Below are 57,671 nucleotides of genomic sequence, written 5' to 3'. Positions count from 1 at the left end.
TCCTGGAAAGTGACTGACACAGCACCGACATCCATTAGCGCATCGCTCAGGGTTTCGGCGTTTTCGCCAGTGCTATTAATTTTGATTTGAATCCAAGGCATAGTGTTTCTCTTTTATTCCAGTGCCGCAGCATGTGTTGCAGGCGTGCGGCCAAACAGATTACCCACCAGGAAGGCCAGCAGGCTTAAGATCAATGAAGGAACGATTGGGTGGAAACCCCACCATTCAATATTCAGGCTGGCAAGCAGCGTGTAGCAACCGGCACCGACCAGCATGCCGCTGATTGCGCCCGTGGAGTTGGCGCGCTCCCAATACAAGCCCAGTACCAGCGGCCACAGGAATACCGCTTCAAGACCACCAAATGCCAGCAGATTCAGCCAGATAATCATATCGGGTGGATTCCACGCCGCCAGCAGCAGCAGCACGCCAAGCACGAAAGTGATAGTGCCCGACAACAGGCGCAGGCGCGCCTCATTTTCACTGTGTTGCGGTGCAATACGCAGGTAGAGATCTTTGATCAGCGTAGCGGAGGATTGCAGCAACTGCGCGTTAATGGTCGACATAATGGCCGCCATTGGCGCAGCCAGAAAGACACCTGCAGCCATCGGCGGCAAAACGGTGATCATTAGCGCAGGAATCACGCGATCGGGAATGGTGAGATCCGGCAGGATTACGCGTCCCAGTGCGCCGGCCAGATGCATGCCGAACATCAGGATCACCACGACGATGGTGCCGAGCACGATACCGCGATGCATGGCTTTGCTGTCTTTATAAGAAATACAGCGTACGGCGGTATGAGGCAGACCAATCACCCCAAAACACACCAGCACGGCAAAGGAGCTGAGGAAGGTTGGGTTGATGACATTGCCAACACCTTCCGGTGACGTCAGCTGCGGATCGATGTTGTGCAGTTTGGTCACCGCAGAGGCTAATCCGCCGGCATGATGAATCACCGCGAACAGCAACAGGAAAGTGCCGATCAGCATCACCAGGCCTTGCATGGCATCGTTTAACACGCTGGCGCGGAAGCCGCCGAAAGCAGTGTAGAGCGCGATGGTGCCACCGAAAATCAGCAGGCCGGTATCGTAAGGAATGCCCGCCGCCGTCTCAAGCAGGCGCGCGCCGCCGATAAATTGCACGGTCATTGCGCCAATAAAGGCGACTAAGAGACTAATGCTGGATAGCCAGATCAGCAGTGTGCTGCCGTAGCGGCCATATAACATATCGTTGAGCGTGACGGCATTGTAGCGGCGCGCCAGAATCGCGAATTTTTTCCCTAACACGCCCAGCGAGAGCCAGACGGCCGGTACCTGAATCATCGCCAGCAGCACCCATCCGAGGCCATATTTATAGGCCGCGCCAGGTCCACCAATAAACGAACTGGCGCTGATATACGTGGTGGTGATGGTCATTGCCAATACAAAGCCGCCCATCGAACGGCTGCCGAGGAAGTATTCGCTCAGGAAGTTGCCCTGACGTTGCTTGCGCATAGCAAACACCGACAGTGCGGCGATCAGCACCAGGTAGGCCAACAGCGGAAGAATGATTTCAGAGTCCATCGTTATCCTCCAGCGACATGTCGCGGAATAGCACGCGCACCATCAGCCAGCACAACACAATAAACAGTAGCGGGGCGAATAGACACGAAAGCTCAAACCATCTTGGTAAGCCAAAGAAGCCGATCTCATTGCCACCTAACCAGGCAGAAAGTCCCCAAACGGCAAGGTAGGCCAACGTCAGATAAAATGACCAGCGCGCCTCTTTGTTCGCTTGTAAAAAACGCCAATCCATTATGTAACCTCAAAGGCAACAAAAATGAAAAAGGCCGGAGTTAACCGGCCTCTGCTTTGCTCTGCGCTGCAATTACTTCTCTTGCAGGCCGAGTTTCTTCTCCAGATAGTGGATGTTGGTGCCACCCTGCTGGAAGTTTTCATCGGACATGATTTTCATCTGCAGCTCAATGTTGGTCTTGATGCCGTCGATGATCAGTTCCGCCAGCGCATTCTTCATGCGCGAGATTGCCACGTCACGGTTTTCGCCGTAGGTAATTAGCTTACCAATCATGGAATCGTAGTACGGTGGCACGCTGTAGCCGGCATAGATATGCGATTCCCAACGCACACCAAAGCCGCCCGGCGCGTGGAAGCGCGTAATCTTGCCTGGGCTTGGCAGGAAGGTGTTAGGATCTTCGGCGTTGATACGGCATTCCACCGCATGACCGCGAATCACCACGTCTTCCTGTTTGATCGACAGCGGTTGACCCGCAGCGATACGCAGCTGCTCTTTGATCAGATCGACGCCGGTGATCATCTCGGTCACCGGATGTTCCACCTGAATACGGGTGTTCATCTCGATGAAGTAGAACTCACCATTTTCGTACAGGAACTCGAACGTACCCGCACCGCGATAACCGATGTCGATACAGGCTTTAGAGCAGCGTTCGCCGATGTAGCGACGCAGTTCCGGCGTGATGCCTGGCGCGGGTGCTTCTTCAACCACTTTCTGGTGACGACGCTGCATTGAGCAATCACGTTCGGCCAGATAGATAGCGTTGCCCTGGCCGTCGGCCAGTACCTGAATCTCAATGTGGCGTGGATTCTCGAGATACTTCTCCATGTACACCATGTCGTTGTTGAAAGCCGCTTTGGCTTCCGCTTTCGTCATGTTGATGGATTGCTCAAGATCTTTGTCGCTGCGCACTACGCGCATACCGCGACCGCCGCCGCCGCCAGACGCTTTGATGATCACCGGATAACCGATGCGCTTAGCGAAGGCACGGTTTTTTTCCATGTCGTCGGTCAGCGAACCATCAGAGCCTGGCACGGTTGGCACGCCGGCTTTCTTCATCGCGGTGATCGCAGACACTTTATCGCCCATCAGGCGGATGGTGTCGGCTTTCGGGCCGATGAAGATAAAGCCTGAGCGCTCAACCTGCTCGGCGAAATCGGCGTTCTCAGAAAGGAAGCCATAACCCGGATGGATAGCGACCGCGCCGGTAATTTCAGCGGCGGAGATCAGTGCCGGGATGTTCAGGTAGCTTTTGACTGAAGGTGGCGGGCCGATGCAGACGGTTTCGTCCGCCAGCAGCACGTGCTTCAGGTCACGGTCCGCGGTGGAGTGTACGGCAACAGTCTTAATGCCCAGCTCTTTGCAGGCACGCAGAATGCGCAGCGCGATCTCACCACGGTTAGCAATGACAATTTTATCCAGCATGCTTCGCCTCGTTATTCGATGATGACCAGCGGCTCGTCAAATTCAACCGGTTGGCCGCTTTCGACCAGAATCGCCTTCACAACGCCGGATTTATCGGCTTCGATCTGGTTCATCATTTTCATCGCTTCAACGATGCACAGGGTGTCGCCGGCATTTACTTTCTGGCCAACTTCAATGAAGGCTTTCGCGTCTGGGCTTGGGGTGCGATAGAAGGTACCGACCATCGGTGAACGCACGATGTGGCCACTGATCTCTGGTTTAGCTGCTTCTGCTGCCACCGGCGCGGCCGGGGCTACAGCGGTTGCCAGTGCAGGCTGCTGCATCATTGGCGCAGCGTAAGCTTGCTGCATCATCGGGTAGCCGGCATTTGCAGGTGAACGGCTGATACGAACGGACTCTTCGCCTTCTGAGATTTCCAGCTCGGAAATGCCAGACTCTTCAACCAGTTCGATCAGTTTCTTAATTTTACGAATATCCATGAGTGTGGTTCCGTACTCTGTTTAATTGGAATGTGACAGGCGTTTTACTGCCGTTTGTAAAGCCCAAGAGTATCCATCAGCGCCAAGTCCACAGATGACGCCGGCAGATACATCGGAAAGATAGGAGTGATGTCGGAACGGCTCGCGTGCATGCACATTTGAGAGATGCACCTCGATAAAAGGAATGCTAACCGCCAACAGGGCATCACGCAGTGCAACGCTGGTATGCGTGAACGCAGCAGGATTGATGATGATGTAATCCACGTTGCCGCGGGCTTCGTGGATTCGGTCAATCAACTGATACTCTGCGTTCGATTGCAAATGACTCAATTTCACATGGTGCTGATCGGCCTGCTGCGTCAAATCGCCGACGATGTGCGCCAGCGTAGTATGACCATACTTATCAGGCTCGCGCGTTCCCAGTAAATTCAAATTGGGACCGTTTAAAAGCAGTATGTGAAATTTGTGCGCCATCTTGCTGCTATCTCCTGCAATCAGTAAGGCATCGCGTAAAATACCGCGGCATCTCGCGTTTGTCACCCTTGCGGATGAAAAAGAAGACTTCGCTTGCAATAAAGCCGGGCATTATATCCGTTTCGTCGACATTCGCAGCAAAATACTGGTCTTATCTGCGAAGTTGATCGAATGCGGCCCGAAGGCCACACTTTTTAACAGAAATCGCGGGAAGAACACAACCATACGGGGATTATCTGTGGAGGAGTTTACGCAACTTATTGTAACGCCACGCTAACAGCGCAATAGCCAGTACGGCGTAGATCACTGGCTGCGGTGAGAGGACTTTCACAGACCAAAGATAGTGGATAGGCGCGAGGATCGCGACCAGATAGATGCCGTTATGCAGCGTTTGCCAGCGACGACCGAGTTTGCGCTGCATGCGCTGAAAGGACGTGATCGCAAGGGCGAAGAGAATGGTCCAACTGATCATCCCCAGTAACAAATAAGGACGGGAAACCAGCTCGCTGCCAAGTAAAAGCAGATGATCGTAGCCAAGTTCCAGCAGGTAATAGCTGGTGAGGTGCAGGCTCGCCCAGGCGAAACACCACACGCCGAGTAAACGGCGCGTACGAATCAGCAGCGGTTGTTTCAGGTAGCGCGTCAGCGGGCTAACCAGCAGCGTGGCAAGCAGCAACTTTAGCGCCATTCTGCCCGTAAAATGCTGGATATCTTTTGCCGGATCAGCGCTCAGCCAGCCCTGCGTTGCCGCCATAAACAGATAAACAAACGGCAGAAAAGCCGCCAGATGCAGCGCGACTTTCAGGGCGGTGATGTGGCGTAAAGAGAGGCGCACTCAATAGTTCTCCCGTAAATCCAGGCCGCGATACAGTGAAGCGACGTCTTTCGCGTAGCCGTTGAACAGCAGCGTAGGTTGGCGATCAACCTTTAAAATGCCGCCCGCACCAATAAAGCGTTCAGTAGCCTGAGACCAGCGCGGATGATTCACATGCGGGTTTACATTGGCGTAGAAACCGTACTCATTGGCGGCGATCTGGCTCCAGGTGGTTGGCGGACGATCGCGAGTCAGTGTGATTTTTACAATCGATTTAATCCCTTTGAAGCCATATTTCCACGGTACCGTCAGCCGAATCGGCGCGCCATTCTGCGGTGGCAACGCTTTGCCATATACGCCGGTGCTCAACAGCGTCAGCGGATGCATCGCTTCATCAAGGCGCAAACCTTCAACATAGGGATAATCCAGCCCGCCGCCGATAAAGCGATCTTTTTGGCCTGGCATTTGGTCCGGTGCGTACAGGGTTTCAAAGGCGACGAAGCGTGCGTTGCTGGTGGGTTCGGCCAGCTTAAGCAGCTGGTTGAGCTCGAAGCCGACCCACGGGATCACCATCGACCACGCTTCAACGCAGCGCATACGGTAGATGCGCTGTTCCATCGCGAAACGCTTGAAGATGTCATCCATATCCAGCGTTATCGGTTTGGCCACTTCGCCTTCAATGCGCAGTTTCCACGGATCGGTTTTTAGCGTTCCAGCATTGGCGGCAGGATCGGCTTTATCCAGACCAAATTCGTAAAAGTTATTGTAACCCGACACCTTATCAAAGGGCGTGAGCGGCAAATCGGCCTGCCACTCGGCCGGTTTGGTAAAATCTAAATCTCTGCCGGCGGGTGCGGGCGGGCGGTTATTACCTTTAAACCAGCTCAGCACATCGGCTTGCGCCGTGCCTGGCAAACTGGCCGCTGCTGCGCCTAATCCTAACGCTTTCAGTACCTGGCGGCGGCGCATATTAAAGACGCTTTCTGGCGTGACGTCGGCCTCTGTGAGCAAGTGCTTCAGGTTCATGACGTTCTCCTGTGAATAGTAAGTTAAAATCAGCATGCTCAACTTCAGCGTCGGGCGCGAATTTACCGGGAAAAATGTGAAATTTCCTGGCAAAGCGGCCCTTTGAGAATAGGACGAAAAAGCCCATATCAACCTCAGGCCATCCATGTTTAACGCTATACTCGCGCCGTAGCGCTTATCAAGCGGTGTAATGTGCGATTTTGATGCCTGTCTGGCGCTGAATCGCGCAATGATTTGTGCTATTTTGCTCAGGTTTACGCCAATGGTAAGAGTGGCGTCGACGGATTCACACCGTTCATAACCGCAGTGATGCAGGCACAGGGATGCGATTAACAACTAAATTTTCTGCGTTTATTACTTTATTAAGCTTACTGGCGATGTTGTTAATGCTGGTGGGCTGCGCTTTTAGTTTTATCTGGCTTTCGCAGCAGCGCGTGGAAACGCGTATGCAAACCCTCGCGACGGAAGTGGATAAAGCGCTGGCGACACAATCGCCGCAGGACATTACGCAATGGCTGACGCGCATGATGCCGGTAGTCAACGTTGAGCAGATGCAGTTGCTCAATGGCGATACCGTAATATTCAGTTTAGCCCGCCACGAAAATCCAATGTTAGAAGATGAGCCCAATCGCTTCGTTCAGTTTGATTTGCCCCTGACGCATTCCCCGGGCCTTGAACTGCGCGTGGTGGTGCTTGATCCGGCCAAAACGCTATTTCGCTCCTTTACCGGCACATATACGCTGGTGGTCCTTTTTACCGTCGTCGCAATTATGTGCGTGCTACTGGTGATGACCAACCGCTGGTTGAACCGGCGCTGGCAGAATATGGAACAATTGGAAGCGCGCGCCGATCGTATTCTGGCTGGCGAACGCACATCACGTAATAACGATGCAGCCGAATGGCCACCGAAAGCCAGTCGCGCGATTGACACGCTGCTGGGCGATTTGCAGGAAGCGGGCGAGCAGCGTTTACGCATCGATACCTTAATTCGCACCTTTGCCGCTCAGGATTCGCGTACTGGCCTCAACAATCGCTTGTTCTTCGATAACCAGCTCGCAACCTTACTGGAAGATCAGGAAGATGTGGGCACGCACGGCGTGGTGATGATGGTGCGCCTACCGGATCTCGATACGCTGCACGAAACTCTTGGCCCAACGCTGGTGGAAGAGTATCTGTTTGACCTGATTAATATGCTGTCGACCTTTGTGCTGCGCTATCCGGGCGCACTGCTGGCACGTTATTTCCGTAGTGATTTCGCCGTATTGTTGCCGCATCGTACTTTAAAAGAAGCCAACAGCATTGCCGACCAACTGATCAACGCCGTTGATTCATTGCCGCCGATGCGCATGGTCGATCGCGACGATTTAATCCACATCGGCATCAGCGCGTGGCGCAGCGGGCAAAGCGTGTCGCAGGTGATGGAGAATGTTGAAATGGCAACGCGCCGTGCGGCATTGCAGGGCGGCAATAGTTGGTCGATCGGTGAAGGCAATACGCTAGACATGGGGCGCGGCAGCGTGCGCTGGCGCACCTTGCTGGAGAACACCCTCAATCGTGGCGGCCCACGTCTGTATCAGAAACCCGCAGTGTTATTGGATGGAAAAGTCCATCACCGCGAAGTACTGGCGCGCGTATTCGATGGAGATAAAGAAGTGGTATCGGCTGAATTCATGCCGCTGGTATTGCAGCTTGGCATGACCGACAGTTGGGATCGCCAATTAGTCATGCGCATCGCGGCGCTTTCTGAAGTTTGGCCCGATGAAACGCTGGCACTGCCAGTGAATATTGATTCGCTGTTGCAGCGACCTTTCCAGCGCTGGCTGCAAAAATTGCTGCTGCAGTGCAGCAAATCGCAAAGAAAACGTTTTTTATTTGAACTTGCTGAGGCCGACGTTTGTCAACACCTCAACCGTTTAGTGCCGGTTTTCCATATGTTAAGCGCATTTGGTTGCCGCATCGCGGTGGATCAGGCCGGTTTGACGGTAGTCAGCAGCGCTTATATCAAGCAATTTCCGATTGAAGTGATCAAGCTGGCGCCCGGCTTGGTGCGCAATATTGAACGTCGAACAGAGAACCAGCTGTTTGTACAAAGTTTGCTGGAAGTTTGTAAGTCTTCCCCGACACAGGTTTTTGCCGCAGGCGTGCGGACACGCGCGGAGTGGCAAACGCTGTCGGGATTGGGTGTTTCAGGCGGGCAGGGCGATTTCTTTGCGCCATCGCTGCCGGTCAACAGTAATGTAAAGAAACACTCGCAACGTTATCGAATTTAAACCTTCAGCGCGCGAAGTGCGGGCTGATGGCTGTTTATCTCGCTTATTTGTGCCGGAGCGCGCGATCCTGGCGGCTGGAAATGTTAGATTTTATGTCGAAACTCACCCGCTCACGCCGGGTGAATTTGGGTTAAAACGGCGAGTTAACGCCATTTAACAACGGCGAAAGACGAAACAATCAGGCCAAAAAATTATTCAGCGTATTTTTTCACCGAAGCAGAACGTTTTTGCGCCTTGTAGCGGCTTCGCGTGGTTGGTAAAGTAGGCGGATTTTATTTTCCGCCCCCAGCTTGCAGGATTATCCCTTAGTATGTTTAAAAAATTTCGTGGCATGTTTTCCAATGACTTGTCCATTGACCTGGGTACCGCGAATACCCTGATTTACGTGAAAGGACAAGGCATCGTGTTGAACGAGCCTTCCGTGGTTGCCATTCGTCAGGATCGTGCCGGCTCCCCAAAGAGCGTAGCGGCTGTCGGTCATGACGCTAAGCAGATGCTTGGCCGTACGCCGGGCAACATCGCTGCTATCCGTCCTATGAAAGATGGCGTTATCGCCGACTTCTTCGTCACCGAAAAAATGCTGCAGCACTTCATTAAGCAAGTGCATAGCAACAGCTTTATGCGTCCAAGCCCACGTGTGCTGGTCTGCGTACCGGTGGGTGCGACCCAGGTTGAGCGTCGTGCTATCCGTGAATCTGCACAGGGGGCAGGCGCGCGCGAAGTCTTCCTGATTGAAGAGCCAATGGCTGCGGCGATTGGTGCAGGATTGCCGGTTTCTGAAGCAACCGGTTCCATGGTGGTTGATATCGGTGGTGGTACCACTGAAGTGGCGGTGATCTCGCTGAACGGCGTGGTTTACTCCTCTTCTGTGCGTATTGGTGGTGACCGCTTCGATGAAGCTATCATTAATTATGTTCGCCGCAACTACGGTTCACTGATCGGTGAAGCGACTGCGGAACGCATCAAGCACGGCATCGGTTCTGCTTATCCGGGCGATGAAGTGCACGAGATTGAAGTGCGCGGCCGTAACCTGGCAGAAGGTGTGCCACGTGGCTTTACGCTTAACTCGAACGAAATTCTTGAAGCGCTGCAGGAACCGCTGACCGGTATCGTGAGCGCGGTGATGGTTGCACTGGAACAATGCCCGCCAGAACTGGCTTCTGACATCTCCGAGCGCGGCATGGTGCTGACCGGTGGTGGTGCGCTGCTGCGTAACCTGGATCGCCTGCTGATGGAAGAGACCGGTATTCCGGTGGTCGTCGCAGAAGATCCGCTGACCTGCGTAGCACGCGGCGGTGGTAAAGCGTTGGAAATGATCGACATGCATGGCGGCGATTTGTTCAGCGAGGAGTAATTCCTCAACGGCTGAGGCCCTGGTCAAATTGCGCAGGGAATAGCGCCTATGCTGACGCTGCTGCTTCAACGCACGACGGCGAGATGCGTCCAGCCCTGGAGGCGTTGGCTATACGGCTAACGCTTCTTCCCTGATGTCGAGGAACACGCAGAATTTATGAAGCCGATTTTTAGCAGGGGACCTTCCCTGCAGTTGCGCCTCTTTCTGGCAGTCATTGTGGCTATCGCGATTATCATCGCCGATAGTCGTGTGAGCTCCTTTTCCCAGATCCGCAACTACCTGGACACGTCGGTCAGTCCATTTTATTTTTTGGCCAACGGGCCAAGACAACTTCTTGATGGCGTATCCGAAACACTGGCGTCACGTCAGCAATTGGAGCTGGAAAATAAAGCACTGCGCCGTGAGCTCTTCCTGAAAAACAGTGACTTGCTGATGCTGGGGCAATATAAGCAGGAAAATGCGCGTCTGCGAGAACTGCTTGGCTCGCCGCTGCGCCAGGATGAGCACAAGATGGTGACGCAGGTTATCTCCACCGGTACTGATCCTTATACCGATCAGGTTGTCATCGACAAAGGCAGCGTAAACGGTGTTTACGAAGGCCAGCCGGTGATCAGCGATAAAGGTGTCGTCGGTCAGGTGGTCGCTGTGGGCCAGGTTACCAGCCGCGTCTTGCTGATTTGCGATGCATCGCATGCGTTGCCGATTCAGGTGCTGCGTAATGATATTCGTGTGATTGCCGCCGGTAATGGCTGTAGCGAAGATCTGCAGCTGGAACATCTGCCGGGCAACACGGATATTCGTGTGGGCGATGTCCTGGTCACGTCTGGCTTGGGTGGCCGCTTCCCGGAAGGTTATCCGGTTGGCGTGGTCTCCTCGGTAAAAGTCGATACACAGCGTGCTTACACGGTGATTCAGGCGCGTCCAGCGGCTGGCTTACAGCGTTTGCGCTATCTGCTGCTGCTGTGGGGCGCGGATCGCAACGGCGTGGCACCTATGGCACCGGACGAAGTGCATCGCGTTGCCAACGAACGCTTGATGCAGATGATGCCGCAGGTTCTGCCGCCAGCAGGCGAAATGGGACCTCCGGCACCCGATACGATGCAGTCGTCTCAGCAAATGGGGCCACCGCAACCTGCTAACAGCAGTCGTTCGCAAGGGAATTCTGCGAACACACGCGGAGGCCAGCCTTGAGTCGATATCGCAGCCAGGGCCGATGGGTTATCTGGCTGTCCTTTCTGATTGCCCTTATCCTGCAAATCATGCCGTGGCCGGAACAGATCTTTATGTTCCGGCCTTCATGGCTCTTGCTGATCCTGATTTACTGGGTGCTGGCGCTACCGCATCGGGTCAATGTCGGTACCGGTTTTTTTCTCGGTGCGATCATGGATCTGGTGGCGGGTTCAACGCTGGGCGTGCGTGCGCTGGCGTTCAGCATCATCGCGTATCTGGTGGCCTTTAAATTTCAGTTATTCCGAAACTTAGCGTTGTGGCAGCAGGCATTAATGGTTATGGTGCTGTCCCTTGCGGTGGATGTGATTGTTTTCTGGGCAGAATTCCTGGTAATCAATGTTTCTTTCCGCCCGGAAATCTTCTGGAGTAGTGTGGTCGACGGCGTCCTTTGGCCTTGGCTATTCTTATTGATGAGAAAGATTCGCCGTCAATTCGCTGTTCAGTAAGGAATACTATGATTAGCCTCTACCTCGCATCCGGTTCACCGCGTCGACGTGAGCTGTTAACGCAGCTTGGTCTGCAATTTGAGCGCCTGATGACCCACGTAGAAGAGCAGCGTCAGCCTGATGAAGCGGCTGAAGCTTACGTGCGTCGTCTGGCGACAGATAAGGCGCGCGCGGGTGTAGCGGTGGCACCGCAGGATCTGCCGGTATTGGGTGCCGATACCATTGTGGTACTGAACGGTGAAGTATTGGAAAAACCGCAGGATGCTGCGCATGCAGCCGAGATGCTGAGTAAGCTATCGGGACAAACTCATCAGGTGATGACTGCCGTGGCGTTGGCCGATTCGCAGCGTGAGCTGGATTGCCTGGTGACCACAGATGTGACCTTCCGCAAGATGACGGCGCAGGAAATTTCGCACTATATCGCCAGTGGCGAGCCGATGGATAAAGCCGGCGCGTACGGAATTCAGGGCCTTGGCGGCAATTTTGTCCGCAAGATTAATGGAAGCTATTACGCCGTAGTGGGATTGCCGCTGGTCGAAACCAGCGAGCTGCTGAACCATTTTCAGTCACTGCGGGCGTTAAGGGGACAAGATGACGGCTGAACTGCTGGTAAATGTGACACCCTCGGAAACCCGTGTTGCCTATATTGATGGCGGCATTCTGCAGGAAATCCACATTGAGCGTGAAGCACGACGCGGCATCGTGGGTAACATCTATAAAGGACGCGTAAGTCGTGTCTTGCCTGGTATGCAGGCGGCCTTTGTCGACATCGGCATGGAAAAAGCCGCCTTTCTGCACGCCTCTGACATCATGCCGCACACCGAATGCGTGGCGGGTGACGAGAAGAAAAATTTTGTCGTGCGTGACATCGGCGAATTGGTGCGTCCCGGCCAGGATTTGATGGTGCAGGTGGTGAAAGATCCGCTCGGCACTAAGGGCGCACGCCTTACCACCGACATTACCTTGCCTTCGCGTTATCTGGTATTTATGCCCGGCGCGTCCCACGTTGGTGTGTCGCAGCGTATTGAAACGGAAGCCGAGCGCGAGCGCCTGAAAGCGGTAGTTGCGGCTTATTGTGACGACTTGGGTGGCTTTATTATTCGTACTGCCGCGGAAGGCATTGGTTCAGAAGAGTTGGCGCAGGATGCCGCCTTCCTGAAACGGTTATGGACCAAAGTCAGCGAACGCAAAAAGCGCAATCAGACACGCTGCCTGCTGTACGGCGAACTGGCCTTAGCGCAGCGCGTACTGCGTGATTTCGCTGGCGCCGCGTTGGATCGCATTCGCGTCGACTCGCGTTTGACCTGCGATTTACTGGTGGAATTCACCAGTGAATACATTCCGGAAATGGCCAGCAAGCTGGAGCTCTACAGCGGTAAACAGCCGATTTTTGATCTGTTCGACGTTGAGAATGAAATCCAGCGCTCGCTGGAGCGTAAGGTTGAGCTGAAGTCCGGCGGCTATCTGATCATCGATCAAACCGAAGCCATGACCACGGTGGATATCAACACCGGCGCGTTTGTTGGACATCGCAATCTCGACGAGACCATCTTCAACACCAACATCGAAGCAACCCAGGCGATCGCGCGTCAATTACGACTGCGTAATCTCGGCGGCATTATCATTATCGATTTCATCGACATGAGTAATGACGAACATCGGCGCCGCGTGCTGCATTCGCTGGAAAGCGCACTGAGCAAAGATCGGGTGAAAACTGGCATCAACGGCTTCTCGGCGCTGGGTTTAGTTGAAATGACGCGTAAACGTACGCGTGAAAGTATTGAACATGTACTCTGCGCCGACTGCCCGGTATGCAAAGGGCGCGGTACGCTGAAAACGGTGGAAACCGTCTGCTATGAGATCATGCGTGAAATTGTGCGCGTGCACCATGCCTACGATTCCGACCGGTTCCTGGTGTATGTTTCACCGGCAGTGGGCGACGCGCTGAAGGGCGAAGAGTCGCATGCGCTGGCGGAAGTAGAGATCTTCGTCGGTAAACAGGTCAACGTTCATGTTGAACCGCTCTATACCCAAGAGCAGTTCGATGTCGTCATGATGTGATCGTGAGTTCCGTAAGCCAACGGACAGCAAGGAGAGGTGTGTGAGGCGGTTGCCGAGGATTTTGTTACTGCTGGTCGCCGCAATCATCGTTATTGTGGCGCTGCTGGTCAGCGGGCTGCGCCTCGCGATGCCGCACCTCAACAGCTATCGCAGTGATATTCTGCAGACGGTCTCACGCGTCAGCGGCGTTACGGTGGATGCTAGCGAACTGCAGGGGAAATGGGAGAATTTCGGTCCCACGCTGCAGGTGCGCAATCTCAAGGTCTCGATGCAGGCAGATGAGCAGCTCACCATCGGCCGCGTTAATCTGGCACTCAACGTCTGGCAGTCGCTGCTGCACTGGCGCTGGCAGTTCCGCGATCTAACCTTCTGGCAGTTGCATCTCGAAAGCAATCATCCGTTGTTCACCAGCGACGAACAAAAAAACAGTTTTAAACCGGCGCAAATCAACGATCTGTTTTTGCGTCAGTTCGATCACTTTGATCTGCGCGACAGCAGCATCCGTTTTCTCACGCCGTCCGGCCAACATGCCGAACTGGCCATTCCGCGCCTTACCTGGTTAAACGAAAACACGCGTCACCGCGCCGAGGGCGAAGTCAGCCTTTCCAGCTTTACCGGCCAGCACGGTGTGGTGCAGGTGCGGCTCGATCTTAACGACAGCAACGGTTTACTCAGCGATGGCCGCATCTGGATGCAAGCCGATGATGTTGATGTGCGGCCGTGGATTGGTCCATGGCTGCGTGACAACACCAGCCTTGAGAGTGCGCGTTTCAGTCTCGCCGCGTGGGTGAATTTGCGTGATGGCGAGGTTTATGCCGGCGATCTGCTGCTGAGTAAAGGCGGCGCACGCTGGCGCGGCGAGCAGGGCGATCATCAGTTGCAGGTTGATGGCTTAACTGCGCACTTGTCGCGCTTTCAGAATGGCTGGAGCCTTTCGGTACCGCAAACCCGTTTGAGCACCGACGGCATCGCGTGGGCGCCCGGGCATTTTTCACTGCTGTGGAAGCCGGAAGACAAGCAGATGCTCGGTGCCAACAGCGCGGCGGAAGTGCGCGTCCGCGCCACGCAACTCGACCTGGAACGCCTGGCCCCCATTGTCCCGCTGTTTAAGCCACTTTCACCAACGTTGCTGGATAACTGGCGTTCGCTGCAACCGCGCGGCCACATTGATGCGCTGGCGCTGGATATTCCGCTACAACAGCCGGACCAGACGCGTTTGCAAGCAAAATGGCGCGATCTTGCCTGGCAACAGTGGGAGTTGTTGCCAGGTATCAGCAATCTCAGCGGAAGCGCCAGCGGCAGTTTGAATAATGGCTCACTGGACGTGGCGATGGGCCAGGCTGAAGTGCCGTACGGCGACATGTTCCAGGCGCCGCTGCAAATTAAACAGATCACCGGCCAGCTCAACTGGCTGCGCGATGCCAACGGCTTAACGCTGGATGGACATCAGCTGGATGTGCAGGCGCGTTCGCTATGGGCACGCGGCGATTTCCGCTACCAGCAGAATCTCGGTACCGCACCGCGCCTCGATATTCTCGCCGGGATTCGCGTCACCGATGCTGGCGATGCCTGGCGCTATTTCCCGCAGCAGCTGATGGGGCACGATCTCACGCATTATCTCAGTGATGCGATTAAAGGCGGGCAGGTAGATAACGCCACGCTGCTGTTTGCGGGTGATCCGACGTTGTTCCCGTTCAAACACAATGACGGCATGTTTGAAGTTTGGGTGCCGCTGCGCAATTCCACCTTCCAGTTCCAGCCCGGCTGGCCTGCACTGGAAAATCTCGATATCAATCTCGATTTCCTCAACAACGGTTTGTGGATGAAAGCGGATAAAACCAAGCTCGGTGAGGTTGATGCGCGTAACGTCAGCGCGGTAATTCCGGATTACCTGAAAGAGAAGTTGATTATCGATGGTGATATCAGTGGCGAAGGCAAAAAGATTGCTGACTATTTTGAGCAAACGCCGCTGAAACCGACACTTGGCGCGGCGTTGCAGGAGCTGCAGATTGGCGGCAATGTGCGCGGCACGCTGAATCTCGATATTCCGCTGGATGGCGAGCAGGTACACGCCAGCGGCAATGTGGTGTTGAACAATAACAGTCTGCACATCAAGCCGTTAAATACCACGCTGAACAATCTTACCGGACGCTTCCGTTACAACAACGGCAATCTGGAAAGTGAAGCGTTACAGGCGAACTGGTTCGGACAGCCAACCGGCGTGAGTTTTAGCACCAAAGAGAATCCCAATGACTTTGGCGTGAACGTCAAGCTGCTGGGCGATTGGCAGCCGGGCAAACTCAAGGCGCTACCGGACGCTATCACGCGTCAGTTGAGCGGTTCTTTACCGTGGCAAGGTAATGTGGATATCACGCTGCCGCATAAAGGTGGCGCAACCTATAGAGTTGAACTGCAAGGTGATGGTAAAGCAGTAAGTAGTCACTTACCTGCACCGCTGGATAAGCAGGCCGGTGAAGCGATGCCGATTACCATCAACGCCAGCGGTGATTTGAAAGGCTTTACGTTGAGCGGTAGCGTACGCGACCAGCATCGTTTCAACAGCCGCTGGATTCTGGAGCCACAGCTGCGGGTCGATCGCGGTATCTGGCTTAACGATGCGAAAAGCACGCCTAAGCTGCCAGAAAAGCGCGGCATGGAGCTGAATCTCCCGCCGCTGGATGGTGAAGCCTGGATGGGCATGATGGCTGGCACCGGCAGTTCGCGTAACGCGCAGGGCGAGCCTGAAGTGGGCGGCGCCCTGTTGCCGGGCGATTTCATTATTCGCACGCCAGCGCTGACGCTGGGTGGTCAGCAATGGCATGACGTTAACGCCACCATTACGCAGCGCCCTGACGGCAATACACGTTTGCAGCTGGAGAGCCGTGAGGCACGCGGCAGTTTGCAGACGGCGCAGCAGTCACCTTGGCAGATCAACCTGAACTATCTTTACTACAATCCTGAATGGGCGGAGAAAACCGACGGAAAATCATCGCCGTTTGGCGGTAACAGCAGCAACATCAATTTCCGCAGCTGGCCTGCGTTGCAGCTCAACTGTGATGAGTGTTGGTTGCGCGGACAGAAATTTGGCCACATGCAGGCGAAGCTACAGCCGCAAGGCGATACGTTAGCACTTACTAACGGTTCGATTGATTCCGGCAGCTCGAAACTCAATGTGGCAGGTGAATGGGTCAATAAACCCGGCGATCAGCGCACTTCGCTGAAAGGCAGCCTGAGCGGCGACAATATTAATGACGCTGCCAACTGGTTTGGCATGAATACGCCGCTGCGCGATGCGCCGTTTAAGCTCGATTACGATCTGCACTGGCGCTCTGCGCCGTGGCAGCCATCGGAAGAGACGCTGAGCGGTACGCTGAAAACCCACTTTGGCAAAGGCCAGATCGCCGATGTCAATACCGGTCGCGCGGGGCAGTTGCTGCGCCTGTTTAGCTTTGATGCGTTGTTACGCAAGATGCGCTTTGATTTCAGCGACACCTTTAGTGATGGTTTCTATTTCGATTCGATCAACGGCACCGCATGGATTGAAAATGGCGTGATGCGTACCGATAACCTGCTGGTGGATGGTCTGGAAGCGGATATCGCCATGAAGGGCAATATCGATTTGGTGAAGCGGCAGATCGACATGGAAGCGGTGGTCGCACCGGAAATTTCCGCTTCGGTCGGCGTAGCCACCGCCTTCGTGATCAATCCGGTGGTCGGCGCTGCGGTATTTGCCGCCAGTAAAGTATTGGGGCCACTGTGGAACAAGATTTCACTGCTGCGCTACCACATTAGCGGGCCGCTGGATAAGCCGGAAATCAATGAAGTCCTGCGCAAACCGCGTGAAGACAACAAGAAGTGAATTTGACGCCGTCGGGTAATTGCCGCAGGCTATGACTATCCGAGCACATAATGAGTGAGAAACGATGACTCTGAATCTGGTAAGTGAGCAGTTGCTAACTGCGAACAGCATTAATCAGCAGGACCTTTATTCCCTGTTAGGGCAGCTTTCAGAACGTCGTCTGGATTATGCCGATCTCTATTTCCAGTCCAGTTTCCACGAATCCTGGGTGCTGGAAGACAAAATTATTAAAGATGGTTCTTACCACATCGATCAGGGCGTTGGCGTCCGCGCCGTGAGCGGTGAGAAAACCGGTTTCGCCTACGCCGACCAGATTTCCCTGAATGCGCTGCGTCAGTCGTCTGAAGCGGCGCGCAGCATCGTGCGCGAACAAGGCAACGGTAAAGCGCACACCTTGTCGGCGGTGCTGAATCGTTCGCTGTATGCGCCAGTCAATCCGCTGGACAGCCTGACGCGTGAAGACAAAATTGCCCTGCTGCACCGCGTCGATAAAGTGGCGCGCGCGGCCGATCCGCGCGTGCAGGAAGTGAATGCCAGCTTGAGCGGCGTCTATGAACAAGTGCTGGTGGCCGCCACTGATGGCACGCTAGCGGCGGATATTCGTCCGCTGGTGCGTCTTTCCATCAGCGTGCAGGTGGAAGATCAAGGTAAGCGCGAACGTGGCTCGAGCGGCGGCGGCGCGCGTACCGGTTATGAATTCTTCCTCGCCGATGAAAGTGGTGATGTGCGTGCTGATGCCTGGGCGCGTGAAGCCGTGCGCATGGCGCTAGTCAATCTTTCTGCCGTGGCGGCACCCGCGGGTATGCTGCCGGTAGTGCTGGGTGCGGGCTGGCCAGGCGTGCTGTTGCATGAAGCGGTAGGACATGGTCTGGAAGGTGACTTCAACCGTCGTGCAACATCGGTATTTAGCGGCAAAATGGGCCAGCTGGTGGCTTCAGAACTTTGTACCGTGGTTGACGATGGTACCATTGAAGGCCTGCGTGGTTCGCTGGCCGTTGATGATGAAGGCGTGCCGGGTCAGTACAACATGCTGATTGAAAACGGCGTGCTGAAAGGCTACATGCAGGACAAGTTGAATGCGCGCCTGATGGGCGTCAATCCAACCGGTAATGGTCGCCGTGAATCTTACGCGCACCTGCCAATGCCGCGTATGACCAATACCTACATGCTGGCGGGTAAATCGACGCCGCAGGATATTATTGAAAGCGTGGAATACGGCATCTATGCCCCGAACTTTGGCGGCGGTCAGGTCGATATCACCTCTGGCAAGTTCGTGTTCTCTACTTCAGAAGCGTATCTGATCGAGAACGGCAAAGTGACCAAACCGGTGAAAGGCGCAACGCTGATCGGTTCGGGCATTGAAGCGATGCAGCAGATCTCAATGGTCGGCAACGATTTGGCGCTGGATAAAGGTGTGGGCGTGTGCGGCAAAGAGGGACAAAGCGTGCCGGTAGGTGTTGGTCAGCCGACACTGAAGCTGGATAAAATCACCGTGGGTGGTACCGCGTAACCCCATCAGACGTTGTCAGGTCGCCATTCATGGCGACCTGAGCATTATCACCCCTTCCGATGCTGCTGATACTGCTGCGCGACCTGCTTGAAATACTCGGTCAGATAATCAATACACACCTGCACTTTCAGCGGCAGCTTATCTTTCTCGGTATAGAGCGCGTACACCGGGCGCGGCTCCGAGTGATATTGCGGGAACAAAATATCGATCTCACCCGCGCTGATCTCATCAATCACCCACATCAATGGCACATAAGCGATACCGCATCCCGCTTTAAGCCAGCGAATTAGCGTCTGTGAATCGTTGGTCACGAAGCGGCCTTGCGGCGTAAGACGTGTCACCAATCCTTCCGGCGCAACCAGTTCAAAGGTGTTATCTGGGCGCACGCTATATTCCAGCCAGGAAAAATTATCGATCTCGCCGGGTTTTTCCGGCGTGCCGTGCTGCGCCAGATAACTCTTCGCCGCGCATACCACCATCGGCATCGCGCCCAGACGGCGCGAGAACAGATTTGAATCCTGCAATGCACCCACGCGCACCACCAAATCCAGCCCATTGGCAATCAAATCCGGTGCTGGAATGCCCGTCACCAGATTGACGCTCAAACCCGGATATTCGCGTAACATTTCGCTGGTCATCGCCGATAACACATTTTGCGCCATCGTTGATGAGCAGCCGATACGTAGAATACCGATCGGTGTGTTGTTAAAGGCATACAGCTGCTCGTGAACCTGGGAAGCCTCAGCTAACATACGGCGACAGCCCTGAAAGTAGATCTTTCCGGCTTCGGTCAGGCCAATACTGCGCGTGCTGCGATTGAGTAATTTAACTTGTAACTCATCTTCCAGTTTGGCGACTATCTGGCTGATAGACGAAACGCTTAGCTGTAGCTGGCGCGCCGCGGCGGTAAATGAACCCAATTCAACCACTTTGGCGAAAATGGACATGCTTTTAAGTCGATCCATTGTTTACTCTGACTAAAAAGTGATTTAGCTCACAATATGTAGAAAACGTATAGTCAAGCGCGTTACTATAAGCGCGCTGGGTCTCTTCACTGCACCTGAACACGGCTGTGTTAACCCGATGATACGCTATGATTAGCTCAACGCGGCCTGAATGTTGCCATCAGTTTATCCGTCATCCCCTGATCGTAAACCCAACGTGCTACAAGGCATGTGGGCAGGTATCGGTGCAATCCGGCAAGGTCGAACTAAGGATCCGAAATGAGTGTGCTTCCGGTATTTGTCGTATTCGGGCTGTCTTTTCCGCCCATCTTCATTGAACTACTGGTTTCACTGGCGCTGTTCTGGCTGGTGAAACGCGTGCTAACGCCCAGCGGGATCTACGATCTGGTTTGGCATCCAGCACTGTTTAACACTGCGCTGTATTGCTGTGTGTTTTACCTTGTATCCCGTTTATTCGTCTGAGGTTTTTTAAGTGAAAGCGCTAATAAGAAAAATCGCGCGATACGCGATTACACTCCTGCTGGTTGTCATCGCAATCGTGATCATCTTCCGCGCCTGGGTGTTCTACACCGAATCACCGTGGACGCGTGACGCCAAATTCTCTGCCGATGTCGTGGCGATCTCGCCCGATGTCACCGGCATCATCACTGACGTGCCAGTACACGACAATCAGCTGGTGAAAAAAGGCGACACGCTGTTTGTGGTTGACCGTCCGCGCTACCAAAAAGCGCTGGATGAAGCTCAGGCAGACGTCGAATATTACCAGGCGTTGGTAAGTGAAAAACGCCGTGAAGCCAGTCGCCGCAATCAGTTGGGTACCAGCGCCATGTCGCGTGAGGCGATTGAGCAATCCAATAACGATCTGCAAACCAGCGAACATCAGCTGGCGAAGTCGGTGGCCACGCGCGATCTGGCGGTGATCGACCTCGATCGCACCACCATCAAAGCACCTTCAGACGGTTGGGTGACCAACCTGAATGTCTATCAGGGCGAATTCATCACGCGCGGTTCGGTGGCGGTTGCGCTGGTACAACAGCACTCCTTCTACGTGCTGGCGTATATGGAGGAGACCAAACTGGATGGCGTGCGTCCGGGCTTCCGCGCACAAATCACGCCGTTGGGTAGCAACGCGGTACTGCGCGGCACCGTCGACAGTATCGCGGCGGGCGTGACGAACAGTAGCAGCAGCAGCGACAGCAAAGGCATGGCGACTATCGACTCAAATCTTGAGTGGGTGCGTCTGGCACAGCGTGTGCCGGTGCGTATTCGTCTCGACGATCAACCGGGTAACCGCTTCCCGGCAGGTACCACAGCAACGGTGGTGATCACCGGTGCGCAGGATCGCGAAACTAAAGTCTCGCCGTTGGCACAGCTGTTTAATCGCCTGCGTGAGTTTGGTTAAGCGAGGGCGATATGATTGAGTTTTTGCGTTTCCCGGTGAAGCTAACCTTCGCGCTGGTTGCGGCGTTGATGATTGGCTTTCACTTCAATCTGGAAACGCCGCGTTGGGCGGTAATGACCGCCGGTATTGTGGCCGGTGGCACCGCTTTTGCTGCGGGGGGGGATCCCTATTCTGGCGCACTGCGCTATCGTGGCATCCTGCGCATCATTGGTACTTTTATTGGCTGTATCGCCGCGCTCACCATTATGATCGCCACGGTGCGTGCGCCGGTGGTCATGTTGTTGTTGTGCTGTATGTGGGCAGGTCTGTGTGTCTGGCTCTCTTCGCTGATCAAAGTGGAGAACTCCTACGCACTTGGCCTCGCCGGTTACACGGCGTTGATTATCGTGGTCACGGCAGATGCCAGCGGCGGCTTAACGCTGGCGCCGCAATACGCGGTTGAGCGCTGCAGTGAAATCGTCATCGGTATTCTATGTGCGATTCTCGCCGACATGCTGTTCTCGCCGCGTTCGATCAAAAAAGTGATTGAGCAGGAAGTGGATGCACTGCTGGTGGCGCACTACAAACTGCTGCAGCTGTGCGTCGCGCACGAAGACAAAGACGAAGTAGATAAAGCCTGGAGCGCGTTAGTGCGTCGCACCACGGCACTCAACGGCATGCGCGGCCAACTGATGATGGAATCGTCACGCTGGAAAAACTCCAGCCGCCGGCTGCAAATGCTCAACACCTTGTCGCTGACGCTGATCACACAGGCCGCCGAAACCTTCCTGATTCAAAACTCGCGCCCGGAATACATTCCACCGCACTATCGTCTGCTGATCGAAAAAGAGGTCAACAACGTTAACGATGTGCATAAGCGCATGAAAGTTATGCGTCGCTTGATTGCCGTCAGCAGCAAAACCGTGCCGGTGACGCTGGCGAGTTGGGTTGGTGCGGCAACCGAATATCTGCTGTTGATTAACGGAATCAAAAGCAATAGCCGCATCACCACGCTGGAAGAGAGCATTCTGCAGCGCGAAGTGGTGATTCAGGCGCGTTCCGCAGAAACCCATCACGCGATGATCAATGGTGTGCGCACCTTTGCCGCAACCGCGCTGGGTTCGCTGTTCTGGCTGTACACCGGCTGGACATCGGGCAGCGGCTGCATGGTGATGCTGGCGGTGATTACCGCGCTGGCGATGCGTATGCCGAATCCGCTGATGGTGGCGAAAGATTTCCTTTACGGCATGACGGTTGCGGTGCCGCTCGGTGCGCTCTACTTCATCTTTATTCTGCCCGCGACCCAGCAAAGCGCATTGCTGCTGTGTATCGCCATCGGCGCGTTGGGTTTTATCGGCGGCATCTTCGTACAGCGCCGCCAGTTGGGCACGCTGGGCGCGCTGATTGGTACCCTCAACGTGCTGGTGCTGGATAACCCGATGAAGTTCGAGTTCAACGTCTTCCTCGACAACGTATTAGGCCAGGTGATCGGCTGCTTTGTGGCGATGATGGTGATCCTGCTGATTCGTGATAAATCGAAAGAGCGTACCGGACGTAAGCTGCTGAATCGCTTTATGTATGCTGCGGTTGCCGCACTTACCACTAACCAGGCCCGTCGTCGTGAAAACCATTTGCCGGCGCTGTATCAGCAACTGTTCTTGCTGCTCAACTTATTCCCTGGCGATATCGACAAATATCGCATTGCCCTGACGCTGATTATCGGACATCAACGCCTGCGTAATGCCGAAGTACCGGTAAACGCGGAGCTGTCCGCCTATCACCGCCAGCTGCGCTCAACCGCTGATAGCATCATCTCGGCGACCAGCGACGAAAAGCGCCGCTATTACTTCGAGCGGTTGTTAAAGGAGCTGGAGATTTATCAGGAGAAGCTGCAGCACTATTCTGCCCCGGATAATGTCACCGAACCGGTGAAAAGGCTGACGCAGATGCTGGATAAGTACCAGAACACCTTAATACAAATCTGAAACTGGCCGCTGCATTGTGCAGCGGCCTTTTAGATCCCACGCTGACACAAAAACCTCTGATATTGGCATCTATACTTTCCTGACAGGACGCAAACTGACAGGAGAACCCCGATGTCCACTTCCCTGCAACATCACGAATTATTCAAGACCGGCTATTTCGTGGATGGTCAATGGCATAACGCTAGCGCTACTTTTGATGTGACCAATCCGGCGACCGGCGAAGTCTTAGCGAAGGTGGCAAAAGCCGGTCAGCAAGAAACCGAACAGGCGATTGCCGCCGCGCAGCGAGCCTTTCCTGCCTGGCGCGATAAAACCGCTAAGGCGCGTGCCGAAATCCTCAATCGCTGGTATCAGCTAATCATCGAAAACAAAAGCTGGCTGGGCCAACTGATGACGGCCGAGCAGGGTAAACCGCTTAAAGAAGCTGAAGGCGAAGTGGAATACGCCGCCAGCTTTATTCAGTGGTTTGCCGAGCAGGCGAAACGCGCCAATGGTGAAATCATTCCGCCGGCTAAATCTGGCTCGCGCATTTTGGCAACGCGTGAACCGATTGGTGTGGTTGCCGCGATCACGCCGTGGAATTTCCCGATGGCGATGCTGACGCGCAAACTCGGTCCGGCGCTGGCCGCCGGCTGTACCGGCATCATTAAACCCGCCAATAACACCCCGCTTAGCGCTTTCGCGCTGCTGGCGCTGGCGCAGAAAGCCGGTGTACCCGCTGGCGTACTCAATGCGGTGGCGGGCGATACGCATGCCATCAGCGATGCGATTATGGCCAGTAAGGTGGTGCGCAAAATCTCCTTTACCGGTTCAACCGCCGTGGGCAAAACGCTGATGCGTAATGCCGCGGAAACCATGAAAAAGGTGTCGATGGAGTTAGGCGGCAACGCGCCCTATATCGTGTTTGATGACGCAGATATTGATGCGGCGGTGCAGGGCGCTATTGCCAACAAATTCCGTAATGCTGGACAGGTGTGCGTAAGCGTTAACCGCTTCTATGTGCACAACGCGGTGTATGATCGCTTCGTCAATCAGCTGGCAGATGCAGTGGGCCAACTTAAAGTCGGTAACGGCGTGGAAGAGGGCGTGATTGTTGGCCCGCTGATTGAGCCGTCCGCGCTGGAAAAAGTGGAAGAGCACGTCAAAGATGCAGTGAGCAAGGGTGGCAAACTGCTGATCGGCGGCGAACGTCACCCCCTTGGCGGCAACTTCTGGCAACCAACGGTGATTACAGAAGCGCATGAGGAGATGAAGCTGGCACAGGAAGAGACGTTTGGTCCGGTTGCGGCGTGCTTCCGCTTCGACGATGAAGCCGATGTGATTGAACGCGCCAATAATACCGAGTTTGGCCTGGCAGCATATTTCTACACCCAGAATCTTCAGCGTGTGTTCCGCGTATCGGCGGCGCTGGAAGCGGGCATGATCGGCATTAATGAATGTGCAGTATCGACTGAACTGGCACCGTTTGGTGGCATAAAAGAGTCAGGATTGGGACGCGAAGGTTCGGTGTTGGGGATGGAAGAGTATCTGGAAGTGAAAGCGCTGCACCTCGGCGGACTAAGCTAGCCGCGACAACTAAGAGGGCGTCATGATGAGAACCGAGCGTTTCGATTTCGACGAGATTGTCGATCAAGCCCATTTTTATCGACAGTTTAGCGATCGTTTTGCGCTAACCGATCTCGCTATCAACGATCTGGACGATCTTTGGGACGCGCTGGTGGGTGAGCAACTGCCGTTGCCGCTGGACATTGAATTTGTAAATCTCGGGAAAGGGCAGAAACGCCGGTATGGCGCATTGATCCTGTTATTTGATGAAGCAGAAGAGGAGCTGGAAGGCCAGCTCCGCTTCAACGTTAAGTAAAAAAGGGCCCCGGCGAGCGGGGCCAAAGGGTTCGTCTTAATTGACGAGGAATTACTTATATAGCTCAGCGGTCAGGTGATAACTGTCGCCGGTTTTGGCTTCAATCACTTTATAAGCGCTGGCGCCTTGCGCATCGGCTTTTTGAGAAAGCTCAGCGCGATAATCCATTGGTGAACCGCCGGTTCCGCTAATTGATACAGTGCTGCCGGTAGGTTGCAGATTCTGCGCCTGTTCTTCAGTCACCAGTTGTGCTGCAGAAGCACCAAAGGCGAACAGGGAAAGCAGGCTAGCAGTTGCGATGGTTGTTTTGATTTTCATAATTTTCTCCTCATTTAATCAACAACCTGCGGCAGAAATGGGTGGGCGGGTCGTCGATCTATTGCCTGGCACTCTTAAGGCGCCGGACGTTCGATTAGTGATTATTTGTACAGTTCAGCAGTGACGTGGAAAGTATCGCCACGGTTGCTCTCAATGATGCGGTAATGGCTGGCACCCTGAGCGTCAGCTTTCTGTGACAGTGCCTGACGAACGTTGGTTTGGTCGCCGTCAACACCGCTCACGCTGATGGTTTGGTTCAAGGATTGCAGCTGTTCGGCCTGTTGGTTAGAAACCAGACTTGCGGCGCCTGCGCCGAAAGAAAGTACAGAAGCCAGGCCCAGCACTGCGACAGTAAATTTGGTTTTCATGATTCACTCTCCTGAAATTGGGTTCGGTAACCTGAGAGGCAAGTGCGTCTCAAACGGGTCACCGTTCACATTGCGTCCTGAATCAGTAACTTATTTGTACAGTTCAGCGGTAACGTGATAGTTGTCACCGTTATTCGCCTCGATCACGCGGTACGCTTTAGCACCTTGCTGATCGGCTTTATCGTTTAGCTGCTGACGAATATCCATAGGTGAACCGCCCACGCCGCTGACGCTGATAGTGCCTGCGGGTTGCAGATTCGCTGCCTGCTCGGCATTAATAGAATCTGCTGCAAAAGCACCAAATGACAGGGCAGAGAGAATGCTTAGTGTTGCGATAGTAGTTTTAACGGTCATGATATTTTTCCTCGTCGTCTATTTTTATCTTTTTCTTTCGTGTGATTTGCATCACGAAACTAAGTATAGATCTAATCACTCACGAAATTAATATCTAGCTAATAATGTTTGGTTGTAATTCTTTATCCTTATGGCACTTTTTTAGAACCAAGAGTTATAAAAAACGCCCAAACATTAACCAGCTGGGTGTATTTCAAAGCAAAAACAATGATCTACATCAAATTATCTTTTAGTGCGAAAGATCATGGTTGATCTCGCTAGCGAGTACGCTATGGGGAGCTAATGACACTAATCACTATAAGTAAAGCAGTGTAAAATAGCGCGTTGAGTTAAGCAGGGGCAAAGGTCGTACCAATCTACAGAAGTGAAAAGAACCGCTGGGCATATGGATAACTTATTATTTACAAAGGGATTTGTAACAGATTGGTTACGAAGCATGCGGGAGGATTGGGATTACCGACAGCAGATCCGCCGGTAATCAGCAGATTTTTATAGCTCTTGTTCGAATAAAACCAGTACAGCATCGTGTAGCTGTTTCACCGAGAAGGTGCGCGCGGGCGTAATAAAGATGGTGTCATCACCGGCGATGGTGCCGAGAATCCCTTCTGCTTTGCCGAGAGAATCCAGCAGGCGAGCAATCAGCTGTGCTGCACCCGGACTGGTATGAATCACCACTAACGCATCGTTGTAATCGATATCCAGCACCAGATTCTTCAGAGGGCTGGTGGTGGTGGGTACGCCGAGTTCAGCAGGCAGGCAATAAACCATCTCCATCTTGGCGTTGCGGGTACGTACTGCGCCGAACTTGGTCAGCATACGAGAAACTTTGGACTGATTGATATTCTCGAAGCCGTCTTCCTGCAGCGCCTGCACGATTTCGCCCTGGGAGCTGAATTTCTCTTCCTTCAATAAGGCTTTAAACGCCTTAATCAAGTCGTCTTGTTTCGATGGGTTTCGCATAAGCTACCAATAAAAAGAGGGTTGCAGAGGGCAACAGGCCCACGGCAGATAAATTATTATGCATTTAGATGAATTTTTATGCAATAAGTCTGATAAGAGAATCGCGGTAATGACCTGCGGGGCGGGCATAATAACAGAATATTATGTTGCACCAAAATCGCGGGTGGGCGCGCAAAGCGAAGGTTGCGAAGTTGTTATATTATTGATGTGGTAACAACTATATCGATGATCATTGCCGTCCATTGTGTTCTGGCTGCGAATGTATCATTCAGGCGACTTCTGAAGTGGAGATGTCTCGGGAGCCGATTGCGGCGTAGTGTTAAGTGCGCGACAGGTTTAGTCGCTATCGCCTGAGAAGTTGATTAAACTCGTAACCTGATGGATTTTCGGCATATCTCTGCCCCACCTTAATAAGGAGTTCAGGATGAAAGTTGCCGTTCTCGGTGCCGCTGGTGGTATTGGCCAGGCGCTCGCACTACTGCTTAAAACGCAATTACCCGCAGGCTCAGCTCTCACACTTTATGATATCGCCCCGGTCACGCCCGGCGTGGCGGTTGACCTCAGCCACATTCCTACGGCAGTCACCGTGGAAGGCTTCAGCGGTGAAGATGCCACACCTGCGCTGCAGGGTGCCGATGTAGTACTGATTTCTGCTGGCGTGGCGCGTAAACCGGGCATGGATCGCGCCGATCTGTTTAACGTCAACGCCGGCATCGTGCGTAACCTGATCGAACAGGTGGCGAGCACCGCGCCGAAAGCCCTGATTGGCGTCATCACCAATCCGGTGAACACCACGGTGGCCATTGCGGCTGAAGTGCTGAAGAAAGCCGGCGTATATGATAAGAATCGCCTGTTTGGCGTTTCTACCCTTGATATCATCCGCGCCAATACCTTTGTCGCGGCGCTGAAAGGCAAGCAGCCTAACGAGATTGAAGTGCCGGTAGTAGGCGGGCATTCAGGCGTTACTATCCTCCCGCTGCTGTCGCAGGTGAAAGGCGTGAGCTTCAGCGAGCAGGAAGTGGCGGATCTCACCAAACGTATTCAGAACGCGGGCACCGAAGTAGTCGAAGCCAAAGCCGGCGGCGGATCGGCGACGCTGTCGATGGGACAAGCGGCGGCGCGTTTTGGCCTGTCATTGATTCGCGCCCTGCAAGGTGAAGCCAATGTGGTGGAGTGCGCATATGTGGAAGGCGATGGCGAATATGCCCGCTTCTTCTCGCAGCCGCTGCTGCTGGGTAAAAACGGCATCGTCGAACGCCGTCCGCTGGGGACGCTCAGTGCCTTCGAACAGCAGGCGCTGAACGGTATGTTGGAAACGCTGAAGAAAGATATCGCGCAGGGCGAAGAGTTTGTGAAGTGATAAACACTGAGCGGTAATCAAAAACGCCCGGCTGATGCCGGGCGTTTTGTTTTTATAATCCGCCAGATTTGAAGGTCTTATTGGCGGGCGCACCGTTGCTCGCAGGGTTTTGCTTTCCTAGCGTCTCCATGCGTACCTGGAACGGTGGGAACGGCATCTCAATGCCGTGCTCCTCAAAGCCGCGCAGAATCAGCTGATGCAGCTCATGGCGCAGCGGCATACGATGTCCCATCTCTGCCGCATGCACCCGCAGTTCAAACAGCTGAATACCTTGCTGCAAATCGACCAGGAACACATCCGGCGCTGGCATATCGAGCACGTAGGTGCAGCGGTCGGCCGCCTGCTTAAGAATGTTAGTCACTTCATCGCTGTTGACTCTGGCCGGCGCCGGAATTGTCAGCACCACGCGTGTGACCGAATCCGACAGCGACCAGTTCACGAACTGCTCCGTAATGAAAGCTTTGTTCGGCACGATGATCTCTTTGCGGTCCCAATCGGTAATAGTGGTGGCGCGCGTGTTGATGCGGGTGATGCTACCTGTCAGATCGCGAATGGTCACGGTATCGCCGATACGGATCGGTTTCTCGAACAGGATGATCAGGCCGGAGATAAAGTTGGCGAAAATCTCCTGCATACCGAAGCCCAAACCCAGACCTAACGCGGCAACCAGCCATTGCAGCTTCGACCACTCAATGCCCATCATTGAGAAGCCAATCAAGCCGCCAATCAGCATCAACGCATATTTGGTCAAGGTGGTAATGGCGTAGCCGGTGCCCGGCGCCAGGCTGAGATGCTGTAACAGCGCCAGCTCCAGCAGAGCAGGCATATTACGCACCAGCTGGGTGGTGATAATCAGCACCAGAATCGCAATCAGCACCGCACCCAGCGTAATCGCCTGCACGCTATCAACGCCCTGAATGGTGGTGCTGGCATTCCACAGCGGAATGTTATCGAGGAAGCTAAACGCGGAGTGAATTTCTGACCACAGCACAATCACTGAAACCAGCGCAATCAGCGTCAGGATTGAACGCACCAGCCGCAGCGACTGCGCGCTGATCTCATCGAGATCAATACTGGGTTCTTCAATCTCAATGGTGTCGGCATTCACGGGTGTTGATTGCTCTTTCTCTTCTTCACTGCGCGCGCGGTTGGCCAGCATATCGGCACGTCGCTGACGCGCACGGTCAAAGGCGATGCGGCGGCGCTGAATCAGCATCCAGCGGCGGATGATGTGATACACCACCAACAGGAAGAACCAAATCCCCACTGACGTTTCCAGGCGCGCCAGCAGCGCTTGCGCGGTGGCGAGATAACCGATGCAAGAGGCGAGGGCAGCCACCAGCGGCAGGGCAATCATCAGGTTCCACAAAATGCGGTTTACGAAGTTATCGCCGTTGCCCTCTTTATCCAGATACAGCGGAATTCCGGCGCGTTTCAGGCTGACGGTAACGATACTCAGTGCGCCACAAATCAGGATGAAGCACACGCGTCCCAGCGTGCCTGAGAATTGCGGATCGTCGAGATTCGCAAAGGCGATCAGCAACATGATTAGCGGCACAATCAGCCCAACGGACAGCGAGTAATAGCGCATCGCACGCGCTACACGCGCTTGCGGCCAGCGGAAGTGCACCACAAACAAGCCATCGGGACGGGCAAACGCGGCGCTGATCATAAAGGCCCACAGCAGCGGCAGCGTAGCGGTAATGCCATCGCCAATCGCCACGGCAAACGGATAAGGCCAGGCATGTTGCAAACCGTAGCCAAGCGCGGCCCACAGCACCGGCAGCGGCACCGCCACCAGGATCGACCAAAATACCGTGCGCAGCGTCAGGCTAAAGCGGTCCTGTGTCACTTTACCGACGCGGCTGGCAGAGCGCTCCATAAAAGCGTTGTAGTGGCGGCGTGAGCTGATGCTGAAGCCAACCAGCAAAACCGCGCCAATAATGGGCAACACGGTTTCGCGATTGGTGAACATCATCGCCAGCGCTTTGCCGAGCTGGCCGGCGGTATCCAGCGACAGCAGACGCTTAAGATCCTGCGCCATCTCAACCGGGAAATTCAGGCTGATGGTGTTGACGTCGGCGGTCCAGAAGAGATAGCGATGGGTCGCATCTTTTACTTCGGCGAGGGCATCCTGCAGCTGCGTATTGGAAACTTTAAGCTTGGTGATTTCCAGAATCAGCGTATCGCAACCGGAAATCAGGGAATTCAACAGCTCGCGTTGGGTTTTGAGTTGCGCTTCAAGGATGCGCACCTGATCGCTGCTGAATGGCGTGCCGTCATCTTGCCTGGCTTTGCGCAGATCCTGCTGGCGCTCTAACAGATCTTCATAATGCAGGCGTTGCACGCGCAGCTGGCCCATTTCGCTGTCAATCTGCTGAGACTTCGGCATCTCTGGCAGACGCGCCACCTGAGCGCGCAAAGCTTCACCTAACAGATTTGACGCCCCCAGCCATTGCGACTGCTCGCGCAGCGTGCTCAATGCCTGACGCACCTGCAGGGTCTGATTGGTGGCCAAACGCTGCTGCGAAGCGACTAAATCCATGCGCTGCGCTTGCTGATTGAGGTCGGCGGAGAGTTCGCGGTTAACGCGAAACTGATCGCTGATCGAACTCGGCAGGTCGCCGCTGTTTTCTGCCAGTTGCTCGGTACGCTCCAGCGCCAGCTCCGCTTCACGCTGGCGCTGATTATTCAGCTGATTGCGCAGCGCCTGCAGATAGTTATCCAGCTGGGTGGCTTTACGCTGATGCACTTCAGCGCGCATGCGCGCCAGTTCCTGACGATTATTCGCCGAGAGCTGTGCCAGCTCTAACTCGTCCACGCGCGCTTTATTGGCGGCATTTTCTGCCTGACGCGCGTAAATCTGCGCCTGCGCCAACGGCGTGGTCGCCGTCGAGGAACTCTGCGCGCGGCGATCGCTTTCGGTCATCGCGCGACGTGCATCCGTTTGCTGCTGCGGCAGCTGCGACAGTGAATCGCTGATCTCGCGGGCGCGATCCTGCTCTTGCTGTGCCTGGCGGCCTTCCTCCAGCAGCTGGCTGCTCACCTGCAACAACTCTTGATCCAGCTCGGCGCTGCTCATATTGCTGCGTACCGATTTACTGTTGTCGGTAAGCGTGGCGATCTGCTGACGAAGTTCGCGCGCGAGCCGCGGGAAATCATCGATCACCTGTTGATACTGCTTTGCGCGCTCCAGCGACTCATCGCGCTCGTTTAGGAAATTTATCGCTGCTTCCAGCGCCTGAACCTGTTCGGTTTGCGCGGGGGAGCTTTTCGCGGATTTAGCCACATCCAGTTCTTGCTTGAGCTGACTGGATTGCGGAACGCTAGCGGCAAAGACAGAACTGCTGAGCACAAGGCTCAGCAGGAGGAAGAGGAAAACACGCACGGGAAAGATTCCGGATTATTTGCTAAGTGAGACGCTGTCGCCAGGCTGAGGCAGGGCGATGGCCAGCGGCTGACCGAGGCGGGTTTTACTTTCGGCTTCAAGGCTTTCAGCCAACTTCACACGTTTAGGTGCAAATAGGTTGATGACTGTAGAACCCAACTTAAAGCGACCCATTTCCTGGCCTTTCAGCAGCACTACCGCGCCATCATGATCGGCAGACGGATAGCGCCAGCGTTTGATCACCCCTTCGCGCGGTGGCGTTACGGTGCCCGCCCACACGGTTTCGATGCTGCCAACAATGGTCGCGCCGACAAGGATCTGCACCATCGGGCCATGATCGGTGTCAAATACGCAGATCACGCGTTCGTTACGCGCAAACAAATTGGGGATGTTACGCGCGGTCAGCGGGTTTACTGAGTAGAGATCGCCGGGCACATAGGTCATTTCGCGCAGGACGCCGTTACACGGCATATGGACGCGGTGATAATCACGCGGGGCAAGGTAAGTGGTAACAAACTCGCCGTCGTGGAACTGATCCGCCAGATCGTCGTTACCGGCCAGCAGCGCTTGCAGGCTGTAAGTGTGGCCTTTGGCCTGGAAGATCTGATCGCCGGCAATGCGGCCCAGCTGGCTGATCGCGCCATCGGCTGGCAGCGCCAGTAACGTGGCGTCAGGATCGATGGGACGCGCGCCCTCTTTTAACGGACGCACGAAGAAATCATTGAAGGTGCGGTAGCTGCTGGTATGTGGCTTGCTGGCTTCCGCCATATCCACGTTGTAGTACCAGACGAAGATGTCGATGACCGCTTTCGTGAGCCAGCCACCACGACGGCTGGCGCCCCAACCGGCGAGTTCGGTGAGCCCTTTTTTGGGCAAAATATGATTCAGGCCGAGTTTAAAACGATCAAACACCGTTGCCTCCTGGCTTAATGACGTATTGTTAACAAAAAGGGGGGCGGATTGTAGCAGCGCCCCAGTGCATTGGCGAATGTGCCGTTGTACTGCTTAATCTGCGTCGGAGGAAAAGTTTTTACGCGTCTTTACCTGCGCCATACTCTCAAGAATTCGGTGGTAGTTATCGAAGCGGGAGACATCAATCTTGCCTTCTTCTACCGCTTCGCGGATGGCGCAGCCAGGATCGGTATCATGCTTACAGTCGCGGAAGCGGCAACTGCCGAGAAATTCACGGAATTCGACAAATCCGCGCGTTACCTGTTCCGGTTCAAGATGCCATAAACCAAACTCACGTACGCCTGGGGAATCGATCACATCACCGCCCGCTGGGAAGTGATAGAGACGTGAAGCAGTGGTGGTGTGTTGACCCAGGCCGGAAACATTCGACACATCGTTGGTCAGAATTTCAGCCGCCACATCCAGGCCAAGCAGGTTATTTAACAGGCTCGATTTGCCCACGCCAGATTGACCGGCAAAGATGCTGACGCGACCGGTTAAGGCACTTTCCAGTTCAACCAACCCATTTTTAGCGTGGCTGGAAACCATCAACACGCGATAACCAATGTTGCGATAAATCTCCATCTGCTCATCAACAAACGCCCGTCCTTCGGCATCCAAAAGATCGGTTTTGTTCAGCACCAGCAAGGGCTCAATGCCGAGCGTTTCGCTCGCGACCAGATAGCGATCGATGATGTTAAGCGACAGTTCCGGCAGGATCGCTGAAACGATGATGATCTGATCGATGTTGGCAGCGATCGGTTTCACGCCGTCATAGAAGTCTGGACGCGTTAGCACCGTTTTGCGATCGTGTACCGCTTCGACAATCCCTTTACCGCCACCAATCGCCACGCGCCACAATACGCGATCGCCCGTTACCAGCGAGCGAAGAGTACGGCGGATGTTACAGCGATGCACAACGCCCTCGCTATCTTCCACGTCTGCGTGCATGCCGAAACGGCTGATCACCACGCCATCAGCCGCTTCTCCAAACAGGCTATCATCCGGCTCCGGCTTATCACTCCGTTGCTGCAGACGACGCTGATGGTTGGCGCTTACGCGGCGTTGTTGACCTTTCGACAGTTTGTTTTTACTCACGCATCCTCTCACGGCTTTCGCCAGGTTTCGCCCTGCTGGGCAAAACGTCTATGATACACCTGAAATGAGTTTAATGACGACTTTGGCAACAGGCGGGAAACGCATGACAGCTGGAAATGAAAACAACCTGATTTGGATCGACCTCGAAATGACCGGATTGGATCCGGAACGCGATCGCATTATTGAGATCGCCACTATCGTGACCGATGCCAACCTTAACATCCTCGCAGAAGGTCCGGTATTCGCAGTGCATCAATCGGACGAGCAGCTCGCGTTGATGGATGACTGGAACGTGCGCACGCATACCAATAGCGGTTTGGTGGCGCGAGTCAAAGCCAGCGAGCATGACGATCGTGCCGCGGAACGGGCCACTATTGAATTCCTGAAACAGTGGGTGCCGGCGAATACCTCGCCGATTTGCGGCAACAGTATTGGTCAGGATCGTCGTTTCCTGTTCAAGTACATGCCTGAACTGGAAGCCTATTTCCACTATCGCTATCTCGACGTCAGCACGCTGAAAGAGCTGGCGCGCCGCTGGAAACCGGATATCTTGCCAGGCTTCAAAAAGTCCGGCAGCCATCAGGCACTGGATGATATTCGTGAGTCTGTCGCCGAGTTGGCTTACTATCGCGAGCACTTCCTGCAGCTTTAACCTCCGCGGGTGCGCAGGAAATCATCAGGTTGTCGATAAAAGCAGCGAACGCGCGGAAAGCGCAAAATTTTGCTTTTAGACTCTTGCGACTGAAAGGATTTCTCGTATAATGCGCACCCCGTACCGGTGAAGAAATTCATGCGGGACGGAGCAGCAAAGTTTGTAACGAAAGACAGAATCGAGCATGTTCATTTGATGCAAGACGGCAACTGAACGAGTCACAGCGAGCTTACTTAAGTAAGTGACCTGTGCGAGTGAAGGCAGCCAACGCAGCAGCAAATAAACAGGCGAAGATTATGCGGGAATAGCTCAGTTGGTAGAGCACGACCTTGCCAAGGTCGGGGTCGCGAGTTCGAGTCTCGTTTCCCGCTCCAAACTTTCGTTAAGCAGTAAACCTCTAATGCGGGAATAGCTCAGTTGGTAGAGCACGACCTTGCCAAGGTCGGGGTCGCGAGTTCGAGTCTCGTTTCCCGCTCCAGAGTTTGTAGTTAACCATCCAAATCACGGATTTAGTCGTTAGCGTGATTGTTGTGACAAAAATACGAAGAGTCAGAATCAAGTATTTTAGTTTACAACAAGGCGGCAACTGAACGAATCCCTCGGCGCTTACATCAGTAAGTGACAAGGGTAAGTGAAGGCAGCCAACGCAGTAGCAGACTAAAATACGAAGATTATGCGGGAATAGCTCAGTTGGTAGAGCACGACCTTGCCAAGGTCGGGGTCGCGAGTTCGAGTCTCGTTTCCCGCTCCAATTTTTTTATATTCACTAATGTTATTTGCCCTAAGGCGCAATCAGAATTAAAACTGCTGCAGATCTTTTTTGATCGCATGCGACATCGTTTTTTTCTGGAAATTTTGCACGCCTCGCGAGTACCGATAATGCTGATGTCTGATGCAGTTATCTTACAGGTTATCCACAATGTGCCTGCAAGGTTCTGACGGCGTTTTCCCCGTTCTTTAAAACTGTTTTGAACAGAGTTATCCACAAGCTCTGGACAAACCCCTGCGCGTTAAACACGACGTGAATATTTACAATAATCGGTTAACTAATTGATTTATAATTAGTTAAACGTATTTCAGTCTGTAATCTTCCCCTTTAGACGAAATTACGATCTCCGTCACTATTCAGTTGGATAATTTTATTCACAGCATGTGGAAAAGAGTTTTATCCTGTGCGACTGCTCAATCACGCATCACGTGGCAGGCCTTTTTCGACCGCGCGCACCAGTCGCTGTTTCTTCGCTGGCTGCACCTCAACCGCCTGCGCCGCGCGTTTCTGCAACTGCTGTGCAATCGCCCATTCAATATGTTCATCAAGCAGGGGATGTTCGCCGCTCCGCAATTCTAATGCCGCCATATTTTCTTCTGCCCAAGGCGCATTGCCCAATGCCACCGCAATATTGCGCAACCAGCGTAAATGCCCAATGCGCCGAATCGCTGAACCTTCGGTGATGCGCAGAAATTTGGCTTCATCCCATTTGAACAGATCGGTGAGCGGCGGCGCATGCAGCACCGCGCGCGGTGAAAAATCGTCTTCATCGGTTAACTGGCCGTAACGATTCCACGGGCAAATCAGCTGGCAATCGTCGCAGCCATAAATCCGATTACCCATTAACGGACGGAACTCTTCTGGGATTGCGCCTTCCAACTCGATGGTGAGATAGGAGATGCAGCGACGCGCATCGACGACGTAAGGTTCGACGATAGCGGCAGTGGGGCAGATGGTCATGCAGGCGACACAGCGTCCACACTGTTCTTCCTGTGGCTGATCCACCGGTAACGGCAAATCAATCAGCAGTTCGCCGAGAAAGAACCATGAACCGGCTTCACGGTTAAGGATGAGCGAATGTTTGCCGGTCCAGCCTAACCCTGCTTTAGCGGCTATCGGGCGTTCGAGAATTGGCGCGGAATCGACGAACGGGCGAAAATTGAGCTCGCCACAATGCGCCTGAATCATTTCTCCAAGCTTTTTCAGTCGATTGCGTAATACTTTGTGGTAGTCGCGGCCCAGTGCATAGCGGCTTACATAGCCCAGCTGAGGATTTTTCAACGTGCTGGCAAAGGCGGCTTTGGCAGGAAGGTAGTTCATGCGTACGCTGATCACGCGCAGCGTGCCGGGCAGCAGTTCATGTGGCCGCGCGCGCATCATGCCGTGGCGCGCCATCCAATCCATCTCGCCGTGATACTGCTTATCCAGCCACGCCTGCAGTTTGGGCTCTTCGGCGCTCAGATCGGTATCGCAAATACCCACCTGTTGGAAACCGAGGTCGCGTCCCCATTGTTTAATATGTTGAGCGAGCTGTTGAAGATCGAGAGGATATGACATGAGAAACCAGGCAATTGATGCAAACGCGTGCAGTTTAACACACTCTGTCTGGCCTGCGCAGGCGATGGCACAGCTGGAACGCGATGCCGCTGATAGCCTGGGCCTAACGCTGTTCGAGCTGATGCAGCGTGCTGGACAAGCCAGCTACGAATTAGCCCGCCAACTGTGGCCTCAGTCGCAGCATTGGTTGGTCCTGTGCGGGCATGGCAATAACGGCGGCGATGGTTATGTGGTCGCGCGGCTGGCCCAGGCGGCAGGATTGAACGTAACGCTGCTGGCCTGTGAAGGCAGCAAAGCCTTGCCAGAAGAGGCGCAGCAGGCGCAAGACGCGTGGCTGGCGGCGGGTGGCGTAATTCATGCGGCGGATTCGGCCTGGCCGGAGCAGGTTGATGTCATTGTTGATGCGCTGCTCGGCACCGGCCTAAATCGTGCGCCTGCGGCGCCTTACGATCGCCTCATTACTCTCATCAACACGCATACCGCACCGGTACTGGCAATCGATATCCCCTCCGGTTTAGTGGCGGCTAACGGCACGACGCCCGGTGAGACGGTCATTGCTGATCACACGCTGAGCATGATTACGCTGAAACCGGGCCAACTGACCGGCAAGGCGCGCGATTACATTGGTGTACTGCATAACCATGAGTTGGGCTTGTCACCGTTCCTTGCCGCAGCACAGGCGCCGATTTCACGCTATGGCGCCGCGGATTTAGCGCGCTGGCTTAAACCGCGTCGTGCTACCTCACACAAAGGCGATCAAGGCCGGCTGTTAGTCGTCGGCGGCGATAGCGGTACGGCGGGTGCGATTCGTATGACCGGCGAAGCCGCGCTGCGAACAGGCGCCGGGCTTGTGCGTGTGCTGACGCATGAAGATAATATTGGCCCGATTCTCACCGCGAGACCGGAGTTAATGGTTGATGCGCTCACCGATGAACGCCTTGACCAGGCGCTGGAGTGGGCGGATGTGATCGCCGTTGGACCGGGGCTCGGCCAGCGCGATTGGGCTCAGAAGGCACTGAAAAAGATCGCGGCCAGTGAAAAGCCGATGCTTTGGGATGCGGATGCGCTTAACCTGCTGGCAATCAAGCAGGATAACCGTCAGAATCGCATCATTACGCCGCATCCAGGCGAAGCCGCGCGCTTACTTGGGGTGAAAACCAGCGAGATTGAAAGTGATCGCTTACATGCTGCGCGCGCCTTGGTGAAACGCTACGGTGGCGTGGTAGTACTGAAAGGCGCGGGCACGGTGATTGCCAGTGCAGCGGGTGATATCGCCATTGCCGATGTTGGCAATGCGGGCATGGCGTCCGGCGGAATGGGCGATGTGCTGAGCGGAATGATTGCCGCTCTGCTAGGCCAAAAACTGACATTACTTGATGCAGCCTTTGCAGGCTGTGTCGCGCATGGGGCAACAGCCGATGCCGTCGCGCGTCAGCGCGGTACTCGGGGCATGTTAGCCACTGATTTGTTCGAGCTGCTATGGCAGTTTGTTAATCCAGAGATGATCCAACAATAAAGCATGAAAACCTGTGTTATCCCTTTGCCCGATGAGGCGGCAACCCTGAATCTGGGTGCGCAATTGGCGCGCGTCTGCAACAGCGCGCTGGTGATCTATCTTTATGGCGATCTGGGTGCCGGTAAGACCACCTTTAGCCGTGGTTTTCTGCAGGCGCTCGGCCATCAAGGCAATGTTAAAAGCCCAACTTATACGCTGGTCGAACCCTACGAGCTCGGATCTCGCACGCTGTACCATTTCGATCTTTATCGTCTTGCCGATCCCGAAGAGCTGGAGTTCATGGGCATCCGCGATTACTTCACGGGGGATGCGCTCTGTCTGGTGGAGTGGCCACAACAGGGCACCGGCGTATTGCCTGAGCCTGATTTAGCGTTGACCTTGCGCTATGTTGACGCGGCGCGTGAAGCTGAAATTAGCGCGGTTTCCACGACGGGCGACGCGCTGTTAAACCAATTCGAGCAAGGCAGGGATCCGGCATGATGTCACGGATGAAAATCATTGTACTGGGCTTGTTGTGCCTGTTTTCTGCCTCGGCGTTGTCTGCCACGTTATCTGATATCAAAGTTGAGAATGGCGATAGCCAGGCCACCGTCACGCTGAGCTTTAATGGTCAGCCAGTGTATGGCTTTTTCCCGCTGCATAATCCCAACCGCGTGGTGCTGGATATCCGTCAAAGCGGCGCGATTAAAGGCTTGCCGTTGAATTTTAGCGGCGAAAATATTGTGCAGCGCATTCGCCACAGTCAGCCGAAGGACAAGCAAAGCCTGCGTTTGGTGTTCGAACTGACGCAGCCAGCGCAGACGCGCGCCAGCACGCAGCGTGATGGCAATCATTATCGCGTGGTGTTCACCATCCGCGGCACTCAGCCAGCGAAACGCACCGCCGCAGCACCCGTGACCACGGCACGTGAAAGCCAGAGCCCGAGCAGCAGTCAGGGCAATCCGTTCAATGCCAATCAGGTTACTGCCGTCAGCAGCAGCAATACCACCGTGCGTCCCGGTGGAGCGTTAAGCCGCAACGATGTGGTGATTGTGGCGATTGATGCCGGACACGGCGGTCAGGATCCCGGCGCCTCCGGCCAGCGCGGTTTGCACGAGAAGAATGTCACCATTTCGATTGCACGTAAGTTGAAGGCACTGATGGATCAAGATCCGATGTTTAAACCGGTGCTGACGCGTAACGGCGACTATTTCATTTCGGTGATGGGCCGCTCTGAAGTGGCGCGTAAAGAGAACGCGAATCTGCTGGTATCCATTCACGCCGACGCCGCGCCCAACCATTCCGCCACGGGCGCATCGGTTTGGGTGCTGTCTAACCGTCGTGCCAATAACGAAATGGCTAACTGGCTGGAACAGAAAGAGAAACAATCTGAGCTGCTGGGCGGCGCAGGCGATCTGCTGGCGAACAGCCAGGCCGATCCCTATCTCAGCCAGGCCGTGCTGGATTTGCAGTTCGGTCATTCACAGCGTGTAGGCTATGACGTCGCCGTCAAAGTCCTGCAGCAGCTGCGCGGCATTACGCCGTTGCATAAACGTCTGCCGGAACATGCCAGCCTTGGCGTTTTACGTTCCCCGGATATTCCTTCTTTACTGGTCGAAACCGGCTTTATCAGTAATGCCGCGGAGGAGCGGCTGCTTGGCAGCAGCGCGTATCAGGAGAAGATTGCTCAGTCGATTTATAAAGGCCTGCGCAATTATTTCCTTACGCATCCGCTGCAATCGATCCCAAAGGAGGAAAACCGGCCGCTGGACAGCGCACCAGCGGTTAGCGTCGCCAGCAACCCGGCGACCGGTACGGTGCAATATACCGGCGCGACGCAGCGTCATACCGTCACGCGTGGCGAAACGCTGTCGGGTATTGCGGCGAAATATGGCGTGAACATGGCGACGTTACGTGAGATGAATAGCCTGAAGCGTGATGTGGTTTGGGTGGGGCAGCGCCTGAAAGTACCGGCGCAATCCAGCGTCAGCGCTGCGGCAACAAGCCGTCCGACGCGACATAAAGTGGTGCGCGGCGATTCGCTGACTGCGATTGCGGCGCACTACGGTGTGAGCTCGAAAGCCATCATGCAGGCGAATAATATGAAGTCGAGCAATGTGATGCTGGGGCAAAACTTAAAAATACCGCAATCCTGATTGTTGGCTCCCAGTGAGCCAACCAGCCAGAAGGATCACCACCATGCCAATACAGATTTTACCGCCGCAGCTGGCGAACCAGATTGCCGCAGGCGAAGTGGTTGAACGTCCGGCGTCGGTCGTAAAAGAGCTGGTGGAAAACAGCCTTGATGCCGGTGCCACGCGCATTGATGTCGATATCGAGAAAGGCGGCGCCAAGCTCATCCGCATTCGCGATAACGGCTGCGGCATCGCTAAAGCCGAATTGGCGATGGCACTGGCGCGACATGCAACCAGCAAAATTGCTTCGCTCGACGATCTTGAGGCGATTATGAGCCTCGGTTTTCGTGGCGAAGCGCTCGCCAGTATCAGTTCCGTTTCGCGTTTAACCCTGACCTCGCGCACTGCCGATCAAAGCGAAGCCTGGCAGGCCTATGCGGAAGGACGCGACATGGATGTCACGGTGAAACCGGCTGCACATCCAGTGGGCACGTCGTTGGAAGTGCTCGACTTGTTTTATAACACGCCCGCACGCCGCAAATTTATGCGCACCGAAAAGACCGAATTCACCCATATTGATGAGGTGATTCGTCGTATTGCTCTGGCACGCTTTGACGTTGCTATTTCGCTCAGCCACAACGGTAAGTTGATGCGCCAGTATCGCGCGGTCAGTGAGGATGCGCAGCGAGAGCGACGCTTAGGTGCTATTTGCGGCACCACGTTTATGCAGCACGCCTTACGCATTGAGTGGCAGCACGATGATTTAGCGCTGCGCGGTTGGGTCGCCGATCCAAACGGTTCGCGCCAGGTTACCGATCTGCAATATTGCTACGTCAACGGACGCATGATGCGCGACAAGCTGATTAATCACGCGATTCGTCAGGCGTATCAAACGCAGCTCGGCGACGATCAGCAGCCCGCTTACGTGCTGTATCTCGAGATTGACCCACATCAGGTGGATGTGAATGTCCATCCCGCTAAGCATGAGGTGCGATTCCATCAGTCGCGCTTGGTTCATGACTTTATCTGGCAAGGCGTGATGAGTGTGCTGCAAGCCAGCCGCGCGCCGGAATTGCCTATTCTACACGCCGAAGAACCTGCACCTAAGTGGCAGCCAGAAAACCGCCAGGCGGCGGGTGCGAACCACTTTGCTCAACCCACCAACACGCCACGCAGCGGTGGTGCTTCTGCGGCGGCGGCGGCGAGTGCAAACTGGCAGAATAAAGAACCTGTTTACAGTGCGCGTGAAGGTAATGCGTATAAGCAGTTAATCAAAACGCCGGCGGCAGCAACGCCACGCGCTGCGCCCGCGCCTGCTGCTGCTACGTCAGTACGTCAGCCGGAAACGCTTGATGCGCCGCTGACCGCCCACGCGCAAAGTTTTGGCCGTGTGTTGAGCGTAATGCAGGATCGTTATGCGCTGCTGGAGCGCGGAAATACGTTGCAATTGTTATCGCTGACGGTAGCCGCGCGGTGGCTAAAACAGGCCCAGCTGCAACCTGGAGAAGAGGGTTTGAAACCGCAGCCGCTGTTGATCCCGGTACGCCTGAAAATTGCCGCGCCCGAGCTGGCCGCTATCGCCGATCACGCAGTGTTGCTTAACCTGATGGGCATTGATTTACAACGAGAAGGGCAGCACGTGACGCTGCGCGCGGTGCCTTTACCGTTACGAACACAAAATTTACAAATCTTGATTCCAGAACTGTTAGGCTACCTGGCCCGGCAGCAAGAGGTTTCTGCATCCACGTTGGCCCAATGGCTGGCGCGTCGAGATGATGCAGAAGACGCTCACTGGAATCACTCGCAGGCGATTGCACTGCTGGCAGAGCTGGAAAGGCTTTGTCCGCAACTGCTGAAGTCGCCGCCTTCAGGTCTGTTACAGGCCATTGAGATTGAGAGCGCGCTGAACGCGTTGAAGCATGAGTGAACTAAACCAGGCTAGCCGGCCAAAGGCAATTTTTTTGATGGGGCCTACCGCCTCCGGTAAGACGGCATTAGCGATTTCGCTGCGTCAGCAACTTCCGGTGGAACTTATTAGCGTTGACTCTGCCTTAATCTATCGCGGGATGGATATTGGCACGGCGAAACCGTCGGCAGAAGAGTTAGCACTGGCGCCCCATCGTTTGCTGGACATTCGCGATCCAGCGGAAGCGTATTCCGCTGCAGAGTTTCGTCGCGATGCGTTGGCAGAAATGGCGGAAATTACCCAGAAGGGGAAGATTCCGTTGCTTGTTGGTGGAACCATGCTCTACTTCAAGGCGTTACTTGAAGGATTGTCGCCGTTGCCCTCGGCCGATCCCGAGGTGCGTCAGCGAATAGAGCAAATGGCGGCGGAGAAAGGGTGGGAAGTCCTGCACCGCCAGCTGTGTGAAATCGATCCGGTCGCCGGTAGTCGTATTCATCCGAATGATCCGCAGAGACTTTCGCGAGCACTGGAAGTTTTTTTTATTTCGGGTAAAACTTTAACGGAACTGACAAAAACCTCCGGCGAAGCGTTACCCTACGACGTGTACCAGTTTGCTATCGCACCGGCGAGCCGTGAACTGATACATCAACGCATTGCGTTGCGTTACGACCAGATGCTAGCGTCAGGATTTGAAGCGGAGGCTCGTGCACTGTTTGCGCGAGGTGATTTGCATACGGACATGCCTTCCATTCGTTGTGTAGGTTATCGCCAGATGTGGTCTTATCTATCTGGTGAAATCGATTACGACGAAATGGTTTATCGGGGAATTTGCGCCACTCGGCAGCTCGCTAAACGCCAGATGACCTGGTTACGTGGCTGGCCTGAAGTACACTGGTTAAACAGTGATGAGCCAGAGTTAGCGCGTAATGCGGTGCTTAAGGTAGTTAGTGCGTAGCAGGGATGATTGTGTACAATTGGTCCGTTATCGTGCGCAAATTTTTACGCAGTTTTTCTGAACCACGGTTCTTAAAGCAATAAACAACAAGCATATAAGGAAAAGATAGAATGGCTAAGGGGCAATCTTTACAAGACCCGTTTTTGAACGCATTGCGTCGTGAACGTGTACCGGTTTCGATCTATTTGGTGAATGGTATTAAGCTGCAAGGGCAAATTGAATCCTTTGATCAGTTCGTCATTCTGCTAAAAAACACGGTTAGCCAGATGGTGTATAAGCACGCCATCTCTACAGTGGTTCCTTCTCGTCCAGTGTCGCACCATAGCAACAACGCGGGCGGCAGCGGTGGTAGCAGCAACTATCATCACAGCGGAAGCAACCAAGGCGCTCAGTCGCAGCCACAACAAGACGGCGATAACGCAGAATAATTTTGCGCTGCCGTAAAGCCAGGGCTGGAGAACGAGCACGTTTTCCTGTCCTGGTTATTTTATTTTAGCGAGGTTATAGCTTGTTTGACCGTTATGATGCCGGTGAGCAGGCCGTACTGGTACACATCTGGTTCTCCCAAGACAAAGAGCTGGAAGATTTGCAGGAGTTTGAAACTCTTGTCTCTTCTGCGGGCGTTGAAGCGCTGCAAGTCATTACGGGCAGCCGTAAAGCGCCACATCCCAAATATTTTGTCGGTGAAGGAAAGGCAGTTGAAATTGCCGATGCGGTAAAAGCGAGTGGAGCATCGGTCGTGTTATTCGATCATGCCTTAACTCCTGCTCAGGAACGTAATCTTGAACGGCTGTGCGAATGTCGCGTAATCGATCGCACCGGCTTAATTCTCGATATTTTCGCCCAGCGCGCCCGCACCCATGAAGGGAAACTGCAGGTCGAGCTGGCACAGTTGCGCCATTTAGCCACCCGTTTGGTTCGCGGATGGACACACCTTGAACGCCAAAAAGGCGGTATCGGTTTACGGGGTCCGGGTGAAACTCAGCTGGAAACGGACCGACGCCTGCTGCGTGGTCGCATCAGTCAGATTCTCTCCCGTCTTGAACGCGTTGAAAAGCAGCGCGATCAGGGCAGACAAGCGCGCGCCAAAGCTGACGTGCCTACGGTCTCGCTGGTGGGTTATACCAACGCCGGCAAATCAACCCTGTTTAACGCGATCACCTCTGCGGATGTTTATGTAGCGGATCAACTGTTCGCAACACTGGATCCGACGTTACGTCGTCTGAATGTGGCGGATGTCGGTGAAGTGGTGTTAGCGGACACGGTCGGTTTTATCCGTCACTTGCCGCACGACTTGGTCGCGGCGTTTAAAGCCACGCTGCAGGAAACACGTCAGGCAACATTACTGCTGCATGTGATTGATGCCGCGGATTTGCGCGTTAATGACAACATTGATGCCGTAAACGACGTTCTGGAAGAGATTGAAGCCGACGAAATTCCGGCGCTGCTGATCATGAACAAAATCGATATGCTGGAGGACTTTGTGCCGCGTATCGATCGTAATGAAGAGAATCAACCGATTCGCGTTTGGTTATCTGCACAGAGCGGCGTGGGTCTGCCGTTGCTGTGGCAAGCGCTTTCTGAGCGTTTAGCCGGTGAAATTGCGCAGTACGACTTACGTCTGCCGCCGGAAGCCGGCCGTTTACGCAGTCGTTTTTATCAGCTACATGCAATAGAAAAAGAATGGAATGAGGATGATGGCTGTGTGGGTTTGCACGTGCGTATGCCGATTGTTGATTGGCGTCGTTTGTGTAAACAAGAGCCGTCGCTAGCCAGTTATATTGTTTGAAATTGCCCTAACGCCTTTACTCAATATCTTTTAGATTGTCGTCATTATCGTTGCAAGCCGTATGTGCAGGATTTAACCGAATATTTCGGATTCCAGCAAGGCGGCAACTGAGTGAATCCCTGGGAGCTTACATCAGTAAGTGACTGCGGTGAACGAAGGCAGCCAACGAAGCTGCAATCCGGAAGATGAAGGGTAAAAAACGTAAATACAATAAATGGAGTAGAGACATGGCGTGGAATCAGCCCGGAAATAACGGACAGGACCGCGACCCGTGGGGAAGCAGCAATAATCAAGGCGGCAACTCTGGGGGAAATAAAGGAGGTCGCGATCAGGGACCACCTGATCTGGATGATATCTTCCGAAAGCTGAGTAAAAAACTCGGTGGACTGGGCGGTGGCAAACAGAATGACAATGGCCAACGCAGCGGCGGTAGCGGTGGCAAAGTGGTTGGCATTGTTGCCGTAGCAGCAGTTGTTATCTGGGCGGCTAGCGGTTTCTACACCATTAAAGAAGCGGAACGTGGCGTCGTTACACGTTTTGGCAAATTCAGCCATTTGGTTGAGCCTGGCCTTAACTGGAAACCGACCTTTATCGATCAAGTTCGCGCCGTGAATGTTGAAGCGGTACGTGAACTGGCGGCGTCTGGCGTGATGCTGACTTCCGACGAGAACGTGGTGCGCGTTGAGATGAACGTGCAGTACCGCGTCACCGATCCTGAGCGTTATCTGTATGCCGTGACCAGCGCCGACGACAGTCTGCGTCAGGCCACTGACAGCGCCTTGCGTGGCGTCATTGGTCGCTCAACCATGGACCGCATCCTGACGGAAGGTCGTACCGTGGTACGTAGCGAAACGCAGCGTGAACTTGACGAGACTATCCGTCCGTACAACATGGGTATTACCTTGCTGGACGTAAACTTCCAGGCGGCGCGTCCACCGGAAGAAGTTAAAGCCTCGTTCGATGATGCGATTGCCGCGCGTGAAAACCGCGAACAGTATGTTCGTGAAGCTGAAGCTTATTCGAACGAAGTTCAGCCGCGTGCCAATGGCCAGGCGCAGCGTATCCTCGAAGAGGGTCGTGCTTACAAAGAACGTACGGTGTTAGAAGCGCAGGGTGAAGTAGCACGCTTTGCCCGCTTGCTGCCAGAATATAAAGCTGCACCAGAAATCACTAAAGAACGTCTCTACATTGAAACCATGGAACGTGTGTTGAGCCATACCCGCAAGGTATTAATCAGCGATCGTGGTAGCAATTTGACCGTTCTGCCATTGGATCAACTGATGCGCGGTGGTCAGGCATCTGGCCAGGGCGGTCAAAAAATGACTAATTTAATGAAGTCTCCTTCGTCGTCCGATAGCAGTGCGAACCGTGGAGATACTTCATCATACAGTCCAGACAGCATCATGGATCAGCGTCGCGCTAATGCGCTGCGCAACGATACCCAGCGCCAGGGGAGGGAGTAATCGATGCGTAAGCCAATCATCGCCGTAATTATTGTAGTGCTGGTGGTGCTTTACGCGTCACTGTTCGTGGTGCAGGAAGGCCAGCGTGGCATCGTGCTGCGCTTTGGTAAAGTTCTGCGTGATGACGAAAACAAACCGCTGGTGTACGCACCGGGTCTGCATTTCAAAATTCCGTTTATCGAAACCATGAAATCACTGGATGCGCGCATTCAAACCATGGATAACCAAGCCGACCGCTTTGTTACTAAAGAGAAGAAAGACCTGATCGTTGATTCCTACATCAAATGGCGCATCAGTGATTTCAGCCGTTACTACCTCGCAACCGGTGGTGGCGATGTTTCTCAGGCTGAAGTGTTGCTGAAGCGTAAATTCAGTGACCGTCTGCGTTCTGAAATGGGTCGTCTGGATGTGAAAGACATCGTAACCGATTCGCGTGGTCGTTTGACTACCGACGTTCGCGATGCGCTGAACACCGGTAGTGCGGGCAATGATGATGACGTTCAGACTCCTGCAGCCGATGATGCGATTGCCAATGCGGCGGCACGCGTAGAGCGTGAAACCAATAGCAGCGAACCGGCACCAAACCCGAACAGCATGGCTGCGTTGGGTATTCAGGTTGTCGACGTGCGTATCAAGCAGATCAACTTGCCGACTGAAGTGTCTGACGCGATCTACAACCGTATGCGCGCTGAGCGTGAAGCGGTAGCGCGTAGTCAGCGTTCACAAGGTCAGGAAGAAGCAGAGAAACTGCGCGCGCAGGCCGATTATCAGGTGACGCGTACGCTGGCAGAAGCTCAGCGTGAAGCGCTGATTTCACGTGGTGAAGGTGATGGTGAAGCGGCTAAATTGTTTGCCGATGCTTTCAGCAAAGATCCGGATTTCTACGCCTTTATCCGCAGCCTGCGTGCCTATGAGAATAGCTTCTCAGACAATCAGGATGTGTTGGTGCTGAGCCCGGATAGCGATTTCTTCCGCTATATGAAAGCGCCCTCTAACGCCACGCGTTAAGAACTGATATAAAGTCCAGGCCGACAATGTTGTCGGCCTTTTTTTTGGGAAAAAATCATGAACTCAACCATCTGGATGGCGCTGGCTTTGGTTTTGGTGCTGGAAGGTCTTGGGCCGATGTTTATGCCACGTGCCTGGCGCCGCATGATCCTGGCGATGACACAATTACCCGATCGTCTCCTCCATCGTTTTGGTGGCGGATTAGTGGTGGCCGGCGTAGTGATTTACGCCATGATCAGCATGCATGCGCGAGGATAAGTAAAAATTAATGTGATGTCGTACGACTCAGTTGTGTCTGTTGGCCACTGTTCACCCAACATGTTGTGAGCTGAGCAAAACTCAGGCAAAAAACAGCGCAATCGTATGCTAAAAGTGCTGAAAGAGTAAAAGTCAGGTGGTAGAATCCATTTTTAAGCAATCGGTGATTTTGAAAAAATGGGTAAGAACGTCGTCGTACTGGGCACCCAATGGGGTGACGAAGGTAAAGGTAAGATCGTAGACCTTCTGACAGAGCGCGCGAATTACGTCGTGCGTTACCAAGGTGGCCATAATGCAGGCCACACACTTGTCATCAACGGTGAAAAAACCGTCCTCCACTTAATTCCATCTGGCATCCTGCGTGAAAACGTCACCAGCATCATTGGTAACGGCGTTGTACTGTCGCCTGAAGCGCTGATGAAAGAGATGAAAGGTCTGGAAGAACGCGGTGTGCCGGTACGTGAACGTCTGCTGATCTCTGAAGCCTGCCCATTGATTCTGCAATACCACGTAGCAATGGATGTAGCGCGTGAAAAAGCGCGTGGCGCCAAAGCTATCGGCACTACCGGTCGTGGTATCGGTCCTGCTTATGAAGATAAAGTGGCTCGTCGCGGTCTGCGCGTGAGCGATCTCTTCAACAAAGAAACCTTTGCGGTGAAGCTGAAAGAGATCGTCGATTTCTACAACTTCCAACTGGTTAACTATTACAAAACTGACGCAGTTGACTACGAAAAAGTGTTGAGTGATACGCTGGCGGTTGCCGACATCATTACCAGCATGGTGGTTGACGTGTCTGATCTGTTGGACGGCGCGCGTAAGCGTGGCGACCTGATCATGTTTGAAGGTGCGCAGGGTACGCTGCTGGATATCGATCACGGTACTTATCCGTACGTAACCTCATCTAACACCACCGCAGGTGGCGTAGCGACCGGTTCTGGTATTGGCCCACGCTATGTTGATTACGTGCTGGGTATCGTGAAAGCCTACTCAACGCGCGTGGGTGCAGGTCCATTCCCGACCGAACTGTTTGACGAAACCGGCGAGTTCCTGTGTGCTCAAGGTAACGAGTTTGGCGCGACGACCGGTCGTCGTCGTCGTACCGGCTGGCTGGATGCGGTTGCTGTGCGCCGTGCAGTACAGATCAACTCACTGTCAGGTTTCTGCATGACCAAACTGGATGTGCTGGATGGCCTGAAAGAAGTGAAAATCTGTGTGGCTTATCGCATGCCTGATGGCCGCGAAATGACCACCACGCCGCTGGCGGCTGAAGGTTGGGAAGGCATTGAGCCGATTTACGAAACCATGCCAGGCTGGAGCGAAACGACCTTTGGCGTGAAAACGGTGGAAGGTCTGCCGCAAGCGGCACGCGACTACATTAAGCGTGTAGAAGATGTGACTGGCGTGCCGATTGATATTATTTCTACCGGCCCAGACCGTAGTGAGACCATGATTCTGCGCGATCCGTTCGACGCATAATCTCCTCAGGCCGGACAATGTCCGGCCTTTGTATTTCTAATCTTTGACCCCACTCACTCTATTTTTTCTTGCAAATATCGATACTTGCCTGAAAAAAACGCACCGGCCACCACGCTCTGGTTTATCATCATACTTAAACATCACGCCGACCGGCGCATAACCATAACGTCCGATGATTCACTGAGGTATATGTGCAGCTAACAAGTTTTACCGATTATGGTCTGCGTGCCCTGATTTACATGGCGACGTTACCGGAAGGTAAGCAGACCAACATTACCGAAGTCACCGATACCTATGGGGTATCGCGTAACCATATGGTTAAAATCATCAACCAACTTAGCCGGGCTGGCTTTGTCGCCGCTACACGCGGTAAAAACGGCGGAATTCGTTTAGGCATGGACCCGGAAAAAATCGTCATTGGCGATGTGGTGCGTAGAATGGAGCCATTGCAGTTGGTGAATTGTGACGAGTGCGTGATTACGCCTGCCTGTCGTTTGCGTAAAGCATTGCACGATGCGGTCCAGCTATTCCTCAAGGAACTGGACAAGTACACGCTGGCCGATTTGGTCAAAAACAACGACTCGCTGTACCAACTTTTGTTGTCCGAACCGCCGGTGGCAATCCAAATTAAATGACATCGGAGGAACCGTAATGTCAAAAGATCCTTTTCAGGATAGAGAAGCTGAAAAATACGAAAACCCTATTCCAAGCCGCGAATTTATTCTGGCTCTGTTAGAAAAAAGGGAAAAACCGACCAACCGCGATGACATCGCGCAGGAATTGAATATCACCAGCGAAGAGCAGCTGGAAGCGCTGCGTCGCCGTCTGCGGGCGATGGAACGTGATGGTCAGCTGGTGTTTACGCGCCGTCAATGTTACGCCCTGCCGGAACGTCTCGATCTTATCCGCGGTAAAGTGATTGGTCACCGCGATGGCTACGGCTTCCTGCGTGTTGAAGGACAGAAAGATGATTTCTATCTCTCTGCCGAACAGATGAAGTTCTGCCTGCACGGCGATGTGATTCTGGCGCAGCCGGGCAGCGCCGATCGTAAAGGTCGTCGCGAAGCGCGCGTGGTACGTGTGCTTGAGCCACGTAACAGCCAGATCGTCGGCCGTTACTTTACCGATGCAGGTACCGGATTTGTGGTGCCAGACGATAGCCGTCTGAGCTTCGACATCCTAATCCCGCAGGAAGAAACGCTGAATGCGCGTATGGGTTCCGTGGTGGTGGTTGAGATTACTCAGCGTGCCACGCGTCGCACTAAAGCGCTCGGTAAAGTTACTGAACTGCTGGGCGATGATATGGGGACCAGCCTTGCTGTTGATATGGCGGTGCGCACCCATGAAATCCCGCACACCTGGCCGGAAGAGGTAGAGAAGCAGGTCGCTAAGCTGAAAGAAGACGTTCCGGAAGAGGCAAAGCGTGGGCGTGTTGATTTACGCAAGCTGCCGCTGGTCACCATCGACGGTGAAGATGCGCGCGACTTTGATGACGCGGTCTTCTGCGAGAAAAAGCGCGGCGGCGGCTGGCGTTTGTGGGTGGCGATTGCCGATGTGAGCTATTACGTGCGTCCGGGTACGCCGCTGGATGATGAAGCGCATCAGCGTGGCACATCCGTCTATTTCCCGTCGCAGGTTATCCCGATGCTGCCGGAGATTCTCTCCAACGGCTTATGCTCGCTGAATCCGCAGGTTGATCGTTTGTGCATGGTGTGTGAGATGACCATCTCCTCCAGCGGCAAACTTACCGGTTTCAAACACTATGAAGCGGTGATGAATTCCCATGCGCGACTGACTTACAACAAAGTGTGGAACATTCTGCAAGGTGATGCCGATCTGTGCGAACAATATGCGGCGCAGGTTCCCCATCTGCATGAGTTACACAACATGTACCAGGTGCTGGAGACCGCGCGTGAGCAGCGTGGCGGCATCTCGTTTGAAACCGACGAAGCCAAGTTCATCTTCAACGCCGAGCGTCGCATTGAGCGCGTTGAGCGCACCTCACGCAATGATGCGCATAAGCTGATTGAAGAGTGCATGATTCTCGCTAATATCGCGTCGGCGCGTTTTGTTGAGAAAAACGAAGAGCCTGCATTGTTCCGCGATCACGATCGTCCAAGCGAAGACAGCATCAAAAGCTTCCGTACCGTACTGAACGAGCTGGGCTTAAGCCTGCCGGGCGGCGCTAAGCCACACCCAACCGATTATGCTGCTCTGCTGAAGCAAGTGGCCGATCGTCCAGACGCCGAAATGCTGCAAACCATGTTGCTGCGTTCGATGAAGCAGGCAGTTTACGATCCGGAAAACCGTGGTCACTTCGGCCTGGCGCTGGCGTCTTATGCGCACTTTACCTCACCGATTCGCCGTTATCCGGACTTACTTCTGCATCGCGCCATCAAGTATCTGCTGGCGAAAGAGAAGGGTGAAGTGGATGGCATCACCACGCCGACCGGCGGTTATCACTACGATATGCAGCAGATGCTGCAGCTCGGTCAACACTGCTCGCTAACCGAGCGTCGTGCTGATGAAGCCACGCGTGATGTCGCGGATTGGCTGAAGTGTGACTTCATGCAAGATCAGGTTGGTAACGTGTTCAACGGCGTGATCTCCAGCGTGACTGGTTTTGGATTCTTCGTGCGCCTTAACGATCTGTTTATCGATGGTCTGGTACACGTCTCCGCACTGGATAACGATTATTATCGCTTCGATGCGGTGGGCCAGCGTCTGATTGGTGAATCCGGCGGCCGCACTTATCGCCTTGGCGATGCGGTGGAAGTGCGCGTTGACGCGGTACATATGGACGAGCGCAAAATCGACTTCGCGCTGATCTCCAGCAAGCGCGTACCGCGTGGCGAAGGCAAAACTGAGCGCGAGCGTGAGAAACGTGGCGGCAAACCGCCCGCTAAACGTCGTCGTGATGCCGGTAAGAAGGGAACTTTCGAGCCTGATTCAGCGTTCCGCAGCGAGAAGAAGCCTGCGCTTGCTGAACAACCGGCTAAAACTGAGAAAAAAGGCAAAAAAGTCTCCGAAAAAACCCGTAAAATCGCCGCCGCCACCAAGGCCAAGCGCGTATCTAAGAAGAAGCCGGGCGAAGCCTAAAGCCTGAAGATGGCTGGCCCGAATGGGCCAGTTTTCAACGTATCAAATCCAACCTTGAGCAAAGTAATGAGTGAAATAATTTTTGGTATTCATAGCGTGCAGGCGCTACTGGAACGCGATCCACAGCGTTTCCAGGAAGTCTTTATCCTTAAAGGCCGCGAAGATCGTCGCCTGCAGCCGCTGATCCTCGCACTGGAAGCTCAGGGAATCCCGGTGCAGGTTGCCAATCGTCAATGGCTGGATAGCCAGGTTGAAGGCGGCGTGCATCAAGGTATCGTGGCGCGTGTGAAACCCGGTAAGCAATACCAGGAAGGTGATTTACCGGATCTGCTGCAGAGCCTGGAGAAACCCTTCTTGCTGGTACTGGATGGCGTTACCGATCCGCACAATCTTGGCGCTTGCCTGCGTAGCGCTGACGCCGCAGGCGTGCATGCGGTGATCGTGCCGAAAGATCGCGCAGCCCCGTTGAATGCCACGGCGAAGAAAGTGGCCAGCGGTGCGGCGGAAAACGTGCCGTTGATTCGTGTGACTAACCTGGCGCGTACCCTGCGTTTGCTGCAGGAATACAACGTCTGGGTAGTGGGTACGGCGGGCGAAGCCGATCACACCGTTTACCAAAGTAAAATGACCGGTCCAATGGCGCTGGTGATGGGGGCGGAAGGTGAAGGGATGCGTCGTTTAACGCGTGAACACTGCGATGAACTGATCAGCATCCCAATGGCCGGCAGCGTTTCATCACTTAACGTGTCCGTTGCCACCGGTGTATGTCTGTTCGAAGCCGTTCGTCAGCGTCAGGCGTGATCCCCGCCGCAAAAAATTTTCCAGGCCGGGCATAACTGCAAAACAGCTACATACTTATACCCTAAATAATTCGAGTTACAGGAAGGCGGCAAGTGCGTAAGTCCCCAGGAGCTTACATCAGTAAGTGACTGGGGTGAACACACGCAGCCAACGCACCTGTAGCTCGAAGTATGACGGGGATATTTATGACCTGGACCACCCACACCGTATTCAATCAGCCCCATCCGCTCAGCAACAGCAACCTGTTCACGCGCGATATTGCTTTGTGCGAGGCGGTAGTCCGCGAAGGTGCCAGCTGGGATCGTGAATGGCTGGCTTCAGTTGGTCTGCAACTTGGCAGTGCAGAATCCCTCGAATTAGGCCGCTTAGCCAACGTTGAAGCGCCGGAATTGCTGCGTTACAACGCGCGCGGCGAACGTCTTGACGAAGTGCGTTTTCATCCCGCCTGGCATCTTTTGATGCAAGGATTATGCGCCAGCCGTCTACACAATCTCAGCTGGCAGCCCGACGTACAGCCGCAGGCGATGGTGGCGCGTGCCGCAAGATTTATCCTGCATGCGCAAGTTGAAGCAGGCTCGCTCTGTTCCGTCACGATGACGCACGCCGCCATTCCGCTGCTGCAGAATCATCTGCCTGAACCCTATGCTGACTGGCGCGAAGCGCTGCTCAGCGATCGTTACGATGCGCATCATCTGCCGGGCAATAAGAAACGTGGCCTGCTGATTGGCATGGGCATGACGGAAAAACAGGGCGGCACCGATGTGTTGAGTAACACCACACGCGCCGAACCGCTCGGTGTGCGCGGGCCGGGCGAAGCGTATCGTATCACCGGCCACAAATGGTTTTTCTCGGTACCGCAAAGCGATGCACATCTGGTTCTGGCGCAAACCTCACAAGGTTTAAGTTGCTTCTTCCTGCCCCGCTTGCTGCCTGATGGCACACGCAACGCTATCCGCATCGAACGCCTCAAAGACAAGCTCGGTAATCGCTCCAATGCCAGCGCGGAAGTGGAGTTTCAGGATGCCGTTGGCTGGCTGATGGGCGAGGAGGGCAACGGCGTGCGGCTGATCCTGAAGATGGGCGGCATGACGCGCTTTGACTGCGCGCTGGGTAGCCATGGACAAATGCGCCGTGCGCTGTCGATTGCCGTACACCATGCGCAACGGCGTCAGGTGATGGGCAAGAACCTTATCGATCAGCCGCTGATGCGCGCGGTGCTGGCGCAGCAAGCGCTGCAGCTGGAGGGCCAAACCGCATTGCTGTTGCGGCTGGCGCGCGCCTGGTCAACCCCCGCCAGCGAGCATGAGCGCTTATATGCACGCTTGTTCACACCCGCCGCTAAATATGTTGTCTGTCAGGCGGGTATCCCCTTTGTCGCGGAAGCGATGGAAGTGTTAGGTGGCATTGGTTATTGCGAAGAGAGCGAGCTGCCGCGCCTCTATCGCGAAATGCCAGTCAACAGCATTTGGGAAGGCTCCGGCAATGTGATGTGCCTTGATGTCCTGCGTGTACTCGGACGTCATGCCGAGGTGATGACCATGTTACATGATGAGTTTGATGCGGTAAAAGGCAGCAATCGTCACTTTGATCGCCGCTGGCGTCAATTACGCTTGCAGCTCGCAAATCCCCGCGAAGGGCAGGCACGCGAGACCACGCGCGAACTGCTGCAGCTGGCGAGTGCTGCGATTCTGCTAAAAGTGGCAGAACTGCCACTGGCCGATGGTTGGTGTCAGCAGCATCTTGATCTGCGCGGCTCGCGTGCATTAAGCGGCGATCTCTGCGCGCGCTTACTGTTGCGCTGCAGCACCGGTTGATGGCGCGCCATAAAGAATGGCGGTGGCGTACCAGAAGCTGGGAATGGTGGTTTCATCCAGCATCAGAATTTGATAGTAAACCGCGCCCGCCTGATTGGCTTTGGCGGCAATAGCGCGCTGTGCATCATCCGGCGAGCCGCGCGTGGTGGCGGTGATGTTACCGAGCTTAGGCAGGCCAACACTCTGGGCGCGTGAAATCTCCTGCGCGTGCTGCGTTGGCGGCGGCGGAGCTTGTGGTGTGGTGGTAAACGCGGCGCAGCCGCTGAGCAGCAGAGTCAAAGCCAAAAAGAGAGTACGCATAGCAACTCCTGAAGCAGGAAGATGGCTCAAGTGTAAGCCATCTTCCTGTGGCTTTTAGTCCTTCAGATGAAAAATGCTCACCAACTGCGTCAGATGATGGCCTTTCTTACTCAGATGAATGGCGGTGGTTTCTGACTGGTTAATCATATCGCTGCTTTGATGAGTGGCCTGACTGATGTGGTTCATCGCCAGATTCACCTGACCAATGCCCGCCGCCTGTTCCTGCGCGGCAATATTGATCTCACCCATCAGGTTTTTAACCTGCTCGATGTGATTGACGATATGGCTCATTGCATCGCGTGTTTGCTCCGACAACGTGTGGCCCGCCGCCACTTTGTCGATTGAGCTGGCGATCAACCCATCAATCTCCTTCGCCGCCGTGGCACTGCGCTGTGCCAGCGCACGGACTTCCGCCGCGACCACCGCAAAGCCTTTACCGTGTTCACCGGCGCGCGCGGCTTCAACGGCGGCATTGAGCGCCAGAATGTTGGTCTGGAAAGCAATCGACTCAATCACATGGGTGATATCGGCGATACTTTGCGATGCCACGCGAATCTCCGACATGGTTTCTACCGAACGTGCCACGGTGCTGCCACCGTGATTCACGGTGTTTGCCGCTTCACCGACCAGTGCCATGGCCTGACGCACATTGGCCGCGGTTTGTGCCACCGTGGCGCCAAACTGCTCCATGCTGGCTGAGGTTTCTTCCACGCTGCTGGCCTGACGACCAATCTGTTCACTGATGCTGGAGCTGCTGGCGGCGATAGTATCGGTGCCACTGCTGATTTCACGCGCGGCTGAACGTACCTGACTGACGACTTTCTCCAGTCCATCGCCAATGCCGTTGATCGCGCTGATCAGTTGACCAATTTCATCGCGGCGCGAAGAGTCGAGATGAGCCTGCAGATTACCGGCGGCGTACTGTTCAGCCAGATGAATGACCTGCTGCAACGGGCGCGTGATAGCGCGGCGGCTGTACCACATAAAACTCATGGCAAAAACGATCACCAGCGCCAGCCCAATGGCAATAAACAGATTACGGCTGTGCGTGATGGGCGCCAACAGACTGGCACGGCTCACTTCACCGGCAATAATCCAGTTCCAGCCAGGCAACTGTTGCCACGCTAGCAGTTTGGTTTCGCCATCGATTTCAACTGTGACCAATCCCTTCGGCTGGCTAAGCAGTTGCTGCTGAGTGGCGCTATCCCAGCGCGGCAGTTTTCCTTCAGATTGACGATCAAACAGATATTGGCCCTGGTTTTTACCCGGCGCACCGTTCAGCACCGAGAAGGTGCCGCTGTCGCCAAGATGACGCGCCAGCACTTTGTCGCGCATCAATCCATATTGCGCATCGATCTGCACGCCTACGAACAGAATGGCGATCACCGCGCCGCTGCTATCCTGCACCGGCTGATACTGCGTGATGTAGCGATGACCGAACAGCGTCGCCAGGCCACGATAAACCGTGCCCTGATTGACGTTGCGCCAGGCCGCGCTACTGCGATCGAGTTTGGTGCCAATCGCCCGACTGCCATCCTCTTTTTTCAGTGAGGTAGAGATGCGCACATAATCCTCACCGTCGCGCACGAAAATGGTTGATACCGCGCCGGTGCGGTCGAGGAAATCATCGACCGCGATCTGATCGAGATTAAGGGTTTTCAGCCCGGCACGCAGTGTTGGCGTACTGAATTCGCCCACCTGAATGCGTTCGTTTTCATCACGACTAAAGCGTTTAGGCAGGAAGCTTTGGAACAATTTGGTGTAATTCGCCACCTCTTCTGACAGCGTGGCGTTGAACATGGTGGCCATTTCATTGATGCCTTGCACCTGATTTTGCATATCATCGGTTGCCAACTGCTCGAGCTGGCGTGCTGCGTTATGGCTCAGGGTTAAGGTCAGCGTAAATAGCACAATTGCCACGCTCAAAGACGTCAATACAGACAGCTTAATTCCGAGACCCATGGCGCTGAGAGAAAGACGCTTCATAAAGTACCTTTTGAGTTTATTTAGGGGTACAAGATCAACGGCAAAATACGCTAAATGTTTAGGGCGGGAATTATTCAAACTTAATGTGAAGTGGCTCGCATTTTGGCACGTAGCGCTTACACTCAGTCCAGTGATAATCATTCTCAATGGAGGCGGTATGATTGAGTTGGCGACGGAGAATCTGGCAGGCATCGAATGTATTCATGCATCACCGGCCGGGCAGCGCCAGGCGCGCTTGCCGACGGTGTTGTTCTATCACGGTTTTACCTCATCCAAAGAGGTTTACAGCTACTTTGCCGTGGCGCTGGCGCAGGCCGGTTTTCGCGTGATTATGCCCGATGCGGACATGCACGGCGCACGTTATAACGGCGATACCGACGCGCGGATGACCCACTTTTGGGAAATCCTCAAACAGAACATCGATGAAGTGCCGTTGCTGGAAAAGGTGCTGCGCGATAACGACTGGATTGCTGATGAGCGTTT

At 54.4% G+C, this 57,671-nt stretch carries 50 protein-coding genes and 3 tRNA genes (2 of these 53 running past the window's edge); 34 read left to right on the top strand and 19 right to left on the bottom strand.

All coding sequences use genetic code 11. The features are described from left to right. From prmA to msrP, 8 genes are all read right to left on the bottom strand, one after another. Positions 1–101, bottom strand: the 5' end (the start) of a protein-coding gene (prmA, locus tag AC6I8K_RS16900) for a 50S ribosomal protein L11 methyltransferase (protein ID WP_064738347.1). It extends 781 nt beyond the left edge of the window; only the first 101 of its 882 coding nucleotides appear in the window; its start codon is at positions 99–101; its stop codon lies off the left edge, out of view. A gap of 12 nt (positions 102–113) precedes the next feature. Further along, positions 114–1,559, bottom strand: coding sequence for a sodium/pantothenate symporter (panF, locus tag AC6I8K_RS16895; protein ID WP_064738348.1), 1,446 nt, complete (start codon positions 1,557–1,559; stop codon positions 114–116). Next, on the bottom strand, positions 1,549–1,791 hold the full coding sequence (locus AC6I8K_RS16890) for a YhdT family protein (RefSeq protein WP_008102001.1): 243 nt from the start codon (positions 1,789–1,791) through the stop codon (positions 1,549–1,551). The genes panF and AC6I8K_RS16890 overlap by 11 nt, the downstream gene beginning before the upstream one ends. Positions 1,792–1,863: 72 nt before the next feature. Then, complete coding sequence (gene accC / locus AC6I8K_RS16885) at positions 1,864–3,213, bottom strand: acetyl-CoA carboxylase biotin carboxylase subunit (RefSeq protein WP_008101999.1); 1,350 nt, start codon at positions 3,211–3,213, stop codon at positions 1,864–1,866. 11 nt (positions 3,214–3,224) lie between these two features. Then, positions 3,225–3,692 (bottom strand): acetyl-CoA carboxylase biotin carboxyl carrier protein, encoded by a 468-nt coding sequence (gene accB / locus AC6I8K_RS16880; protein WP_007891968.1) that lies wholly within the window; start codon positions 3,690–3,692, stop codon positions 3,225–3,227. Positions 3,693–3,713: 21 nt separating this feature from the next. Next, complete coding sequence (gene aroQ / locus AC6I8K_RS16875; protein ID WP_064738350.1) at positions 3,714–4,166, bottom strand: type II 3-dehydroquinate dehydratase; 453 nt, start codon at positions 4,164–4,166, stop codon at positions 3,714–3,716. Positions 4,167–4,398: 232 nt separating this feature from the next. Then, complete coding sequence (gene msrQ, locus AC6I8K_RS16870) at positions 4,399–5,001, bottom strand: protein-methionine-sulfoxide reductase heme-binding subunit MsrQ (protein ID WP_483816322.1); 603 nt, start codon at positions 4,999–5,001, stop codon at positions 4,399–4,401. Further along, positions 5,002–6,006 carry a protein-methionine-sulfoxide reductase catalytic subunit MsrP gene (gene msrP / locus AC6I8K_RS16865; RefSeq protein ID WP_497827110.1) on the bottom strand — a complete coding sequence of 335 codons (1,005 nt, stop codon included), beginning with the start codon at positions 6,004–6,006 and terminating at the stop codon, positions 5,002–5,004. 323 nt (positions 6,007–6,329) lie between these two features. Between msrP and csrD the strand changes: the two genes are divergently transcribed. From csrD to tldD, 8 genes are all read left to right on the top strand, one after another. Then, complete coding sequence (gene csrD / locus AC6I8K_RS16860; RefSeq protein ID WP_483816321.1) at positions 6,330–8,276, top strand: RNase E specificity factor CsrD; 1,947 nt, start codon at positions 6,330–6,332, stop codon at positions 8,274–8,276. Between the two features lie 310 nt (positions 8,277–8,586). Further along, positions 8,587–9,630 carry a rod shape-determining protein MreB gene (gene mreB / locus AC6I8K_RS16855; protein ID WP_007891976.1) on the top strand — a complete coding sequence of 348 codons (1,044 nt, stop codon included), beginning with the start codon at positions 8,587–8,589 and terminating at the stop codon, positions 9,628–9,630. Between the two features lie 156 nt (positions 9,631–9,786). Then, positions 9,787–10,821 (top strand): rod shape-determining protein MreC, encoded by a 1,035-nt coding sequence (gene mreC, locus AC6I8K_RS16850; RefSeq protein WP_483816320.1) that lies wholly within the window; start codon positions 9,787–9,789, stop codon positions 10,819–10,821. Next, a complete protein-coding gene (gene mreD, locus AC6I8K_RS16845; RefSeq protein WP_064738355.1) occupies positions 10,818–11,306 on the top strand; it encodes a rod shape-determining protein MreD in 489 nt (162 codons plus the stop codon). Before mreC ends, mreD begins: the two co-directional genes overlap by 4 nt. An 8-nt stretch (positions 11,307–11,314) precedes the next feature. Then, positions 11,315–11,908: a Maf family protein gene (locus AC6I8K_RS16840; RefSeq protein WP_064738356.1), complete on the top strand. Its 594-nt coding sequence runs from the start codon at positions 11,315–11,317 to the stop codon at positions 11,906–11,908. Continuing rightward, positions 11,898–13,367 (top strand): ribonuclease G, encoded by a 1,470-nt coding sequence (gene rng / locus AC6I8K_RS16835; RefSeq protein ID WP_064738357.1) that lies wholly within the window; start codon positions 11,898–11,900, stop codon positions 13,365–13,367. Before AC6I8K_RS16840 ends, rng begins: the two co-directional genes overlap by 11 nt. A 40-nt stretch (positions 13,368–13,407) precedes the next feature. After that, positions 13,408–17,226: an AsmA2 domain-containing protein YhdP gene (gene yhdP / locus AC6I8K_RS16830; RefSeq protein WP_497827109.1), complete on the top strand. Its 3,819-nt coding sequence runs from the start codon at positions 13,408–13,410 to the stop codon at positions 17,224–17,226. A gap of 64 nt (positions 17,227–17,290) precedes the next feature. After that, entirely contained in the window at positions 17,291–18,736 is a 1,446-nt protein-coding gene (tldD, locus tag AC6I8K_RS16825) for a metalloprotease TldD (protein ID WP_064738359.1), read from the top strand. A 47-nt stretch (positions 18,737–18,783) separates the two neighbouring features. Here tldD and aaeR read toward each other — a convergent pair whose 3' ends face one another. Continuing rightward, complete coding sequence (gene aaeR / locus AC6I8K_RS16820) at positions 18,784–19,701, bottom strand: HTH-type transcriptional activator AaeR (protein ID WP_008101977.1); 918 nt, start codon at positions 19,699–19,701, stop codon at positions 18,784–18,786. Between the two features lie 258 nt (positions 19,702–19,959). Between aaeR and aaeX the strand changes: the two genes are divergently transcribed. The 5 genes from aaeX (at position 19,960) to AC6I8K_RS16795 (ending at position 24,928) form a co-directional block, all read left to right on the top strand. Beyond that, positions 19,960–20,163, top strand: a complete 204-nt coding sequence (gene aaeX, locus AC6I8K_RS16815) for a p-hydroxybenzoic acid efflux pump operon protein AaeX (protein ID WP_021508145.1) — start codon at positions 19,960–19,962, stop codon at positions 20,161–20,163. 10 nt (positions 20,164–20,173) lie between these two features. Next, the gene (gene aaeA / locus AC6I8K_RS16810; protein WP_064738360.1) at positions 20,174–21,103 is read left to right on the top strand and encodes a p-hydroxybenzoic acid efflux pump subunit AaeA; all 930 of its coding nucleotides are present in this window, start codon (positions 20,174–20,176) and stop codon (positions 21,101–21,103) included. Positions 21,104–21,114: 11 nt separating this feature from the next. Beyond that, positions 21,115–23,067, top strand: a complete 1,953-nt coding sequence (aaeB, locus tag AC6I8K_RS16805; RefSeq protein ID WP_064738361.1) for a p-hydroxybenzoic acid efflux pump subunit AaeB — start codon at positions 21,115–21,117, stop codon at positions 23,065–23,067. A 111-nt stretch (positions 23,068–23,178) separates the two neighbouring features. Continuing rightward, a complete protein-coding gene (locus tag AC6I8K_RS16800) occupies positions 23,179–24,633 on the top strand; it encodes an NAD-dependent succinate-semialdehyde dehydrogenase (RefSeq protein ID WP_483816317.1) in 1,455 nt (484 codons plus the stop codon). Positions 24,634–24,658: 25 nt separating this feature from the next. Continuing rightward, a complete protein-coding gene (locus tag AC6I8K_RS16795) occupies positions 24,659–24,928 on the top strand; it encodes a barstar family protein (RefSeq protein WP_064738631.1) in 270 nt (89 codons plus the stop codon). A gap of 51 nt (positions 24,929–24,979) precedes the next feature. Here the strand turns inward: AC6I8K_RS16795 and yhcN (AC6I8K_RS16790) are convergent, their stop codons facing one another. The 4 genes from yhcN (AC6I8K_RS16790) to argR all read right to left on the bottom strand — a co-directional run bounded on the left by yhcN (AC6I8K_RS16790) (position 24,980) and on the right by argR (position 26,928). After that, positions 24,980–25,246, bottom strand: coding sequence for a peroxide/acid stress response protein YhcN (gene yhcN, locus AC6I8K_RS16790; RefSeq protein WP_064738363.1), 267 nt, complete (start codon positions 25,244–25,246; stop codon positions 24,980–24,982). 101 nt (positions 25,247–25,347) lie between these two features. After that, on the bottom strand, positions 25,348–25,614 hold the full coding sequence (locus AC6I8K_RS16785; RefSeq protein WP_483816316.1) for a YdgH/BhsA/McbA-like domain containing protein: 267 nt from the start codon (positions 25,612–25,614) through the stop codon (positions 25,348–25,350). A gap of 90 nt (positions 25,615–25,704) precedes the next feature. Then, a complete protein-coding gene (gene yhcN, locus AC6I8K_RS16780) occupies positions 25,705–25,968 on the bottom strand; it encodes a peroxide/acid stress response protein YhcN (RefSeq protein WP_497827108.1) in 264 nt (87 codons plus the stop codon). Positions 25,969–26,457: 489 nt separating this feature from the next. Further along, on the bottom strand, positions 26,458–26,928 hold the full coding sequence (gene argR / locus AC6I8K_RS16775; RefSeq protein WP_007891992.1) for a transcriptional regulator ArgR: 471 nt from the start codon (positions 26,926–26,928) through the stop codon (positions 26,458–26,460). A gap of 424 nt (positions 26,929–27,352) precedes the next feature. Here argR and mdh point away from each other — a divergent pair, with 424 nt between their 5' ends. Then, positions 27,353–28,288, top strand: coding sequence for a malate dehydrogenase (gene mdh, locus AC6I8K_RS16770; RefSeq protein WP_064738366.1), 936 nt, complete (start codon positions 27,353–27,355; stop codon positions 28,286–28,288). A gap of 52 nt (positions 28,289–28,340) precedes the next feature. Here the strand turns inward: mdh and mscM are convergent, their stop codons facing one another. From mscM to rsgA, 3 genes are all read right to left on the bottom strand, one after another. Continuing rightward, positions 28,341–31,676 carry a miniconductance mechanosensitive channel MscM gene (gene mscM / locus AC6I8K_RS16765; protein WP_483816314.1) on the bottom strand — a complete coding sequence of 1,112 codons (3,336 nt, stop codon included), beginning with the start codon at positions 31,674–31,676 and terminating at the stop codon, positions 28,341–28,343. Between the two features lie 15 nt (positions 31,677–31,691). Beyond that, positions 31,692–32,588, bottom strand: a complete 897-nt coding sequence (gene asd, locus AC6I8K_RS16760; RefSeq protein ID WP_064738368.1) for an archaetidylserine decarboxylase — start codon at positions 32,586–32,588, stop codon at positions 31,692–31,694. 93 nt (positions 32,589–32,681) lie between these two features. Continuing rightward, positions 32,682–33,725: a small ribosomal subunit biogenesis GTPase RsgA gene (gene rsgA / locus AC6I8K_RS16755; protein ID WP_483816313.1), complete on the bottom strand. Its 1,044-nt coding sequence runs from the start codon at positions 33,723–33,725 to the stop codon at positions 32,682–32,684. Positions 33,726–33,828: 103 nt separating this feature from the next. Here rsgA and orn point away from each other — a divergent pair, with 103 nt between their 5' ends. The 4 genes from orn to AC6I8K_RS16735 all read left to right on the top strand — a co-directional run bounded on the left by orn (position 33,829) and on the right by AC6I8K_RS16735 (position 35,128). Then, positions 33,829–34,377, top strand: a complete 549-nt coding sequence (orn, locus tag AC6I8K_RS16750; protein WP_064738370.1) for an oligoribonuclease — start codon at positions 33,829–33,831, stop codon at positions 34,375–34,377. Between the two features lie 298 nt (positions 34,378–34,675). Then, a tRNA-Gly gene (locus AC6I8K_RS16745) sits at positions 34,676–34,751 on the top strand. Positions 34,752–34,779: 28 nt separating this feature from the next. Beyond that, positions 34,780–34,855, top strand: a tRNA-Gly gene (locus tag AC6I8K_RS16740). A 197-nt stretch (positions 34,856–35,052) separates the two neighbouring features. Continuing rightward, positions 35,053–35,128: transfer RNA gene (locus AC6I8K_RS16735), tRNA-Gly, on the top strand. A gap of 435 nt (positions 35,129–35,563) precedes the next feature. On the opposite strand, the gene queG is transcribed toward AC6I8K_RS16735, so the two are convergent. Beyond that, positions 35,564–36,703 (bottom strand): tRNA epoxyqueuosine(34) reductase QueG, encoded by a 1,140-nt coding sequence (queG, locus tag AC6I8K_RS16730; protein ID WP_497827107.1) that lies wholly within the window; start codon positions 36,701–36,703, stop codon positions 35,564–35,566. On the opposite strand from queG, the gene nnr reads away from it, so the two are divergent. The 15 genes from nnr to AC6I8K_RS16655 all read left to right on the top strand — a co-directional run bounded on the left by nnr (position 36,702) and on the right by AC6I8K_RS16655 (position 54,902). Beyond that, entirely contained in the window at positions 36,702–38,219 is a 1,518-nt protein-coding gene (gene nnr / locus AC6I8K_RS16725) for a bifunctional ADP-dependent NAD(P)H-hydrate dehydratase/NAD(P)H-hydrate epimerase (protein WP_497827106.1), read from the top strand. The genes queG and nnr overlap by 2 nt on opposite strands. 3 nt (positions 38,220–38,222) lie before the next feature. Continuing rightward, entirely contained in the window at positions 38,223–38,699 is a 477-nt protein-coding gene (gene tsaE / locus AC6I8K_RS16720) for a tRNA (adenosine(37)-N6)-threonylcarbamoyltransferase complex ATPase subunit type 1 TsaE (protein ID WP_064738372.1), read from the top strand. Continuing rightward, positions 38,696–40,354 carry an N-acetylmuramoyl-L-alanine amidase AmiB gene (gene amiB, locus AC6I8K_RS16715; RefSeq protein WP_483816310.1) on the top strand — a complete coding sequence of 553 codons (1,659 nt, stop codon included), beginning with the start codon at positions 38,696–38,698 and terminating at the stop codon, positions 40,352–40,354. The genes tsaE and amiB overlap by 4 nt, the downstream gene beginning before the upstream one ends. A gap of 43 nt (positions 40,355–40,397) precedes the next feature. Beyond that, positions 40,398–42,260 (top strand): DNA mismatch repair endonuclease MutL, encoded by a 1,863-nt coding sequence (gene mutL / locus AC6I8K_RS16710; protein ID WP_497827105.1) that lies wholly within the window; start codon positions 40,398–40,400, stop codon positions 42,258–42,260. Next, complete coding sequence (gene miaA, locus AC6I8K_RS16705) at positions 42,253–43,194, top strand: tRNA (adenosine(37)-N6)-dimethylallyltransferase MiaA (RefSeq protein ID WP_064738375.1); 942 nt, start codon at positions 42,253–42,255, stop codon at positions 43,192–43,194. The genes mutL and miaA overlap by 8 nt, the downstream gene beginning before the upstream one ends. A 110-nt stretch (positions 43,195–43,304) precedes the next feature. Beyond that, positions 43,305–43,622: an RNA chaperone Hfq gene (hfq, locus tag AC6I8K_RS16700; RefSeq protein WP_008103618.1), complete on the top strand. Its 318-nt coding sequence runs from the start codon at positions 43,305–43,307 to the stop codon at positions 43,620–43,622. Positions 43,623–43,702: 80 nt separating this feature from the next. Continuing rightward, positions 43,703–44,983: a ribosome rescue GTPase HflX gene (gene hflX, locus AC6I8K_RS16695; RefSeq protein ID WP_064738376.1), complete on the top strand. Its 1,281-nt coding sequence runs from the start codon at positions 43,703–43,705 to the stop codon at positions 44,981–44,983. A gap of 227 nt (positions 44,984–45,210) precedes the next feature. Further along, positions 45,211–46,446, top strand: a complete 1,236-nt coding sequence (hflK, locus tag AC6I8K_RS16690) for an FtsH protease activity modulator HflK (protein ID WP_064738377.1) — start codon at positions 45,211–45,213, stop codon at positions 46,444–46,446. 3 nt (positions 46,447–46,449) lie between these two features. Further along, positions 46,450–47,454, top strand: coding sequence for a protease modulator HflC (gene hflC, locus AC6I8K_RS16685; RefSeq protein ID WP_007892013.1), 1,005 nt, complete (start codon positions 46,450–46,452; stop codon positions 47,452–47,454). Between the two features lie 57 nt (positions 47,455–47,511). Further along, complete coding sequence (locus AC6I8K_RS16680; protein WP_064738378.1) at positions 47,512–47,712, top strand: DUF2065 domain-containing protein; 201 nt, start codon at positions 47,512–47,514, stop codon at positions 47,710–47,712. 177 nt (positions 47,713–47,889) lie between these two features. Beyond that, a complete protein-coding gene (locus tag AC6I8K_RS16675; RefSeq protein WP_064738379.1) occupies positions 47,890–49,188 on the top strand; it encodes an adenylosuccinate synthase in 1,299 nt (432 codons plus the stop codon). A 191-nt stretch (positions 49,189–49,379) separates the two neighbouring features. Continuing rightward, positions 49,380–49,823: a nitric oxide-sensing transcriptional repressor NsrR gene (gene nsrR / locus AC6I8K_RS16670; RefSeq protein ID WP_064738380.1), complete on the top strand. Its 444-nt coding sequence runs from the start codon at positions 49,380–49,382 to the stop codon at positions 49,821–49,823. A 16-nt stretch (positions 49,824–49,839) separates the two neighbouring features. Continuing rightward, the gene (gene rnr, locus AC6I8K_RS16665; protein ID WP_497827104.1) at positions 49,840–52,287 is read left to right on the top strand and encodes a ribonuclease R; all 2,448 of its coding nucleotides are present in this window, start codon (positions 49,840–49,842) and stop codon (positions 52,285–52,287) included. 66 nt (positions 52,288–52,353) lie between these two features. Further along, entirely contained in the window at positions 52,354–53,088 is a 735-nt protein-coding gene (rlmB, locus tag AC6I8K_RS16660) for a 23S rRNA (guanosine(2251)-2'-O)-methyltransferase RlmB (RefSeq protein ID WP_007892019.1), read from the top strand. A 185-nt stretch (positions 53,089–53,273) separates the two neighbouring features. Continuing rightward, positions 53,274–54,902 carry an isovaleryl-CoA dehydrogenase gene (locus AC6I8K_RS16655; RefSeq protein WP_497827103.1) on the top strand — a complete coding sequence of 543 codons (1,629 nt, stop codon included), beginning with the start codon at positions 53,274–53,276 and terminating at the stop codon, positions 54,900–54,902. On the opposite strand, the gene bsmA is transcribed toward AC6I8K_RS16655, so the two are convergent. Together bsmA and AC6I8K_RS16645 are read right to left on the bottom strand one after the other, a co-directional pair. Continuing rightward, positions 54,876–55,202, bottom strand: coding sequence for a biofilm peroxide resistance protein BsmA (bsmA, locus tag AC6I8K_RS16650; protein ID WP_064738384.1), 327 nt, complete (start codon positions 55,200–55,202; stop codon positions 54,876–54,878). The two genes, AC6I8K_RS16655 and bsmA, sit on opposite strands and share 27 nt — an antisense overlap. Positions 55,203–55,256: 54 nt before the next feature. Next, on the bottom strand, positions 55,257–57,188 hold the full coding sequence (locus AC6I8K_RS16645) for a methyl-accepting chemotaxis protein (protein ID WP_483816305.1): 1,932 nt from the start codon (positions 57,186–57,188) through the stop codon (positions 55,257–55,259). A gap of 157 nt (positions 57,189–57,345) precedes the next feature. Between AC6I8K_RS16645 and yjfP the strand changes: the two genes are divergently transcribed. Then, positions 57,346–57,671 carry the 5' portion of an esterase gene (gene yjfP / locus AC6I8K_RS16640; protein ID WP_497827102.1) on the top strand. The gene runs 424 nt beyond the window's last position, so the window shows 326 of its 750 coding nt (coding positions 1–326); its start codon is at positions 57,346–57,348; its stop codon lies off the right edge, out of view.

It is taken from the genome of Pantoea sp. X-Soil-ISGK-421 (assembly GCF_059730785.1).
This window is presented reverse-complemented; position numbering and strand designations above follow the sequence as displayed.

Excerpts from the sequence above, each read along its gene's own strand:
- queG (WP_497827107.1), bottom strand. The coding sequence starts at position 36,703 with ATGTCATATCCTCTCGATCTTCAACAGCTCGCTCAACATATTAAACAA.
- miaA (WP_064738375.1), top strand. The coding sequence starts at position 42,253 with ATGAGTGAACTAAACCAGGCTAGCCGGCCAAAGGCAATTTTTTTGATG.
- AC6I8K_RS16785 (WP_483816316.1), bottom strand. The coding sequence starts at position 25,614 with ATGAAAACCAAATTTACTGTCGCAGTGCTGGGCCTGGCTTCTGTACTT.
- aaeR (WP_008101977.1), bottom strand. The coding sequence starts at position 19,701 with ATGGATCGACTTAAAAGCATGTCCATTTTCGCCAAAGTGGTTGAATTG.
- accC (WP_008101999.1), bottom strand. The coding sequence starts at position 3,213 with ATGCTGGATAAAATTGTCATTGCTAACCGTGGTGAGATCGCGCTGCGC.
- mreC (WP_483816320.1), top strand. The coding sequence starts at position 9,787 with ATGAAGCCGATTTTTAGCAGGGGACCTTCCCTGCAGTTGCGCCTCTTT.
- mutL (WP_497827105.1), top strand. The coding sequence starts at position 40,398 with ATGCCAATACAGATTTTACCGCCGCAGCTGGCGAACCAGATTGCCGCA.
- msrP (WP_497827110.1), bottom strand. The coding sequence starts at position 6,006 with ATGAACCTGAAGCACTTGCTCACAGAGGCCGACGTCACGCCAGAAAGC.
- hfq (WP_008103618.1), top strand. The coding sequence starts at position 43,305 with ATGGCTAAGGGGCAATCTTTACAAGACCCGTTTTTGAACGCATTGCGT.
- csrD (WP_483816321.1), top strand. The coding sequence starts at position 6,330 with ATGCGATTAACAACTAAATTTTCTGCGTTTATTACTTTATTAAGCTTA.
- aaeB (WP_064738361.1), top strand. The coding sequence starts at position 21,115 with ATGATTGAGTTTTTGCGTTTCCCGGTGAAGCTAACCTTCGCGCTGGTT.
- aroQ (WP_064738350.1), bottom strand. The coding sequence starts at position 4,166 with ATGGCGCACAAATTTCACATACTGCTTTTAAACGGTCCCAATTTGAAT.
- rnr (WP_497827104.1), top strand. The coding sequence starts at position 49,840 with ATGTCAAAAGATCCTTTTCAGGATAGAGAAGCTGAAAAATACGAAAAC.
- AC6I8K_RS16890 (WP_008102001.1), bottom strand. The coding sequence starts at position 1,791 with ATGGATTGGCGTTTTTTACAAGCGAACAAAGAGGCGCGCTGGTCATTT.
- AC6I8K_RS16655 (WP_497827103.1), top strand. The coding sequence starts at position 53,274 with ATGACCTGGACCACCCACACCGTATTCAATCAGCCCCATCCGCTCAGC.
- rng (WP_064738357.1), top strand. The coding sequence starts at position 11,898 with ATGACGGCTGAACTGCTGGTAAATGTGACACCCTCGGAAACCCGTGTT.
- hflK (WP_064738377.1), top strand. The coding sequence starts at position 45,211 with ATGGCGTGGAATCAGCCCGGAAATAACGGACAGGACCGCGACCCGTGG.
- accB (WP_007891968.1), bottom strand. The coding sequence starts at position 3,692 with ATGGATATTCGTAAAATTAAGAAACTGATCGAACTGGTTGAAGAGTCT.
- AC6I8K_RS16675 (WP_064738379.1), top strand. The coding sequence starts at position 47,890 with ATGGGTAAGAACGTCGTCGTACTGGGCACCCAATGGGGTGACGAAGGT.
- AC6I8K_RS16795 (WP_064738631.1), top strand. The coding sequence starts at position 24,659 with ATGAGAACCGAGCGTTTCGATTTCGACGAGATTGTCGATCAAGCCCAT.
- aaeX (WP_021508145.1), top strand. The coding sequence starts at position 19,960 with ATGAGTGTGCTTCCGGTATTTGTCGTATTCGGGCTGTCTTTTCCGCCC.
- yhcN (WP_497827108.1), bottom strand. The coding sequence starts at position 25,968 with ATGACCGTTAAAACTACTATCGCAACACTAAGCATTCTCTCTGCCCTG.
- mdh (WP_064738366.1), top strand. The coding sequence starts at position 27,353 with ATGAAAGTTGCCGTTCTCGGTGCCGCTGGTGGTATTGGCCAGGCGCTC.
- mreB (WP_007891976.1), top strand. The coding sequence starts at position 8,587 with ATGTTTAAAAAATTTCGTGGCATGTTTTCCAATGACTTGTCCATTGAC.
- tsaE (WP_064738372.1), top strand. The coding sequence starts at position 38,223 with ATGAAAACCTGTGTTATCCCTTTGCCCGATGAGGCGGCAACCCTGAAT.
- orn (WP_064738370.1), top strand. The coding sequence starts at position 33,829 with ATGACAGCTGGAAATGAAAACAACCTGATTTGGATCGACCTCGAAATG.
- bsmA (WP_064738384.1), bottom strand. The coding sequence starts at position 55,202 with ATGCGTACTCTCTTTTTGGCTTTGACTCTGCTGCTCAGCGGCTGCGCC.
- AC6I8K_RS16840 (WP_064738356.1), top strand. The coding sequence starts at position 11,315 with ATGATTAGCCTCTACCTCGCATCCGGTTCACCGCGTCGACGTGAGCTG.
- AC6I8K_RS16800 (WP_483816317.1), top strand. The coding sequence starts at position 23,179 with ATGTCCACTTCCCTGCAACATCACGAATTATTCAAGACCGGCTATTTC.
- hflC (WP_007892013.1), top strand. The coding sequence starts at position 46,450 with ATGCGTAAGCCAATCATCGCCGTAATTATTGTAGTGCTGGTGGTGCTT.
- rlmB (WP_007892019.1), top strand. The coding sequence starts at position 52,354 with ATGAGTGAAATAATTTTTGGTATTCATAGCGTGCAGGCGCTACTGGAA.
- AC6I8K_RS16680 (WP_064738378.1), top strand. The coding sequence starts at position 47,512 with ATGAACTCAACCATCTGGATGGCGCTGGCTTTGGTTTTGGTGCTGGAA.
- yhcN (WP_064738363.1), bottom strand. The coding sequence starts at position 25,246 with ATGAAAATCAAAACAACCATCGCAACTGCTAGCCTGCTTTCCCTGTTC.
- panF (WP_064738348.1), bottom strand. The coding sequence starts at position 1,559 with ATGGACTCTGAAATCATTCTTCCGCTGTTGGCCTACCTGGTGCTGATC.
- tldD (WP_064738359.1), top strand. The coding sequence starts at position 17,291 with ATGACTCTGAATCTGGTAAGTGAGCAGTTGCTAACTGCGAACAGCATT.
- nnr (WP_497827106.1), top strand. The coding sequence starts at position 36,702 with ATGAGAAACCAGGCAATTGATGCAAACGCGTGCAGTTTAACACACTCT.
- argR (WP_007891992.1), bottom strand. The coding sequence starts at position 26,928 with ATGCGAAACCCATCGAAACAAGACGACTTGATTAAGGCGTTTAAAGCC.
- amiB (WP_483816310.1), top strand. The coding sequence starts at position 38,696 with ATGATGTCACGGATGAAAATCATTGTACTGGGCTTGTTGTGCCTGTTT.
- AC6I8K_RS16645 (WP_483816305.1), bottom strand. The coding sequence starts at position 57,188 with ATGAAGCGTCTTTCTCTCAGCGCCATGGGTCTCGGAATTAAGCTGTCT.